The following is a 55,281-nucleotide window of genomic DNA, read 5'->3' as shown; positions in this document are numbered from 1 at the left end:
CGGCCCACACGAAACTCTTGATGCCCGAGTCTCTTTCGCTTTCGGATTCCTGCGCTTACCGGACAAAGGCCGGTAGGAATTCGGCATCACGCCACCGTGCGTCGGCTATCGAGAGTGGACGACCATGACCGGGCAGTGCGCGTGCTGGACCAGATCGTGTGCGGTCGAACCGAGCAGCAGGCCGCGGAAGCCGCCGCGGCCGCGGTTGCCTACGACCACCAGTTGTGCGGTCTTGGACCAATCACGCAGGTGCCGGAGAAGTACACCCGCTTGGTCACCTGGACCTCCGGGTACTTCTCCTGATACCCGGCGAGGCGTTCGGTCAGGAGGATCTCCTCCACACCCTCGATCTCGGTCAGCGACAGCAGGGCGTCGTCGCCCGCGAACCTGCCGAAACTCCAGTCGCTCCAGACGTGCACGGCCACCAGGGCGGTCTGCCGTTCCGCGGCTTCGGCGAAGGCGGCCTCGCTGACCGGGCTGCCGTCGACACCGACCACGACCGGGCCGCTGTCACGAACCATGTTGTCCTGCTGGGGATCCGGGCGCACCACGATCACGGCGCCCTTCGCATGCGCGGTGACCGCGAGCAGCGTGGACCCGAGGTGGCCGATGGTCCCGATCTCCCCGGTCGCGCCGATCACGACGGCGAAGGCCGCGGAGCTGCGCCCGATCAGCAGATGGGTGCCGTTGTCGGCGGACAGGTGCACCGAAACGCGCAGGCCGGGCTCGAGCTCACGAACCGTCCGCTCGGCGTGCCGGACGAGTTCCTTGCCGTAAGCGCGCACGGTATCGACCACGCGCGGTACGACGACCTCGTATGTGCCGAGCACACTGCTGATTCCGACCAGATCGAGGCCGTGCACCAGTTGCAGTTCCCGCCCGTTGCGCGCCGCGTACCGGGCCGCCCAGCGCAGCGCCGTCTCCGATCCCTTCGACCCGTCCACGCCGACCACCACGGCCGCCGCGGCCGTGCGCGAGCTGCGCGCCGCCGGGGTCGACGTGGTCATGCTCACCGGCGACCACCCGAGCACCGCCGCCGCCATCGCCGCCGAACTGGGCCTGCGCGGCGGCCGGGTGGTGACCGGAGCCGAACTCCGGTCCCGCACCGACGAACAGCTCGCCGAACTCGTCGCCGACACCGCGGTCTTCGCCCGGGTCAGCCCCGAGCACAAGGCGCTCATCGTGCGCGCGCTGCGGCGCGCCGGGCACGCGGTCGCGGTCACCGGCGACGGCGCCAACGACGCGCCCGCCATCCGGCTCGCGGATGTGGGAATAGCGCTGGGGCCCAGGAGCACTCCGGCCGCAAAACAGGCCGCGGATATCGTCGTCACCGATGAGCGCATCGAAACCATCGTGGACGCGGTCATCGAGAGCCGGGCCATGTGGCGGTCGGTGCGCGACAGCGTCGCGCTGCTCGAGGGCGGCAATCTCGGCGAGATCGCCTTCACCCTCGGTTCGGCGCTGCTGGCGGCCCGGCCCGCGCTCAATGCCAGGCAACTGCTGGCGGTCAACCTGCTCACCGATCTGCTGCCCGCCCTCGTCGTCGCCGCCCGCCCGCCCCGCGGCGTCTGCACGGCCGAACTGCTCACCGAGGGCCCCGACGCCGCGGTCGGCGCCACCTTGAACCAGCAGGTCACGGCCCGGGCGGTGATCACCACGGTCGCGGCTGTCGGCGGCTGGCTGGCCGCCCGGCTGCTGTGCCCGCCACGGCAGGTTAGCACGGTCGGCTTCGCCACCCTCGTCGGCGCGCAGCTCGTGCAGACCGCGGTCAGCGCCCAGGGCGATCCCCTGGTGCTCGCCACCGCCCTCGGCTCGGCGGCCGCACTCGTGGCACTAGTCCAATTCCCGCCGACCAGCTATTTCTTCGGCTGCCGCCCGCTCGGCGTCCGCGGCTGGGGCGTCACGCTCGCCGCGAGCGTCCTCCCACCCCTGACGGGGGAAAGGGTGCGGAGCAATGACTTCGGCGCACCGGCCGCGCAGCCCGCGGGCGCGCCGTGAGGGCCGTCCCCGGACAGCATTGGGCGGATGTGCCTGCCATCGGTGGACATTCGGCCCTCCCCGTCGACCTTCGGCTGCCGCATCGTGAGCGGGAAGGCACGAACTCGGCGAAAGGACCGAACGATGCGATATCCACCGGAGAAGGTCGGCATCCTGCACCGATTCACCCAGCGGCGGTGATCCGCGATGCCCGCACCGCGCACCCGCGACACCGCCCGCGCCCGACTCGGCGGCATCATCGGGCCCGTCGACTACACCGCGTCGACCCGCTACCGCCCCGGACCTGCCCTGTATCGGCGGCTGCAACCCCTGGGCCGACTGCTCATACGACTCGGGCTGGCCCCTGGTTACGCTGTCGCCCTGGAGGTTCCGGGGCGGTGCACCGGAATCATCCGCGGCACCAACCTGGTTCGCGTCGACCACGCCGACCGCCACTTCCTCGTCTCGCTGGGCGGGGAATCCGAATGGGTGCGCAATGTGCGCGCCGCCGGTGGCCGGGTGGTCCTGGGCCGCCGCGAGCGCCGCGCCGCCACCCTCACCGAAATCCCGCCCGCCGAACGTCCCCCGGTGATTCGCGCCTACCTGCACCGCTCAGGCCGCACCGGCCGTTCCTGGGGCGCCGCCCGCGAAGCCCGCTACTACTTCGGCGTCACCGCCGAACCCACCGCCGCCGAATTGCACGGAATCGCCGAACGTTATCCGGTGTTCCACGTCGACTAAGACGGCGACCAGTAGTCGAACAGGTGACGGTTCATCGCGACCGATGATCCGCCTCGACGCGCCGCGGATCCAGCGGACCGCTCACCTGCGGTCGTCGGAGGCCGGTTCATACCGGAGGGCCAGCGCGAGCATGCCCCCGCGATACACCTCACGATCGATCCGGCCTGCCAGCCGATCGGCGAGCAGCGCGTTCTCGGCCACCAGGGCCGCCCATATCTGTGTCCGGTCGGCCCACTCGGCGGTGAGCTCCCGAGGTACCCGGACCTCGTTTTCAGACACCACCGGGTCACCGCCGTATGCCCGGGAAAGCTGTGGCCGCCGCTCGGCAGCGGGCCGCTCGCCCCGTTCACGCAGCGGGTGCACGAATGCCCACCACCCCAACGCCACCATCAGGGCACTCAGCGCAGTGAGCACGATGCCAGCGAGCATGGGACTTCTCCCTCTCAGCGATCAGATCATGATGTGCCGAGTGTGCATCCTCGGTCTGCCTCGGGGGCAGTGGAATCGGGCCATCACCGCACTGACGAAGGTCACTCGTATCGGGGCATCCCGGACGCGGTCAGCCCAGCGGGACGGATCAGCGCACCCGGGTGGCCTCGATCCACGCCTGCCTGGTGCGCGCGGCGTCGTAGAGGCGCGAATTGTCGATGGCGACGCCCGCCGCGGCGGCCAGAGCCCGCACCTGCTCGTCGTGCCCGCGCACGCCGAGCGCGCCGTAGCGCGCGTCGACCAGTCTCCGATGCGGGGGCGAATGTGACCTTGTTCCCTGTGCACGGGCGAATACGACTGCTGGACTGGATGATACGAGTCCGGCGACTAGGAGGACAGGAGTGCCGTGAACACACTGCCGGCGCACTATTCGGCCGTCGTCGCCGTGGTGCTCCTGGTGAATCTGATGCCGGCCTTCGGTCCGCCCACCGCACTGCTGCTGGTGCTGTTCCGGCTCAACTGGCACCTCGACCCGGTCGCACTCGTGATCCTCGGCGCCTGCACCTCGGGGACCGGACGTTATCTGCTCGCCGCCGCGACCGGCCGCATCCGCGGCCACCTCGGTCCGCGCCGCAAGGCAGGCTTGCAGGCCGCCCACGACTACCTCACCGGCCACCGCGGCCGCTCGCTCGCGGGGCTCGCCGTCTTCCTCATCTCCCCGCTGCCCTCGGCGCAACTGTTCGAGGCGGCCGGATTGATGGGCGTTCGCCTGCTGCCGATCACCGCCGCGCACATCTCGGGCAGATTGGTCAGCTACTCGCTGTATATGGGCGCCGCCAACGCCGCCGAGCGGAATTTCGGCGCCGCGCTCACCGACTCGCTCACCTCGCCCTACGGCATCGCCGTGCAGGTCGCGCTGCTCGCCGGTGTCGTCCTGCTCGCCCGCGTCGACTGGACGAAACATCTGCCGAGCGCGCCGCGCAGGCCGCACTGATCACGGGCAGCACCGATACGCGATTCCGGCATCTTCTCAGGCGGACTTCGCTTCCGGTTCCACCAGCCGGATGCCGGTGACGAGGGTGGGCTCGATGGCGACCACGGTGTCCATGGCACCGTTCACCCACGGCCGCAGCAGGCGCTCGTAGCGGGCGAGGCGGTCGGGATCGGTGACCGTCCGGGCAATGCCGGTGACCACCACCGACCAGCCCACTTGTAGATCCGGGTCGATATCGTCGGCCTCGTAGGCCACCACCACCGTCGAATCGGCGCGCACCGCCGAGGTCAGCCGGGTGCGCACGACAATCACCTCATCGGCGTCGACCAGGTGATTCACCGGGCGGATCGCGGGTAACGCATCGCGGGTGAACACCACCCGGCCGAAGGGGACGCTGGACAGCAGGCGCAGGGCTTCCTCGCGAGACAGATGGACCGTACTCTGCGGGACTGGACCGTCCTCCGGGAACTCGCCCACGCCACGACAACCTCTCTGCTGTTCTCCCCTGCAACCAACCCCGCATTCCATGTCATCACCGCCCACCGGGGTTCGCCAGGGCCGAAGGTCCTCCATCGATCTTCGGTCCGGATATCCACGCCGGGTTCCCCGCGCCCCGGCGTCTCAGACCGCGGGCGCGGCATTGTCCGCCGCCAGTATCCGCATCAGGAAGGCTCCGGTCACCGCCGCCATCACCGCCGCCATGGCCAGGCCACCCAGCGCGCCGATGGCCGCCACCAGCGGCACCGACTGTCCCGGTTGCCACAACGGCGTGGTCACCAAGGTGAAGGCGATCAGGCCCGCGATCCACGCCACCGCTGTGCCCCAGATCCACAAGGCTGCCCGATCGGCGTAGCGGCGCAACACGATCCACTGTGCGAGACCGAGGGAGAACACCATGACCAAGGCCCCGGCCGCCACCGCGGGCACCTGTGCCCAGATCGGCCAGTCGCCGAGCTGCTCGCTGAACAGCATCACCAGGATGCCCACCGACCACGCCACGATGGCGCCCGCGGCGGTGGCGGCCACCCAGTCGCGAATCCGCAGCCGAGACAACACCGTTCGCAACACACGGGCCTGGAAACTACCCAGCACAACGCCTTCGGCCGCACCGGCCAGCAACATGGTGGCGACGAGGGTCGCCGCGGGGGCGTCCGCCGCCAGCGCACCGCCGACGGCGGGGCGCCAAAGCCGAGGAACTCCCCCGCCGTCACGCGGGTGAACCACCGCCGCCGCAGGGTCGCCAACGGCCCGGGCGCGGCCTCCGGGACCACCTCGAGCACCACGTACACATCGGTCGCGGACGGCTGCGCCCGCGGACGCTCACGCAGGTACACGGCCTCGACCTGCTCATGCTCCAGCGAGGCGGGCGCCACCACATGACCGACGCCGGTCACCCAGGATCCGTCGATCCGGATGGCCGCCGGGTGCGGTGACCGGAAGTTGCGCCACCACGTCTTCGTGGCGGCAGCGCCCACCCGGACGACCACGGTGTCGCCCGCCCGCACGAACGACACGGGCAACGCTACCCGCCGCCCCGAATGCCGCCCCGCATACCGCAATTCCCCTATCGAATGCGCCAGGCCCGTCGGCAGATGCAAGGCCATGAGCACCGCTGCCGAACCGAGTCCCGGCGTCTCGTACCGCACACTCACCACATCCTCCGTCCGACAGGTGAATCGATTACTGCCTCACTCGCATCCTGCGCTGCCGCCTCGATCCGGCACAGAACCGAAAGTCACTGCCCGCGTTATCTTTCGCCTGTCGTTCCCGGCGACGGCACCGTGCCCGACCGGCCCTCGGCCGACCGCTCGGACGGTGTCCGCCGCGGCGTTTCTACCCACCGCTCCGGGACCTTCGCCTCTGTGCACGATGCCCGCATCGGCCGACGCTGAGGGCATGACCGGCCAAGCGCAACAAGAGATGGACTACCAGGTGACCGTGTGCGAGACGGCGCCGCAAACAGTGTTGCGCGTACCCCTCGAAATCCGCACCGGCATACTGACCGAAGGCATTCTCAGCGGCATGAATCTGGTGTCGGAGGTGGCCCGCCGGGCCGGGCTCACCGCCAGCGGCGCACCGACGATCACGTTCCATCGGGAGCTGCCCGCCGATCGAGCCATCACGGTGGATTTCGGGCTCCCGGTCGAGCCCGCGCCCGGCCTGGGGCCCACGTCCGGCGCCGATTTGGTCATTCAACCCGCGACGCTCGTCGCCCGCACCTGTCACCGCGGCGGCTACCAATTCCTCGATGCGGCCTACAAGGCGCTGCGGGAATGGCTGCACGAGGCCGGGTACCGGCCGATCGGCCCGCCGACGGAGGCCTATCTCATCGGCCCCGACGAGGTGAGCACTCCGCGCCAGCTGATCACCGAGATCCGGATCCCGGTGGCCCCCTCCCCCGCCATCGCCGTCCATCTCGACGCGACCTTCCCGGCGGCCGTCGCGGAGACCCGGGAAGCATTGCGGCAGAATGGGTTCGGTGTGCTGACCGAGATCGATGTGCAAGCCGTGCTGCGGGAGCGGGTAGGCGAGCACATCGAGGAGTACGTAATTCTCGGCGCCTGCAATCCGCGACTGGCCGCGGCCGCGCTCGCCGCCGACCGGCAGGCCGGACTGCTGCTGCCCTGCAATGTGGTGGTGCGCACGGACGAGACCGGTGTGCTGGTCGAGGCCGCCGACCCGGAAGTGCTGCTGCGCACCACCGGCCAGGCCGCATTGGAGCCCGTCGCGGCCCGAGCGCGCCGACTGCTCGACGCCGCCCTCGACAGCCTCCGCAAAGGGATCGCACCGACCACCTGAGCCGGTGACCATGGTCCCGCCGGTGCGGGCACGAGTCCGCTCCGCCCGGTCCGCCGCAGCGGGCACGCTCAAGTCATGAGCCATCACACCGACCCCTTCGCACCGGCCGTGCACACCGCCAACGAATGGCTGCGCACCGTCGCCGACCGGCTCGGCACCGAGGACCGCATGTTCGCGCACCGGGCCGTCCGAGCCTGGCTGCACACCGTGCGCGACCGCCTCGGCGTCGGCGCGGCAGCGCATCTGAGCGCACAGCTGCCCGAACTGCTGCGCGGCATCTTCTACGAGGGCTGGATTCCCGGCCATGTGCCCGTACCGCACGACGTGCCCTCCTTCCTCACCCAATTCGCACGGGAAGCAGGCGTTTCCCCCGATGACGCGGTCTCGCTCGCCGGAGCGGTGACCGACGCGTTCGCCGAACTCTTCTCCCCCGGCCAGCTCGATCACGTCCTCGCTCAACTACCGGTGCGGCTGCGCCACATCCTGCTCGGCGCGGACTTCCGCGAGATCATCGCGGCGGCCTCGGTTTTCAGCCCGCCCGAGGTATCGCCCGTCGCCGACCTCGAGCAACGCATCCGGGCCCTCACCGACGCGGTGGCGGTGCTCGCGCGCGGCCTGGAAACCCTGCCGGGCGGCGAACCCCATACCGCGGCACAGATCTCGGCCGCCCAGCAGGCGCATCGCATCCTGCTCGCCGAGGGCCTCACCGGGCCCAAGGCCACCCAGCGCTGATCCGGCCCGCCCCACCACACGGAGGTATCTCCCATGACCATCCGCCATGCCCCACTGTTCGTGATCGCACTGCCCGTGGTCGTCATCGGCCTCCAACTGGCGGGCGCTTCCCCGGTCACCATGGTGCTCGCACTGCTCCTGCTGGCCATTCCGGCGCTCGCGCTGCTCCTGCTGCCCAGCGACGTCCGCACCCCGCGACCCCGCCCGAGCGACTACAACCCGTACTGAGTGAGAGGAGAGACCGTGGCGTGCCCGCCGCCCAGATCCGCGACCGCTCTTCTCGAACCCTCGGCCAGAGATACGCGATTCAGGCCCAAGGCAATTCGGCGCGAGTGCGCCAATACGCTTCAGCGGGTTCGGTCAGGGTGGCGAGTTCGGTCAGGGCTTCAGAGGTGAGGTCGAGTTCGGCGGCGGTGAGATTGGAGGACAGCTGGTCCAGGGTCGCGGCGCCGGAGAACACGATATCGGCCCAAGGCTGGGCCACGACCGCCGCCAGGGCCACCCGCGGCCGTTCCCAATCCGAATCGCGCCATCGTCGAGGCGATGGGGTCATCGGAGATGCTGGGAGCGGACATGACAAGAGCGTCTCACGGACAACCGATGCCGAAGTCCGGGGGATGCCGCAGCGGGGCTGGGCGATCGGGTCGCGAGACCGGAGCGCCACGCGAATTCTGCTGTCGACGAATGCCATTGGGATACAGTGGAAACAATCCGCAAGGGAAGGCCGGTGACCGTCTGGCCATGATCGAGCGCGCCAGTCCTACCGATCGGGCATTCCTGACCATGGACACCGGGCCGGTGCCCGAGCAGTTCGGCGTGGTCCTGATTTTCGACGGTGCAGGCACGCTGGACCTGGACCGTACCCGCCGGCTCCTCGCCGAACGCGTCCACGCCGTCCCCCGATTGCGGCAGCGTCTGATTCGCGCGCCCTTCGGCTGCGGCGGGCCGGTGTGGGTCGACGATCCGGCCTTCGATATCGGCGACCACGTGCGGGCGGTCGAATGTCCCGCACCAGCCGATGAACAAGCTCTGCTGGACACCGCGCTGTCGGTGATCACGAGCCCGCTGCCGAGGACCGCGCCGCTGTGGTCGGTGGTGCTCGTCTCCGGTCTCACCGGTCCGAGCCGCGCGCTCGTTGTCGTGCTGCATCATGTGCTCGCCGACGGGGTCGGCGGGCTCGCGGCACTGGCCAACCTCGTCGACGCGCCGGTTCGAGCACCGGCCCGCGACGATTTCCCCCGGCCCGGGCCCGCCCGATCCGCGCTGGCCCGCGACGCTCTCGTCACCCGCCTGCGCGCCGTGCGCCACAGCGCCCGGACCCTGCGCCTGCTGCGTGCGTCCATGCACGCCACGGGCGGTCTGCGGCCCGCGCGGGTCGCCCCCGGATCGCTCAACCGGCGCACCGGATCACGGCTGCGCCTGGCGGTGGTCCGTACCGATATCACCGCGCTGCGGGCGGCCGCGCACCGGTACGGCGCCACGGTCAACGACGCCGTCCTCGTCGCGGTGGCCGGAGCGCTGCACCGTGTGCTGCTCGCGCACGGCGAATCGGTCGACCCGATCGTCATGACCGTGCCGGTCTCCGGCCGCCGATCCGCCGGTCCTGATCTCGGCAATGCGGTCGCTCCGATGCTCGTGCCCGTACCCGCCGACGGCCCGGTGCCGCAACGGCTTCGACACGTCGCGGCCCAGGTCCGCGCGCACCGGGCCGCCGCGTCCGGCCCGCCCCCGATCGCCCTGCTGGGCTGGCTGTTCCGACCGCTTGCGGCACTCGGCGCATTCCGCTGGTACATGAATCACCAACACCGATTCCACACCCTCGTCTCCCACGTTCGCGGCCCCGCCGAACCCGTGAGCTTCGGCGGATCCCCCATCATCTCGGCGATCCCCCTCGGCGTCGGACCCGGCGGCAATATCCCGGTGTACTTCGAAGTCCTGTCCTACGCGGGCACACTCGCCGTGACGATCGTGGCCGACCCCGACCACTTCACCCACCTCGCGGAATTGACCGCCGCGCTGCGCACCGACTTCTACCGGCTCACCGGCCACCGGTGACCAGGCCGTTCGCACCGGCGCCGCGGGGTGGGGTCCACGCGGACCCAGGGGGCGAATCATCAATGGCGCAAGAGGCTTTCGGGTACGAGCCGAGGCCGCCGCGGTATCGGGTGCGGTGACGAAGTCCTCTTCGACCGGGCACCCGTCATCGGGTGTTCTGAATGTGTGTCCTGAACCGTCCGCCCGGATTTCCGCGTCACCGCCCTCCACCGGACCCGCGCCGTCGACGACCATCGGCGATCTCACGGCCGACCGCTGGAACAGCGAATTTCGGTGCCGCTCAGGATGCTCCGGGTTGCGGTCCAGACGTGCCAAGGAGAAATCATGCGTATCGGATTGATCGCACCCCCGTGGGTGCCCGTGCCGCCCCCGGCCTACGGCGGCACCGAAGCCATGGTCGACAATCTCGCCCGCGGCCTGGCCGCCCTCGGTCACTAGGTGCGGCTGTTCACCGTCGGCGAGTCGACCTGCCCGGTTTCCCGGTCCCACCTCTACCAGCAGCCGTTCAGCCCGATCGGAGTGACCGTCCCGGAGGCCGCGCACGTGCTGGCCGCCTACGAGGAGCTCGCCGACGTCGACATCATCCACGATCACACCGCCCTCGGCCCGCTCATCGGGCCACGCCCGGACGGACCGCCGGTGGTGTCCACCTGCCACGGCCCCTTCGACCCCATGAACTCCCGCAATATCGCCGCATATGCCGACCGGGTCGCGGTCGTGGCGATCTCCCACGCGCAGAAACGATTCGCTGCGCCCATCCCCATCACCGCGGTCATCCACCACGGCATCGACCTCGACACCTACCACCACGACGACGGCGGCGGCTACCTCCTCTGGATCGGCCGCATGTGCGCGGCCAAGGGCCCCCACCACGCCGTCCGGATCGCCCGCGCCGCAGGACGGAAACTGGTGCTGGTCAGCAAGATCCGCGAAGCCGAGGAGCACGCCTTCCACCAGCAGCACGTCCGCCCACTGCTCGGCCCCGACGACCCCGAACCCCAGGAACTACCCACCGCCGACCGGGTACGACTGCTGCGATCGGCCGACGCCCTGCTCAACCCGATCGACTGGCCCGAACCCTTCGGCCTCGTCATGGCCGAAGCACTCGCCTGCGGCACCCCCGTGCTCGCCTTCCCCAGGGGCGCCGCTCCCGAGATCGTCGACCACGGCCGCACCGGATTCCTCTGCGCCGACAACCAATCCATGCGGCAAGCCATCGACCGGCTGCCCACCATCGACCGCCGCGCCTGCCGCACGGCCGCCGAAACCCACTTCAGCCTCGCACGCATGGCCCGCGACCACGCCGCGCTCTATCGGCGCATCCTGGCCCGCACCGACCGCTCCACCCGCCGCGACATCATCACGGCGGTCCCCACCGGCTCCGGCGCCGCCTGAACCTGGAAACACAAGCACAAGAAGGACTCCGGCAGGGTCGGAGACCATTCGCAGACCCGCCGGAGTCGCTGCCGAACGGGCCGGGGGTTGTGACGTTCGGCTCTCGCCGGAGTCGTGCCCACGCTGCCATAGTTCAGCGGAAGGGAGGCAGTGATGTGCGCACGAACGACGAAAGCCCATGCCGTTCCTCAGACTTCGGTTGATCACCACGTTGCCGCAGGCGGGGCCGAGCTGACCGGAGGTCGTTCCGATCGCAGCGCCGTCGTCGTCGGGGTCGATGGTTCGGCGACATCGCTCAATGCCGTCCGGTGGGCGGCCTATATCGCCGACGCGATGCACGAACCACTGGTCATCGCCAGCGCGCCGCGCAGGCATGAGGCCGCAGATCGCACCGCTCAACACGCCGCCGCACTGGTCCGCCGCTGTGCCCCGCAACTGCCCGTGAGCACCGAGATCCTCTCGGTACCGGCCGGATCCGCGCTCGTCTCGCGGAGCGAGCGGGCGCTCATGCTGGTGGTCGGGGCACAGACCGCATGGGATGCCAGGCTGATCGGCCCGACCACCATGGAGGTGGCCCGCCACGCCCACTGCCCGGTCGCGGTCTGGCGCGGCACAGCGGGCCGCCCGATCCCCTCGCGCAAACCGATCGCGGTGGGCGTAGACGGAACGGCGCTCAGCACGACGGCATTGGACCTGGGATTCGAACTGGCCGCGGCCTTTCGGGTGCCCCTGCGGGCCGTGCACTGCTGGCCGCCGGACCGCATCGAGCCGGTGGGACGCGTGGGCGACCGCACGGACGCCGAACGTGCGGTCCTGGCGGCAGCGCTCGTTCCGCACCGCGCCTCGCACCCCGAGGTCGACGTCGCCGACATGGCGATACCCGGTGTGCCCGGCACCGTCCTGGCGCAGCTGGGGCGAGACGCCCAGTTGCTGGTGGTCGGCACCCGCGCCCGCGATACCGCGACCGCCGCGCTGTTCGGCTCCACGAGCCGGCATCTGCTGCACCACGCACCCTGCCCGGTCCTGCTCTGCCGCTGAGGTCCAGCGCAGATGTGCACGGCACCTACACCGGGGGTACGCCCGTCGCCGGACGCGCACAGTGAGCGAGTGGCTGTCTTCAATCCCGCGCATCGGAGGCACCATTCGGCCTGGTGAGGGTGTGGAGGGATGTCGCGGGCCGATCGGTGGTAATGAGCAATGCCCTCGGGCCGCTCACATCATGCCCATGTCCATCTCCATCGGCGGGAGGACGCCCTGCTGGTGCAGCCACATCATCATCGTGTGCAGCATGTGGTGCAGTTCCATCATGGTCGTTCATCTCCTCTGGTTCGTTCCGATGCCTGCCGGGCATCGCCGTACTGTCGAGAATGCGGCAGCGACCGGCGTAGTCTCAGGGCCGGATGGAGCGGGCCCCGCGGCGGGAGCTCCCAGTCGGAACGGACTTTCGTCCCCGGCACCGGAACCGCTGCGATACTCGCTCACTCCGGGCGGGATGTGCGGGAAATGGCTGCTACCCACCCTTTTCGACCGGATGCGGCGGGCACCAGCATGACCGGGACCGAGGCGCCGGCGACGGCTCCGCGCACAGTCCGCGCACGGCCGAGCAACAGCTGGCGCGACCAGCCGAGCACAATCAGATCGGCGTGCTCGGCCGCGACGTCGACGATCATGTCACCGGGCACCCCGCTGCGCAGGGTCAGTGTCTGGCACACGCCGGGAAAGTAGGGAGTGCAATATCGAGCGACGAATTCGTGCTCCCACGCATCGCGGGCGTGCGCGGCCTGATCCCAGTGCGCGGGGACGGTGCCGCGGTCGAACACGTGCAGGACGACGATCTCGAAACCGGCCGCGCCGAACAGCCGGACGGTCTCCGACACCGCGTGCGCGGCCTCGTCGGTACCGTCCAGCGGCACCAGCACCCGGTCGATGTCGTACTGCACGGGGTCGGTGCCGGCGGGCACCAGTACGATGGGAACAGTGCAGCGCCGCAGGACATCCCACACCCTGTCATCGTGGGCGACGACGCCGAGTACGGCGTCGGGATCCCCGAGCGCCCGCACGAAGTCGTCGTCGGATACGTCGGCGGGCACGGTGTGCACCGATGCCTCCATCACTTTCGCGAGCGTCCCGGCGACCGCGAAGGCCGGTTCCGCGGTCCGGACCAGTACGTAGTTCACTGTGTTCCTTTCGTCGTTGCGGGCCACCAGGATTCGCCGGTGACGATCCGGACGGGATGATCCTCGGGCACGACGACCGCCGGTACATCGGTGCGGACCCGCTATACCGGCTACCGGGTCCATCGCTCATCTCCCCGAGGCCGTGCCGCAGATCTGTCCTCAGCTTCGACGATGCGCCCGCACGGCGTGCTCCGGCAGGGTCGAAGGACCTCGTACCCAACCCATTTGGGCCTGTCCCGATACGTGTCGACGCACGCGGCGGCGGAGCGCGAGCCCGGTGAGCCGCCGTGTCGGGAACGGCCGTCGCTCGAACCCGGGACTTTCGCCCCTCGCAGCGGACTCCGGGGAGCGCCGATGATGAGTCGACCCCTGTTCGCAACGTGAAAGGAAAGCCCATGACCACGGCGCGCGACATCATGCACCCGGGGATCGAAACCGTCACCGACACCGAGACACTGGCGCTGGCGGCCCGGCTCATGCGCGATCTGGATATCGGAGCCCTGCCGGTCTGCGATTCCCAGGGCACTCCGGTGGGCATCGTCACCGATCGTGACATCGTCGTGAAGTGCCTCGCCGAAGGCCAGGACCCGACGTCAACCACAGCGGGCGCGCTCGCGCAGGGCAAACTGATCACGGTGCCGCCGGAGCGTGACATCGACGAGGTGCTGGCCATCATGGAGCTCAACCAGATCCGGCGACTGCCCGTACTCGCGGACGGCCGCCTGGTCGGTATCATCACCGAGAGCGATATAGCGCGCGGAATGCCCGAGTCGGCTATCGGTGAGTTCGTCGGATCGGTTTGCGCCCCTTAGCATTCAGCGACCCGCAGGATTCGACTATCCACAGCGTGCGGCGCTCGTGGTGTCCGCGCGCGGAAGTGCCCGCGTCGTGACGGCGCGGGCACGGGCGATGGGTTCACTCGCCGGACTTGACCTCGACTTTCCGCGTCAGCGCCTCGGTCTGCTCCTTCATCGGCACACTGACCGTGAGAACGCCGTTGGCGTACCGCGCGTCGATGCTCTCCTCCAGCGCGCCCGCCGGCAAGGCCACCGTGCGCTCGAAGGAGCCGTAGCGGAATTCCGAATACCGCTTCTCCTCTTTCTTCTCGGTGCGCTCGGCCTTGATCGTCAGATGCCCGTTGTGGACGGAGACCTCGACATCCTTGCCCGGATCGATGCCGGGCATCTCGACGCGCACGACGTACTGGCCGTCCTCGAACGATTCCTCGACCCGCAGCAGATGCGGGCCGAACATCGACGCCCGCACGGCGAGCGGCGCGCCGAACGCATTCCAGAGATCGTCGAAATCGGGTAGCAGCGCACTCGGCTGACGGTGAACCGGAAGCAGACTCATTTGTTCCTCCCAGGAGAATGGATATGGTTCCGACACAACCAATCTCATCCGCTTCCGACATCGATCGATAGGGCATCCGGTAGCGGGAAACAACGACGGCCGTCCTCCAGGATGTGACCGAAGTCCCTGCCGGAAAGCCGTGTGCCGCGTGACCGCATTCCCGGCAGCCCGGACGTCGCGCCGAAGTTCGGCGGTGCGCGAGGGCGCGGGTCCAACGCCTACACCCTCGTCGTCGATGACGTGCCCGATACCGCCTGCGGCAGCGGCCGTTTCACGAGACCAGCGCAAGGGCTGGTGTCCTTCCGCGGTGACCATGGTCCCGCCGGTCCGGGCACGAGTCCTCTCCGGCGGGGCCGCCGTCCGCGGGCACCCTGTTGATACGGCGAAGCGCACGCCGCGTACCGAAGGGATTCGTCATGCTGAAGGCAAAGTTCCCGCTCGGCCGGATCGCCGGTGTCCAGGTGTCGGCGCACTGGTCGGCGCTGTTCACGGTCACGCTGTTCGCCTGGGTGCTGGGCGTGTATCTGTCCGGCACGGCCGAGACGGCCGCGGTGTGGATCACCGCCGTCGCCGGCGCGCTCGCCCTGGTGGCCTGTCTGCTCGCGCACGAGCTCGCGCATTCGATCGTCGCGCGCCGCCATGGCGTTCGGGTGGAAGGTATTACCCTGTGGCTGCTGGGCGGGGTCTCCGAACTGGGCGACGAACCGCGCGACGCCCGTTCCGATCTGCGCATCGCCCTCGCCGGTCCCGGTACGAGCCTGCTGCTCGCCGCGGCCGCGGGCGGCGCCGCGCTGCTCACCGGGCTGGTCTCGCCCGACGGCACCGTCACCGCAACCCTGGTCTGGCTGTCCACCGTCAATGCCGTTCTCGCCGTATTCAATATGCTGCCCGGCGCTCCGCTCGACGGCGGCCGGGTACTGCGCGCCCTACTGCGGCAGCGCACCGGCGACCGGCTGCGCGCCGAGACCCACGCGGCCCGCAGCGGCCAGATCCTCGGCCTCACCCTGGCCGCGCTCGGTTTCGCCGAATTCATCGCGGTCGGGCATCTGGGCGGTGTCTGGCTCATGCTGCTCGGCTGGTTCCTATACACCGCCGCGCACACCGAGCTCATGCTGTCCGGGCTGCGACATCGGCTCGGCGACACCAGGATCGGCACGATCATGACCTCGAATCCGACAGCCGTGCGGGCCGGTTGGACGATCGCCGAGCTGCTGCGCTCGGACGCGGTGCGCACCCGGCACCGCGTATTCCCGGTCACCGACCACGCGGGCCACCCCATCGGCGTGCTCGCCTGGTCGGATCTGTCCGCGCTACCCGAATCCGTCCGCCACACCGCCCGGCTGGGCCGGATCGCCCGGCCGCTCCCGCCGGGCGCGATCGCCAACGCCGACGAGCGTCTCGCCGACGTGGCCGCGCGCGCCGTGCTGCGGCCCAACCTCGACGCCGTCGCGGTCGTCGATATCGGCGGCCACCTCACCGGGGTGGTCACCGCCACCGATCTGATTCTGGCCTGCGATCGCTCCGCGCTCGGCCTTCCGATTTCCTTCACCCCCGAGGTCTCCGATGAGTACCACCCCGATCGTCCGTGACGAACCACAGCAGATCTTCCGCGACCGCCACGAGGCCGGGTGGGTGCTGGCCCGCCGCGAGGCCGCCTACCGGTCCGGCCGCCCGCCCCTCGAGGTCGCGGGCCGGACGGTCATTCTCGTCGACGACGGATTGGCCACCGGCGCGAGCATGTTCGCCGCGGTGGAGGCCGTCCGGGCCGGGGAGCCCAAGCGGATCGTGGTGGCGGTGCCCGCCGCACCCGAATCCACCTGCCGCGAATTCGGCGCGCTCGTCGACGAAATGGTCTGCGCCACCATGCCGTCCCCGTTCCTCGCGGTCGGCCATTCGTTCTGGAACTTCAGCCAGGTCACCGATGCCGAGGTGCGGCAGCTGCTCGCCACCCCTCCGGCGCCCACGCCCACCGCCGTGGTGGATCCGGTGGCGGTCCTGCGTGAGGCCGCCGTCGAAGCGCCCGGCGGGGTCCCGCCGGAAGCGGTGCTGCGGCAGCTGATCGGCGATGCTCGCATCGTGCTCATCGGCGAAAGCTCGCACGGCACACAGGAATTCTATGCCGCCCGGGCCGCAATCACCGGCTGGCTGATCAGCGAGCTCGGTTTCGGCGCCGTTGCGGCCGAGGCGGACTGGCCCGACGCCTATCGCGTCGACCGCTACGTCCGCGGGCTCGGCGAGGACGCCTCACCGGCCCACGCGCTCAGCGGTTTCGAACGCTTCCCCGCCTGGGTGTGGCGCAATACGGTAGTCCGGGAATTCGTCGACTGGCTGCGGCTGCACAATGACGCGCAACGCCGCCGCGGCGGCGTGCCCGCCGGTTTCTACGGTCTCGACCTCTACAGCCTGCACCGCTCCATGCGGTGCGTGATCGACTACCTGGAACAGGTCGATCCGGCCGCCGCGCACCGGGCGAAACGCCGCTATGCCTGCTTCGACCGGACCTCCGACGACGACGGCCAGGCCTACGGTTTCGCGGCCGCCTTCGGCGCGGGCGAGTCCTGTCAGGCCGACGTGGTGCGCCAACTGGTCGATCTGCAGCGCAATGCCGCCGCTCTCACCGAGACCCACGACGGTGAAGCGCATTTCGACGCGCTCCGCAATGCCTGGTCCGTCCGGGACGCGGAGGCGTACTACCGCGCCATGTTCGGTGACCGGGTCTCGTCCTGGAACCTGCGTGACGAGCATATGGCCGCCACCCTGGACGCCCTGCTGCGGCATCTGGACCGACCCGGCGCACCCGCTCGGATCGTGGTGTGGGCGCACAATTCCCATATCGGTGATGCCCGCGCCACCGAAATGGCCGCCGACGGGCAACTCTCCCTCGGCCAGCTGATCCGCGAACGCTACGGCGCTCACTGCCGGACCATCGGTTTCACCACCGCCACGGGCAGCGTCACCGCCGCGAGCAGCTGGGGCGGCGACGCCGAACGCAAGATCGTGCGCCCGCCGCTGCCGACCAGTCTCGAGGAACTGCTGCACGACATTGGAATGCCCGCGCTGTTTCTGCGCACCGATTTTCCGGCGGACGCGGCCGAGATCCTGCGCGCCCCACGACTGGAACGCGCCATCGGCGTCATCTACCAACCTGCCACCGAACGCCAGAGCCACTATTTCCACACGCGCCCCGCCGACCGGTACGACGCCATCATCCACATCGACAGCACCACCGCACTCGAACCGCTGCAACCCGGCAGTCGGTGGGAGGCGGGCACCACGCCGGAAACCTATCCGACGGGGTTGTGAGACACCCGGCGCAACGCCCGCTCGCGCACGGCGAGCGGGCGTTGCGCCGGCCTCGGCGGCCGGTCGGCCGTCAGCGCTTCCGGCTGCGCGAGCGCGCGGCGGTGGGCTCGGGGGCGGCGGTGAGCTCGGGCGGCGGAGTGGGCCGCGACCGGGCCGCGGACAGCAGTTCGCCTATGCCGTGCTGGATTTCGTCGGCGAGGATATCGATGTCCGGGGTGGTGTCGTAGTCGCCGGTGATGCCGAAATTCAGTTCGTCGCCATAGCTGAGGATGGCGATTCCGGTGCGCAGCCGCATGGCGATGGGGACGGCGGGCAGCAGGTCGAGGACCTTGCGGCCGTGCACTGTGAGCGGGTGGCGAGGGCCGGGGATATTGGTCGCCACGGCCGTGACACCACGCTGGGGTAGCCGGGAGACCAGGCGCAGGGTCCACGCAATGGAGGCGAAGGGCAGACGGGAAGCCATGGCGATCAAGGATTTCTCGGCTTGGGTTTCCCCGCGTGACTTGTGCTTGGTCATACGCCGGTGAATGGTCGACAGGCGTTCGACCGGGTCGGCGATCTCGATGGGCAGGAACGGGAGCATGGCCGAGACACGTTTGTCGAGAAGGTATTTCGCATCGGCGGCGCGCATGGAGACCGGGACCAGGATGCGCAATTTGTCGTGGGTGGGCTGTTCGTCCCGGCGCAGCAGCAGGGCGCGATAGGCCGAGGCGACCGCGGCCAGGACGACATCGTTGACGGTGGTGCCGAAGGCGGCGTCGATCTCCCGGATCTCGGCGAGGGAGGCGCGGGCGACGACATAGCGGCGTTTGCGGCCGATCGGGCCGTTGAGCGACGATCCGGCGGTCGGCGTGACGACCGAGACGGCGAGCGGAATCAGGCTGCGCACCATGTGCGTCACGGCGCGAGGCGCGTCGACGGCCCACCGCACCGTCCCGGCCACCAGCCCGAACAGGCTGGACGGCGACGACGCGGCGGGCTCCGGCACGAGGGCGAGATCGGGAACCTCGCCATCCCGATCGCAGAGACTCGCGAACAGCGTCACCCCCGAGACACCGTCGACCAGGCTGTGATGGGCTTTGACCAGCAGCGCCCACCGATCGTCGCTCAGCCGTTCGACAATCACGCACTGCCACAGCGGATGGTCGCGGTCCAGGCGCTCTTCCAATTCGGTGGCGACGAATTCGAACAACGCCGACTCGTCGGCCGGTTCCGGCAGCGCCGTCCAGCGGATATGATGCGCCAGATCGAAATTCGGGTCCTCCTCCCAGACCGGGGCCGTCAGGTCCAGCGCCGCACGCCGCATGCGCTGGCGCAGGCGGGCATTCTCGTCGAGCCGCCCGGCCAGCACCTCGGCGAACTGGGCACGGGTGGGTGGAGCGCCGGAAATGACTGCGACGGCGCCTATTCCGAGACTGATGTGCTGGTCGGAGTCCTTGAGCTCGATGAATCCCGCGTCCAGTGGTTGTAATTCGGTCATGACCGACACCTGATGTCGAATGAGTATTAGCCCATTCATGGTGCTCCGGCCCGCGTGGCGCACGTGAGATGCGAAGGTAACCGTGCGGGGTGACCGTCGTCATGCACAGGGGGTGGACACGTTGCCGCCGGTTCATCCGCAGCGTATGACCGCGATCGCGCCCGGAACCATAGAATGTGAGCAGCCGTACGTGACATTTCGGGCGCCCGGCCTCCGACACTGAGGACAGCCGAACATGACCGTGGATCCCCGAGGCGACTCCTACTCGGTGCGCGAGACTCTCTCGCAATTGCGGCTTCGTGAGCTGCTCACCGAGGTCAAGGATCGCGTCGAACAGATCATCGATGCCCGCGACCGGATGGACGGCCTGGTGGAGGCCATGCTCACGGTCACCTCGGGCCTCGACCTCGATCAGACGCTGCGCACCATCGTGCGCACCGCCATCAGCCTGGTCGACGCCCGTTATGGCGCGCTCGGCGTCCGTGGCCACGATGGGCAGCTGACCCAGTTCATCCACGAGGGCATCGACAGTGTCACCGCCGCGCACATCGGTGACCTGCCCGCCGGGCGGGGCGTGCTCGGTCTGCTGTTCACCCAGCCCAAACCGATTCGGCTGCTCAACCTCGCCGACCATCCCGCCTCGGTCGGTTTCCCGAAAAACCATCCACCGATGGGCACCTTCCTAGGGGTGCCGGTCCGGATCCGCGACGAGATATTCGGCAACCTGTATCTCACCGAGAAAGCCGGTGGCCTGCCCTTCACCGAGGACGACGAGGTGATCGTGCGCGCGCTGGCCGCCGCCGCCGGAACCGCGATCGACAACGCGCGGCTCTACGAAGCCAGCCGCACCCGCCAGGCGTGGATCGAGGCCACCCGCGATATCGCCACCGAATTCCTCGCCGGCACCGACGCCGACGAGGTCCTCGCCATGGTGGTGGCGCATGCCCGCTCGCTCACCGAAGCCGAGCAGGCCTTTCTGGCCATCAACGACGACCCGGAATGCCCGCCGACGGAAGTCGCCGAACTGCGCATTGCCCAGTGGTCCGGCCCCGGTAGAGCGCCGACCACGACGGTGGCACGCACCGGCGGTACCGCGATCGGCCGGGCCTTCACCGAGGGCACCCGGCTGCGCTACGACAGCGCCGCGAACATCGAACTGGGCAAGCCGATCGCCGACGCCGGACCCACGCTGATCCTGCCGCTGCACGCCCAGGATTCCACCTTCGGCGTCCTGGTCATGGTGCGCCCGGTCTCCGCGCCGCTCTTCTCCGACGAAATCCTGGAATTGGCGGCGGCCTTCACCGATCAGGCCGCGCTGGCCATTCAGCTGGCCGAGGCGCAGCAGCGCATGCGTGAACTGGACGTGCTCACCGACCGCGACCGCATTGCCCGCGATCTGCACGATCACGTCATCCAGCGCCTGTTCGCGGCCGGGCTGAACCTACAGGGAACCGAGGCGCGGGCGCGGACACCCGGAGTGCGGCAACGAATTTCGGAGGTCATCAACGATCTGCAGGATGTGGTGCGGGAGATCCGCACCTCCATCTTCGATCTGCACGGCGGCAACGGGCAGAGCACCCGGCTGCGTCAGCGGCTGGAACAGGTGATCAAACAGCACACCCGCTCGATCGAGATGCGCACCTCGCTTCGGGTCTCCGGGCCGTTGTCGGTGGTCGACGCCGAATTGGCCGACCACGCCGAGGCGGTCGTGCGTGAGGCGGTGAGCAATGCCGTGCGCCACTCCGGAGCCGAAACCCTCACCGTCACCGTGGAAGTCGCGGACGATCTCACCATCGTGGTATCCGACGACGGCTGCGGGATCCCGGATTCGATCACCCCCAGCGGCCTGAACAACCTGGCGCACCGCGCCGAGCAGGCGGGTGGCGAATTCGCCGTCCTGTCCGGCGCCGACGGGACCGGCGCCCGGTTGCGCTGGTCGGTGCCGCTGCGCTGACTCCGGCGCCACCGTACCGGGTCCGGTGCGTCCTCCTAGCCATTGGTCACCGCGCACGCACCACGATCGTCGGGCAGTCGGCATCGTGCAGCAGTGCCGCACTGGTCGATCCGAGCAGCATTCCGGTGAATCCTCCGCGCCCGTGACTGCCCACGACCAGCAGTTGCGCGTGCTCCGACTCCTCCAGCAAGGACCGAACCGGCCGGTCCATCGTGAGGATCCGGCGCACCGGCACGTCCGGATAGCGCTCACCGAACCCCGCCAATCGTTCGGCCAGCAGCTCACTTTCCATCTCGCGCACCACATCCCAGCCGGGCACCGGAAGATCCGCCCCGAGGTAGTCGCTCCAGGCGTGCAGAGCCGTCAGCCCCACCTTGCGCGCCGAAGCTTCCGCGAAGGCCAGCTCCAGCGCGGGCACGCTGTTGGGTGAGCCGTCCACGCCGACGAGCACCGGCCGCTCGGCCGAGACCGGATCGATGGGCGCGGCGGCATGGACGACCGCGACCGGGGAGTGCGCGTGCCGGGTCAGCGCGGTGCTCACCGAGCCGAGCAGACCGCGCCGCAGCGCACCCAGGCCGCGGCTGCCGACGACCACCATCCGCGCCGACCCCGAGGCCGCGATCAGGTGCGGAATGATCGGCTCCATGGTGACGTCGCCGGTGATGGTGATCGACGCACCGGCGGGCGCGGTCCGCGCCACCCGGCTCGCCTCGCCCACCACGCGCTCGCCGTCGGTGCGCAGCCACAGGATGTCCGACTCCGCCAGCATCGCCCCCGGACCGAACCCGGTCGGGATCGCGACGGAGGCGACGATGTGCAGCGGGCAGCCGTGCAGCGCGGCCTCGGCCGCCGCCCACGCGGCGGCATGGTAGGCGACGGCCGAACCGTCGACCGCCACGACTATCGGCGGATTCACCTGCCCCGCAGTCGAAGTGGTGCTGTCCGTCATGATCTTCTCCAGTCTATTTCGAGTGTCACTCGGTGCCGAGCGGCCTTGTCAGATCCCGCCATTCGGCGTCCCAGCGGCTGTTGCGTGTGATGGTCAGCAGCCTGACCGCGCACCAGGACAGCGTCACCGCGCCGCCCCAGCCGAGGATCAGCACCGAGAGCGCGATGCCGATCCCGCTGCCGACGGCTGTCCCGGGTCGCGGCGGCGGGTCGCCGGGGCGGCCGTCCGCCCCGAGCCACACCCGCACCTCCGAACCGACCGGCGCGGATTCACCGAGAGCCGCCGTCCCCGTCTCGATCACCCCGGCCCGGTTCTAGCTCACCAGAGCTTCGTATCCGGCCGCCCGATTCGGATCGGACGGCACCGCCAGCGTCGACGCCTGCAGAATGATCGCCGGGACAACGACTTTCGTGGCCGATTCCGCCCGGATTCGTTCGGCCGCTCCGGTGTACCCGGCGGTTCCGGCCGCGCCCGCGACCGGAACAACCACGAGCAGCACCGCAATCACCACCAACCGGATCACCGATTGGCACCGATCCGATCCCCGCATGAGCGGGTTCGGATTCCACGGCCTGAGCCGCCACAGGCGAAGCGCCGGAACGGAATCGGCGGACATGGTCGGCTACCGCGCGGTGTCCGCCGACGCCAGCGGCCGCACGACCTCGTGCAGCGCCAGCCGCGGCGTGGCGGGAATCGGTGCGGCGCTCGTGGCCGCCCAGCCCATTCGGATGAGCAGCTGCGGATAACCGAAACCGCCGAGGATTCCGGCACGAATGCGCTCGCGCAACCGCGGGATCTCCAGTGGTTCGGTGAGCGCGCAACTGGCCAGGCCGTGCACCGTGGCGTTCAGCAGGACCGCGCTGGCGGCCTCACCCGCCCGCAGCCAGGACTCCGGATCATCGGATGCGGTGCACACCACCAGCAGCCGCGCCGCCTCGTCGGTGTCGCGCACCACCGCCTCGGCCAGTCGCGGATCCGCGAACGGCCGGACCGTGGGGTCAGCGGCGGGCACCGCATTCCGACCGGGCACGCCCTGTGAATCGGCGTGACGGCCGCTCCAGGCGGCCAGCTCCGCCGTGTAGGCGGCGTCCCGGGCGTGTCCGGCGGCGGCCTCCTCGAAAGCGTGCAGCAGTTGGGCTCGGGCATCGGGGGCGTCGACGTCGTACACGGCGACACCCGGCGACACCCGGCGACACCCGGCGACACGCCCACCGCCCTGATCTCCTCGACCTGCCCCGCGGGCACCTGCCAGGAGGTGAAGCGGCGGCGATCACTGCGCCGCTCCGAGATAGCGCGCGCCAGGCGCACCGCCCCCGGATGAGGGGCGGCGGCGGTGAATTCGACCGCCGCCAGATGCCGGGGCTCCGCCGGATTGGGCAGGCGATGCACCGTGGTGTCCCAGCCGAACCCACGGCTCGCGACACTCAGATGATGCAGCGCCGCACCGCAACTGAGCACCAGCTCCCGGCCGTCCGGATCGGTGTGGGGCAGGGTCCTGCGATTGTCGGAGTACAGATGCACGGTGGTGTCGCCGACTCGCCACGACCACGGCTGGGTGTTGTGGACCGACGGCGCCCGCACCGCCAGGGTCAGGGCCGCCCGGACGGTGTCCGGATCGGGATGCCGTCTCGACATCGTATGTCCTTTCTCGTGATTCGTGTTCTCGCCCCGGTTCAGCCTGCGCGGACCACCAGCACCGGGCATTGCGCGAGGTGCAGCAGCGCGGTGCTCACCGAACCGAGCAGCATGCCTTGGAAGCCGCCGCGCCCGTGGCTGCCGACGACCAGCAACTGCGCGCCCTCGGCGTGTTCGAGCAGGGCGCGCACCGGGGTATCGCAGGCCACCACTCGTTCCACCCGCACCTCCGGATAGCGCTCTCCGCACCCGGCCAGGCTCTCGGCCAGCAGCACGTCCTGGGTCTCGCGTATCCCGTCCCAGCCGACCACCGGCAGGTCGTAACCGGTGGAGTTGCTCCAGGCGTGCACCGCGATCAGATCGGCCTTGCGCCGTGAGGCTTCCTCGAACGCCGATTCGATGGCGGGCAGGCTGTTCTCGGTGCCGTCGACCCCCACCACCACCGGTTTGCCGGGCGATCCGGGATCGGTCTCCGCCACACCGTGAACCACCGCGACCGGGCAGTGCGCATGCCGGGCGACGGCCGTGCTCACCGAGCCGAGCACGGCCCGGCGCACCGCGCCGCGACCGCGATTGCCGACCACCAGCATCCGAGCGCGCCTGGACATGGACAGCAGGGTCGGCGTGATGAGTTCGAAGGTGAATTCGGTGGTGAGCGGCAGATTTTCGGACCGCGCCGCGTGCCGGGCGATCCGAGTGGCCTCGGCGAGAACCCGCTCGCCGTCACGGCGCACCGCGGCCAGTTCGGCCGCTCCCAGCGCTGTCCGCGGCTCATCACCGACGGTCACGGGAAACGAGGTGATGATGTGCAGCGGCACCTGGCGCATCTCGGCCTCGCCCGCCGCCCAGGCGACCGCCTGATAGGAGATCTCCGAACCGTCCACAGCGACGACGATCGGAAGAGCGCCCGCGACCGGCGCGGGAATGGTGTTGTCGGCCATGATGTCTCCTTGTGCGGTGATGCTTCGAGCATCTCCCCCGCCGCCTCGCCGCCCCAGAGAACAAGGTCATGGCTCGGCCGGGCCGTCGGCCCCTGAATGAGCTGCCCATCGGCGAATCGCCACCGGCCGGTATTGCCGCGAAAACGACGAAGGTCATCGGTACGGCAGTCATCGGACAGCGGCCTTCCCGCCCTACCGCCCGCCCAGTGGGCTGCCGCATAGTGGGAGTCGCCGACGAATCACAGTCGGCACGGCTCCCCGAGAAAGGAGATCGACAGGGACATCCCCCGATGGCAGATCCCCTGTGGGTGCGTTGATTCGAATAACCGCCCGATCCCGGTCCGACCACCTGCAACCGCGGCAACCCGAACTCACAGGGCGATCCGTCGGATTCCACTGCCGGTCAAAGCCTTTGCCGACTCCAGCCATCTCTGCGTTGGGCGACAACTCCTCGCGATCGCCTTCACCCGGACCGCATCGGCAGCACATCGATGCGGCACTCGCGGACGATGTCGTCCGACGCTACCGGCGTGTCACCCTGCTGACTTCATCGGAGCCCGGCGATCGCTCGAACTGCTCCGCGCTCTCTTCTACCTGCAGTCCGGTCAGGAAAGTGGTTCGGTGGTGAGGGCAGGCCACAGGGCGGCGGTGAGCTGCTCAGGCAGGTCGGCGCGGGTGGTGGCGTCGTCACCGCGCAGGAACGCGCCGAAAAAGGCGCCGAAGACCATGGTGGCGACGGTGCGGGTGTCGATGCCGGGCCGAACCGCGCCCCGGTCGACAAGTTGGTGTAGCAAATGTTCGACCAGGGACACGCGGGGCTCCACGGCGCGGGTCACGACGTGATCCAGGAGTTCGGGCACGCGTTCGGCTTCGCTGATGAATCCGCCCTGCAGGATGATGGCGTCGGGGTTGTGGTAACAGGGGTCGACGCGGCGGATGGCCTCGATGAACGCCTCGCGCGGTGTCATGTCGTCCAGAGGGAAGGGTGGGGTGGCGGCGAGTTGGGCGCGTAGTCCGTAGTCGAGGGCGTCGATGACGAGTTCGAGTTTGCCCGGCCAGCGCCGGTAAAGGGTGGGCCGGGTGACCCCGGCGTCGGCGGCGATGTCCCCGAGGGCCATGCCGCTGTAGCCGTCGGTTACCAGGCGGCGGCGTGCCGCGAGGAGGATGGCCTCGTCCACGGCGGGATCGCGGGGACGCCCGCCCCGCGGACCGGACTTGCGGGCCGAGGTGGGTTCGCTGGCTTCGGTGCGCCTTCCGGTCATGGCCTCCCCGTTCGCGTTCCGTTACAGGACATGACTGTATCTCTCAGGAGGTGCGGACGGTGGCATGGGTGAGCAGGTCGGTGAACTCCGCCGTGCTGCGGGCTCCTTCGAGGATGTGGCCGTCGTCGAGGACGGGGGTGGGAACCGCGCGGACTCCGCGATCTGGCGTCGACGCCACCGGGTCGACGGCCCCACCGGGCCGATAGAACAGGGCGAGTTGCCCGGCCCCACCGACGAGTCCGAGACCAGCGGCGATTCTCAGCCCGGCCCAGCCGGACAGCAGCGGACCGCCGAACAGCACTTGTTCGACGCTGATACGGCCTGCTCCGAGGACCGCAACCGCGAGCGCGCCCAGGGCGATCATGGCATGCATCTGCCCGCGCGGCTCGAGCACATAGCCGCCGGGTGAGAGCACGTCTCGGCGTCACCGGACCGGAATCCGATCTCGTCTTCGAGCACGATCGAGTACTCGTCCTCGAAGGTGTGGGTGTGCGGCGGGGTGACCACGCCGACGGCGAAGGGGTGTTCCACCATCGACACCGCACCACTGGTGAGGTGGGCACCGAACTTGAAATCCGCGCCGAACCCGGGGATCGGCACGTGCCGTCCCTCGCCCGGGCGCAGGACGGTGAACGGCGGAATTACACTGTGCGGCATGTGATTTCCTGTCTGCGGATACCGAGGGGACGTGGCGGCCGGCCGGGGAGGGCCATCTCCTCCCCGGTCACCACGCGGCGGGAAGGTCAGCGAGTGACATGGTGGGCCCGCTCGACGAGGTCGGCGACCACGTTGGGGTGGCTGACCATGGCCGCGTGCGAGGAGTCGACTTCGGTGACGGTGGCACCGGCGCGGTCGGCCATGAACCGCTCCAGGCTCGGCGCGATGGCGTGGTCCTTGGTCGCGATCAGCGCCCACGACGGGATGGTCTTCCACCCCGCGGCCGTCGCCGGTTCCCCGAACGCCTCGGCGGCGACCGGGCGCTGGGAGATCGCCATGTACGCCGCGGTGGCGGCGTCGACGTCGGCGGCGAACGCGGTGGCGAACTGCGCGTGATCCAGCCATACCTCGGTACCGGCCGAGCCGTCCGGGCGGGCGTACTGGAAGACCTGCTGAGGCAGTGGCGGCACCGACGCGTCCGCGTGCGTTTCGAGCAGACCCCCGAGGGCCTCGCCCTCGTCGGGGACGAACGCCGCGACGAATACCAGGGCCGCCACGTCGGCGACGGCGGGGGCGGCGTTGCTGATGACCGCACCGGCGTAGGAGTGCCCGACCAGGATCTTCGGTCCCTCGATGCCTGCCAGGAGGCCCTGCAGGTAGGCGCCGTCGTAGGCCAGCCCGCGCAGCGGGTTGGGCGCCGCGATCACCGGGAATCCGCGCCGGTGCAGTCGTTCGGCGACCGCTTCCCAGCCCGAGGCGTCGGCGAACGCGCCGTGTACCAGCACCACTGTCGGCTTCGGCGTCCGGTCGTCCTCGCGGTCGGCGGCGTGCGAACCCGGCACCAGAGAGGACAGAGCTGTCTTGATCGACGCGGCGAAGTGGCTACTCATGGTTTTCTCTCCTTCAACAAGGGCGGTTGTCCAACGCTGACGCGGAACAACTCCCGATTTTCATTACAGCTATTGACTGTAACGTAACTGCGTCTGCGTGCCAACTCACTGTGCGAGAGTCGATATCGCGTCCCACCAACGGCGGAATCAGCTCAGCGGCGTGTGGGTCAGCTCCGCGAGGTTGGCTGCGATGAGGTCGCGCAGCCGCGCGATCTGCGCCCGCGGGTGGTGGCGCGGGGAGAACGCCAGCTCGAGGCCGGCGCGGTCGGCATAGGTGGAGACGAAGTAGCCGACCCAGCTCACCGCCTCGGAGGTGGCGAAGCCGCGCAAGTCTACGATCTCGACCCCGGCCGGCACGGTGAGCGCGGGAACCGGACCCCAGTTGGTGATGAAGTTCCCGACGCCGGTGCGTGCCCGCCCCGTCGCGGCCACCTCCGCCGCAGCCAGCATGACCGCGAGCGCGGATCCGTCCGCGATGCCGTCGATGATCTGCTCCTTCGCGTGCTTGGCGAGCACACCCAGGTCGGTCTCGGGAGTGGCGGCGGTGACGGTGGGCACGAACCCCAGGGCATTGGTGACCTCGTCGCGCTGCACCGTGGGCCGCAGGTGCGGGCGCAGGTCCACGAGATGGAACATGATCATCGGCAGCTCGGCCGCCGCCGTGCCCGGAACGGCCAGCGTCGCGCGTTCCGCACGAATGATCGCAGCGGAGAGCAGGGCGTGCAGGGTCGTCCCGGACGCCCGGGCGTGCTCGAGCAGCGCGGCGGTATCGTTCCGCGACAAGGCGATCCGCATCGCCGGTGTCGGCGCGAACCCTCGGTCGACACCGGTGTCGACCGACGTCAGGCTGTGCACTGGGCGCGCGGCCGATACGGCGGGCGGGGGCAGGGCGAGTGCGCGAGCGTCGTAGGCGCGTTCGAGGCTGCGCGGCTGGACCGGGCTCGGGTCGAGGAATCCCGCACTACCGCTCAGCATTGCCGCGGTGTGCCAGAAGTACTCGAGCAGCGCGAATCCCATGCTGGCGTCGTTGATCGCATGACACACCTGTAGTGCGACCGCGGTCTGCGCCCCATCGCGCACGATGGTGAGTTTCGCCAGCCCGAGCGCGGGATCGACGACCGTGATCCCGCGGGCGAGCCAGTCGGCAATCGGTCCCTCGAGGATGTCGATAGTGGCGCTGCCGGTGCCGTCGTCGGGTATCTGCAGCCAGCACGCCGAGCCGCTCACCGCGATCGTGCCACGCAGCATCGGATACTTGTCGCACAGCAGCCCGAACGCGGTGCGCAGCACCGCGATATCGATCGCCCCGGTGCAGATCGCCACGTAGGCGACCGTCAGCTTGCGGGGCACGAATCCGTGATCGATCAGGCCCAGACGATACTTCACGCCATCCTCCGCAGGTCCGGGGCGGCGGAGGCGGATGACGAGTGGGCGCTCACGCCAGACCCAGCAGTGCCGGATCGCTGGCACGTGCCCGCAACTCCTGCGCCGGATCGGGCACGAGACGGCGAGTGCGCATATCGAGCAGGCCGCTGACGCTGGTCACCTCGGCCACCAGGGTGCCGTCGGGTTTGGTCAGCACATGCTCGACGCGATGGGTCTTGTCCGGTCCCCACACGAAAGCGCACGACACATCGACGGTGTCCTCGGCGCGGAGTTCCGTGTGGTGACGCAGCATGGTTTCGAGGTTGACCGGCCCGAACCCGTCGGCGAGCAACCGCTGCGGCGATAGCCCCGCCGCCTGTCCGCACGCAAACCGGGTGTGCTCGGCGTACTGCAGATATACCGTGCTGGCCAGATGGTGATTGGTGTCGAGCTCGTAACTACGGACGGTGAAACGCATCGTGAACGGCGCGGCACTCACAGGGCAGACCTCCAGGGACTCATAGGGATTGGTGTCGGAGCATCAGCCTGCCGTCGGCGCGACACCGGTACCAAGACACTGATGACACTGGTGTCACCAGCACCCGGCACCCTTCACCTCGGCACGCAGTTCGGCGAGCCGCTTGCCCAGAGTGGCGGCCCATCCCAGGTCGTCATGCGCGAATCCACGTGGGTCGCAATGTAGTACCGGAAACGGTGCAGACGGTTGTTCCGGGTGGGCGCACACGGAGCTGGCGTCTATGGGTCTTCACGTTCCGGGTGCGTGTTTGCGGCCAACGACATCGACGCAGCGGAGTCTGACCAGCGAAGCTGTGCCTACTTTCGTAATTTACAAATTGCATACCATGTGGACTTCTTCGGAGATCGGCCTATGCCCGCGATTGCGCGTGGGTAGCGTCCGAGCGCGCAACTACCCCACATGTTTGCGCGGCGAGAGGAATGAACATGGCGGACATAGATGTCGTGTTGAAGGACATGATGCTCATGGACGGGGCGATCGGCGCCGCTGTCGTCGACTACAACAGCGGCATGCCCCTCGGTATCGCGGGCGGATCGAAGATGCTCGACATCGAGATCGCCGCGGCTGGCGACACCGAATTGGTACGCGCCACCATGCGCACCATTGAGCAACTCGGGCCGAACGAGGAAATCGAGGACGTCCTCATCAGCCTCGGGAGCCAGCATCACCTGCTACGACCGACTCGTGGCCGTCGATCAAGAGGGCTGTTCCCGAGTCATGCCTCGATAAGACGCTGCTTCGGCTCGACGGCCGCAAACAGCTCGCCGGTGTCGATCAGCCGCAGACTGTTTGCTTCGCAACGGGGGCACACCCCACTGCCGGGCTTCAACGCAGATGTCCGGCACAGCAGTCCGCAGTCGTCACAGCGCAGGATCGGTCCTCGAAGCTGGCTGATTCGGGTCACACGCATGACACTGCCTTTCGATGTCCATCTCTAGTAGTTGCTAATGTTAGTAATCAGACATAAGGACAACCTGAGGGCGTGCGGCTCGGCACACCCTCGTCGCAGAGAACAAGCTGAAATCCAGTGTGGTCAAGAAGGTCTGACGACGGTGATTATGCCGCCGTCGGTGCTGATGTCCACCGCGGCGTCGTAGCGGGCACGGATCGCCTCCTCGATTATTCGGGCATTGTGTTCGCACAGGATGACCACGGCCAGCGTGGTCGAGTTCAGCACGTGAACGGCGGCATGTTCGTCCACACGCGAGTGTCCCAATCCGGGTATCTCGAGCGCGCAAACGCTCCGCTCGAGATCGGCGATCGCTTTCATACGCCGGTCTCTCTCCGTTTTCCCCAGTGGAGCGGGCGTCGATCCGGCCAGGCCGGACTGGGGATGGCACGCCCGGAATCGGTTCGGGGTTATCACGAGATCCTCCCTACGGTCGAACAGTGAGAAGGGGTATGACGCGTCAGGAGTGCGTGCGGGGGCGTTGCGGGGCCGAGGCACTGAGAATTCGGCTCACATGCCGGGCGACCGCGGGGACCAGTCGGGGGTCTCGCGGGTCCGGCAGCGCACATCCGACGGGTGTGATCAGGGCGAGCGCTCGTGCCGCGGCGGCGAGAGCGTCGATACTCACCCATGCCGCGCCGTGCCCGCACAGGGCGCTCAGCACTCCGGGCACCGCCAGCGCGGCGAACCGATACGGATCGGCTGGAGCCGACACGGTTCGAGACGGCACCGCCCAGATCGAATCCTGGCCGGTCAGGTCGATGACGATGTCGTGGTCGACCATCAGCCTGCGCACCTTGGGCCCGAACGTTGTGTGCCCGTCCCACTCGGTGACGGTGGCCGCGCCGCATTCGAGGAGCACTGTCCGTAGTCGCGGCGCCCGCTCCGCTACGATGACCGCCAGCCGTCCGGTCCGGGGCCGGATTCCCTTCCCGCGCAATGCCATTACCGCGGCGGCGGCCACGGTTGCGGTGAACACGTCGGTCTCCGAAATCACCGAGCGTCCCGCGTTGGCTGCCGTGATCGACTGCACTGCAGCCGATTCCAACGCCGGAAGCCCGACCAGGAGAACCGCCGCGAGGCGTTCCGGCAACTCGGCGATCCGGGCGGCGATCATATTCGGCCGCGTATCCGTGAGTGGGACGGCCGATGCCCGCATCGCCGTACGGGCGGTCAGGAGTGCGGCATAGTCTTCCATCGCGTTCCAGCACGAACGGCTGGTGCGTTGGTCACCGCTTCGGCTGTCGCACACCGCGACCACAGCGACACCCAGGCCGCTGTCGTCCGGCCGCCCTTGCCGGGCGGCCTGATTCGCAGCCCCTGCATCACTGTGACTGTTCACTACCTGTGCCCGTCTGTGCTGGCCCCAACGAACCTTGCCGCCATCGGATGTCAGCCTCTGCCGTGGCGTCTTTCGTAGGCTTCCCGGTCGGCGGCCGCGCGTTGGCGTTCGCGCTGGTTGGCCAGTTCCGGGTCGAGGCCGTGCTTGGCCAGCCACGCCCGGCGATACACGTACATGAGCGCGACGGTGAAGTAGATCAGCGGCAGGTACAGCAGCGCCATCATGGACAACCCCATCCACAGCGGGCCGGGAATCAGCAGGAACAGGCACAGCGGCGGAATGATCGGGATGAGTATCCGCATCAGGTAGCGGCGAGCCGCGCCCGGTCCGGTGAGATCGTCGATCACCCACTGCGACATCGACGCTGGCAGCGTGCCGCCGGTGATGTAGCGGATGCGCTGAACGAAGGTAGGCGTGGTGCGTTCGGTCATGGCGTGTTCCTGGCGAGTGCGGGCGCCAACTCCCGGGCACAGGCGATGGCGTCAGGGGTGTGGTCGAACAGGTGCGCGGCGCCACCGGCGGGCAGCGCCCCTATGGTGGCCAGCCGCCGGTGGTGATCGGCGCGCAGGCCCGACATCAACACGATGATATGGCGGTGCTCGAGTTTGCCGATGGCGTCCTTGAGGACCAGCGCGCCGGTGGTGTCCAGCGCGGTGATGTGAGACATGCGCAGGATGACCACGTGGACATCGGACACCTCGGCGAGTTCGAGCAGGAAGCGGTGCGCGGCCGCGAAGAACAGCGGTCCGTCCAGGCGGTAGGCCACGATGTGACCGTGCAACAGCTCGTGTTCCTCGGCCAGGTGATCGCTGTCCTCGAGCGGCGGCTCGAGTGGAATCTGGTGCAGCCGAGCCTCTTTCGCCACCGACCGCAGCGCCAGCACGATCGCGATACCCACGCCGACGGCGACCGCGGTCACCAGGTCCAGGGCCACGGTGACCACGAAGGTGACCGCCATGATGGCCGCATCGCCTTTCGACGCCCGCGCGATCGCGGCCAACGATGCTGTTTCCACCATGCGCACGGTGGTCGCCAGCAGCACACCGGCCAGCGCGGCCAAGGGGATATCGGCCACCAGCGGCGCGGCCAGATAGATGATCGCGGCCAGGATCACCGCGTGGGTGAGCGCGGCGAGCCGGGTACGCGCACCCGAGCGCACATTGACCGCGGTGCGCGCGATGGCGCCGGTGGCCGGGACGCCGCCGAACAGCGGCGCGGCGATATTGGCCAGGCCTTGGCCGAGCAGTTCCCGGTCCGGATTGTGGCGGGTGCCCACGGCCATGGCGTCGGCGGCGGTGGCCGACAGCAGCGATTCCAGCGCCGCGAGCGCGGCCACGGCCAGCGCGGGCGCGAGGAGTGAGCCCAGCTGATCCAGGTGCACGAATCCCAGTGTGGGAGCGGGCAACCCGACCGGCAGCGCGCCGATGGGGGTCAGATCCAGCTCGAATACCGTGGCGGCCACCGTGGCGACGGCGACGGCGAGCAGCGCGAAGGGCAGTTTCGGCAGCCAGCGGCCGCCGATCAGCACGATCGCGGCCACGATCAGCGCCGTCACCAGCGTCATGTGATGTGGCTGCGAAATATATTGGCGCACCGCGTCGAACGCGACCTGCCACACCTTCTCCCCCTCGACATCGGCGATGCCGAGCGCGGACGGGAACTGCTGCAATGCGATCACCACCGCGATACCCGCGGTGAAACCCTCGATCACCGGGGCGGGCATATAGCGCACCGCACGCCCCACCCCGGCGATCGCGAGCACCACCAGCAGGAGACCGGCCAGCAGCCCCACGGCCAGCACTCCTCCCCCGCCGTGCTGCTGGAAGATCGGCACCAGGACCACGGTCATGGCCCCGGTCGGTCCGGACACCTGGAAGCGCGAGCCGCCGAACACGGCGGCCACCGCGCCCGCGACCACGGCGGTCGCGAGGCCCGCGGCCGCGCCGAGCCCGGAACTGATCCCGAAGCCCAGCGCCAGCGGCAGCGCGACCAAGGCGACGATCAGCCCAGACAGCAGGTCGGCGCCGGGGGCGCGCACGGCCGGTCGCCAATCCGACCAAGTGGGCAGTAGAGCCTTCACAGTCAGTTGGCGCCGGTCACGGAATCGGCCGCCCGCGCTGCGGTGAGATGGGTCTTCAGCACCGCGAGCTGCTCGCGCAGCGCTTCGGGCAACCGGTTGCCACCGATCGAGGCGTACCACTCGTCTATCGAACCGATCTCCTCGACCCACTCGTCGAGGTTCACGTGCAAGGCCGCCGCCGCGAGCTCCCGCTGCACCGCCGACAAGCCTTCCAGGTCGAGCGCTTCCGGCGCGGGCACATAGCCGATCGGTGTTTCCTCGGCGGGTGCGGTGCCGTCCAGGCGCTGCAGGGCCCACTGCAGCACGCGCACATTGTCCCCGAAGCCCGGCCACAGGAACATCCCGTCGGCGCTGCGCCGGAACCAGTTGACCTGGAAGATCTTCGGCAGCCGTGCGCCCTCACGATCGGCTAGCGACAGCCAGTGCGCGAAGTAGTCGCCGACGTGGTAGCCCAGGAACGGCAGCATGGCCATCGGGTCACGTCGTACCACGCCGACCGCGCCCGCAGCGGCCGCGGTGGTCTCCGAGGACAGCACCGAGGCGGTGAACACCCCGTGCGCCCAGTCGAAGGATTCGGTCACCAGCGGAACGGTGGACGCGCGGCGGCCGCCGAAGAAGATCGCCGAAATCGGCACCCCCGCCGGATCGTCCCACTCCGGCGCGACCGACGGACACTGCGCGATCGGGGTGCAGTAGCGCGAATTAGGATGGGCGGCGGGGGTTCCCGACACCGGGCTCCAGTCGCTGCCATGCCAGTCGATCAGATGCGCCGGAGCGTCGTCGGTCAGACCTTCCCACCACACGTCGCCGTCATCGGTACGCGCGACATTGGTGAACAGCGAGTTGCCGCGATCGATGGTCGCGATCGCGTTGGGGTTGGTCTTCGCACCGGTTCCCGGTGCGACACCGAAGAATCCGGCCTCCGGATTCACCGCGTAGAGACGCCCGTCCGCGCCGAACCGCATCCACGCGATGTCATCGCCGACCGTCTCCGCCTTCCAGCCCGCGAGCGCCGGTTCGAGCATGGCGAGGTTGGTCTTGCCGCACGAGGACGGGAACGCCGCCGCGATGTAGTGCGTCTTACCCTGCGGGGACGTGAGTTTCAGGATCAGCATGTGCTCGGCCAGCCACCCCTCGTCCCGGCCCAGCACCGAGGCGATCCGCAACGCGAAGCACTTCTTGCCCAGCAGCGCGTTGCCGCCGTATCCCGAACCGTAGGACCAGATCTCGCGGCGCTCGGGGAAATGCGAGATGTACTTGGTCTTGTCACACGGCCACGCCACGTCGGCCTGACCATCGGTGAGCGGCATGCCCACCGAGTGCAGGCACTTGACGTATTCGGTCCCCGCGCTGAGCTTCTCCCACACCGCCGCACCGGAACGAGTCATGATCTGCATCGACACGGCCACGTATTCCGAATCGATGATCTGCACACCGAATTTCGGGTCCTCGGCGTCCAACGGCCCCATGCAGAAGGCGATCACATACATGGTGCGCCCCGCCATGGCTCCCCGGTAGTGCTCGGTCATGACCGTGCGCATGTCGACCGGATCCACCCAGTTGTTGGTCGGACCGGCGTCGTCCTTGCGCTCGGAACAGATGAACGTGCGGTCCCCCACCCGGGCCACATCGTCGGGATCGGACACACACCAGAAGGAGTTGGGCTTCTTGTCGAGAGGAACGAACGTCCCCTTGTCCACCAACACCGCGGTAAGCCGGTCCCACTCGTCGCGAGTTCCATCGCAGAAGACGATGCGCTCCGGCCCGGTGAGCTCCGCGACCTCGGCCACCCAGGCGAGAACACCCTCATGGTTCGTCGGCGCGTGTGCGGTCCCGGTGACGGCGGTGGACTGATCGGTCACGGCGGATTCTGCTTTGCAAAACAACTAGGTAATGAGTTTAGAAAAGCTGCAATCAGTGAAGACAGGCACCGCCACCGAACGCATGGCGGCTCAGGCAGGCCGCACCAAGGCTTCGACCTGGCCGGTGACCACGCCGGTCAGGATCACGCGCGCGACGGCGAGCAGTTCGGCGACTTGCGGTGAGGTGAGCTCATAGGTCACCGACAGCCCTTCGCGGCGCGCGGTGACCAGTCCCGCACGACGCAGGATGGACAGCTGCTGAGAAAGGTTCGCCGGCTCGATGCCGATCTCGGCGAGCATTTCCGACACCGCGTGTTCACGCTGGCTGAGCAGCTCGAGGACTCGGATGCGCACAGGGTGGCCGAGGGTTTTGAAGAAGTCGGCCTTCATTTGATAGAGCGGCTGTGGCAGTCCGGGCATATGAGCCACTCCCCTTCCGATAGGTGGCTGTTCCCGGTCGGCAACGGCCCCATTGATTGCATAGTTTAGCAAACAGACCAAGTTGGGTTTGCCCGGTTAGAGATCGTTGCCGGCATAGGAGAGATTGAAGCTCTTGTTGACCAATGGGAAGTCGGGAACGATCGTCTCGCGCATGGCCACCGGGAGGGCGGGCCAGTTGAACCAGGACGGGTCGACGATCTTGGCGCGAGTCAGCCTCCCAGTGTCGTCGACCTCGGCGCGGTGGACGATCGTTCCGCGCCAGCCCTCCACGATGCCGACTCCGCTGCGGCGCTCGCCATACGTGGGTTCGGCCATGAATTCCACTGGGCCGCTGTGTGTTTCGACGAGATCGGTGACGAGCCGAGTCGAGGCGGCGAACTCCTGGCCGCGCACCGTGTACCGGGCGAGCACGTCACCGGTATCTGCGGTGACTTCAGTTACCGGCAGGTCGACAATGGGATGGTCGAGTCGAGCATCGGTCATCAAGCCGCTCGCGCGGGCCGGGTAGCCGAGGCAGCCGAGCGCGCGGGCGTCATCGGCGGCAAGTACGCCGGTACCCGCGAAGCGGTCGTAGATCACGGCATTGCGCAAGGTGAGTTCCACAACCTCGGCGAGATCCTCGGCGAGGGATCCCAGCCGACGGATATCGGGAAGCGACCGCAGCACAATGCCTCCCGGCCTGATCGCACCCCGCAGGAGGCGATGACCGGTGATGTCGGCGTTGATGCGCAGCAGATGCTCGCGGATGCGCAGGGCGTGGGAGTTGGCGAGTCCGAAGCCCACGTCATTGGCCAGCGCGCCGAGATCCGCGGCGTGGTTGTAGAGCCGTTCGAGTTCGACCAGTAGCGCCCGCAACCGCTGTGCCGCCGTCGGGACGGTGAGGCCGAGCGCGTCCTCGACGGCGAGGCAGTGCGCGAGCGCGTGCGCGGCCGAGGTGTCACCGCTGACGCGTTCGGCGAGATCGACCGCGGCGGTGGCGGGCCGGCCGTGGAAGAGTCGCTCGATACCGCGGTGGACGTACCAGAGCCGGGCTTTGAGCCGCACCACGGTTTCGCCCACGACCGAGAACCGGAAGTGGCCCGGCTCGATCAGGCCCGCGTGCACAGGCCCGACCGGAATCTCGTAGACCCCGTCACCACTGACGGTCAGGAAGCGCAGCTCGCCCGATCCTCCGAACTCGGGTGCGGTACCGGCGTCGGCGCGCATGGGGTGCCAGTCCTCGGGCCAGTGCGCATGCCGCACGAGCCGCCGCGGCCGTGGATGCCCTTGTGCGCGAAGACCGTACAGGCCCATCATTTCCCGCTCGTAACGCCCGGCGGGGAAGGAGACGTACGCCAAGGATGGAAGCACCGGATCCCGGGCAGGCACGACGCATTCCAGCTCGACGCGCCGATCGGGGCGGCCCGCGAGAAACAGGTACACCACTCGCAGCATCCCGTCGCCGTCGTCATGAGCGGCGGCCAGGCCCAGACGGAAACCGTCACCGAGCAGATCCTCGGCGGCGTCGGGCAATTCGGCGGTCGTGACGGCCCGTCGAATCCGGGGAGCCGAGGCCGGGCCGGTCATCGCGCCGTCACCTGCTCGGCGGCGGTGGTGAGCAGATCGCCGAGCGGTCCTGCGGTGACGCCGAGAACTGCCGACACCGCTATTCCCGCGACCAATGCCGCGGCAATCGACCGTGGCACGGTGACCACCGGCGCATCGGCAGGCCCTGGGCCGAGCAGGTTCCGGCTGCTGTTGCGGACCAATGCCGCGAACGCGACGGCGATGAGCAGCAATGCCAGGCCCAGCGCCCACACCAGGCGCGCGTCGGCGAGCGAACGGGCGATGGCCAGTTCGCTGGCGAACATGGCGAACGGCGGCAGACCGAGCAGCACGACCATGCCGACCCCGAACGCCACTCCGATGAGCCGGGACCGCGACATGACGCCGGTCATGGCGCCGATCGTGGTGGACCGATGGGCGGCCTGCAGCGGTCCGGTCGACAGGAACAACACGGTCTTGCCGACGCCATGGGCCAGGATGTGCAGCAGCAGTCCCGCGATCGCCAGCCGCGAGCCCGCCGCGGCGGCGACGGCGATCAGGCCCATGTTCTCCATCGACGAATACGCCAGCATGCGTTTGATATCGCGCGTCACCGTGAGCATCGCCGCCGCGATGAGCAGCGTCGCCAAGCCGACGATCAGCAGGCCGACCCGCAGGTATCCGGGGCCGGTCGCGGCATCCACGATCGGCTTGATGCGCAGCACCACCGACAGCGCCACCGATAGCAGCACCCCGCTCATCAAGGCCGAGACCGGCACCGGGGCTTGGCTGTGCGCGTCGGCGAGCCAGGTATGGAACGGCGCCAGACCGGCTTTGGCGCCGTACCCGATCAACAGCAGCCCGCCTGCCATGCGAGTGATGTCAGGATCGAGACCGTTTGCGTGCGTAAGCAATACATCCAGGTCCAGGGCTCGATCGCTGGGCGCGCCCGCGTGCCGCGCGGCGAAGTACAGCAGCACGGTGCCCAGAAACGCCACGATGATGCCGACCGAGCAGATCACCACATACTTCCAGGTGGCCTCCAACGCGGTGCGGGTGCGCCGGTGCCCCACCAGGAAAGCGGTGACCACCGTGGTCGCCTCGACCGCCACCCACACCACACCGATATTGTTGGCGCACACCGCGACCACCATGGCGGCCAGGAACGCCGGGACCAGGCCCGCATAGGTCCGGGCCGCTCGGGTGTCGGTGTGACCGTGGACCAGTTCCTCCTCGATGTAGCCGATACTCGCGACCGCGGACAGCGCGCCCACCGTCCCGATTACGATCAGCATGAGCACCGACAGCGCGTCGACCCGCAGCAGTCCGCCGCCCAGTACATGCGTCCGGCCGTCCAGCCGCGCCCCCAGCACCACGCCGCACCCCAGCACAGCGATCGCGCCGAATGCCGTGAATACCGCTGTGGCGCGCCGCCATCCGGCCAGCGCACCGGCCACCGCGGCGCCGACCGGCGCGAGTATCGCCACCAGAACCAGGATCGTCATCAATCGTGCAGCTCCCGCAACTGGTCGAGATCGGCCCCGCCGAACGCGCGGCGCAGACGGCTGGTGAGGATGCCGATGATCGCGACCGCGAAGAAGATATCCAGCGAGACGCCCAATTCGACAATGAGCGGAACACCGGCCGTGAGCAGGAATGCGGTGGCGGCGATCCCGTTGTCCAGCATGAGGAATCCAGCGGCCTGCGAAATGGCGTGCCGGCGCGTCGCCATGACGAACAATGCGATCAGGATGACCGCGAAGGCCGCCGGAACCGCGGCCGTCTCCGGAGTCGGCTCCAGGCGCACCAGCGGCCGGGTCACACCGAACGCCGCCACCGTCAACCCGGCCGCGATCAGCAACGAGGTGGCGGTGTTCACCAGTGGCGTCGCCTCCCGATACTCACGGTGTTCCGCACCGATCGCCCGTGCCAGCAGCCACGGCAACATGCCCGCCCGCAGCGCGAGCACCGCGACACCGACTCCCAGCAGTAGCCCGTCGCCGTGGTGGACGGCCTGCACGATCGGGATGACCGCCAATGCGACACCCTGCGCACCCAGCAATCCGGTGATCGCACGCAGATCGCGACGCCACACCACGAACACCGCCGCGAGGACCAGTGCGCCCGCGGCGAAGTCGAGCACGCTCGCATATCCGGATTCGGTCATTACGTTCCCGCCGAGGTGAAGAAACTGGCGGCCGTCACCGCCAGCAGCGCCAGCAGAAAGGAGCCCGCGAGCAGTTCGGGCACCCGGAACAAGCGCAGCTTCGCGATGAACACTTCCGCGAAGGACAGCAGTGTCGCCAGCACCAGCACCTTCACCGTGATCACCGCCAGGCCGACCAGCACCGCGCCCCAACTGGGCGCGCCGCCCGCGATTCCCCACGGCAGGAACAGATTCGCCAGCAAGGCCAGCAGCACGGTCAGCCGCATCGCCGACGCCCATTCGATCAACGCCAGCCTGGGCCCGGCGTATTCGAGCACCATGGCCTCGTGCACCATGGTCAACTCCAGATGCGTGCTCGGGTTGTCGACCGGCAGGCGACCGGTTTCGGCAATGATCACCACGACCAGCGCCGCGGCGGCCAGCACCGCGCTCAGCGACAGCACCCGCCCGGGATGGTCGATCGTATTCGCCACCAGTGCACCGAGATTCGATGAACCACCCGGGATCGACAGCGCGAACACCGACAACAGGATGGTGGGCTCCACCAAGGCCGCGATCACCGTCTCCCGACTGGCGCCCATCCCGCCGAACGCGGTGCCGGTGTCTATGCCGGCCAATGCCAACGCCACCGTGCCGACGAACAGCAAACCCACCACGGCGAACAGATCGGCGGCGCCGTCCAGCGGCGACCCGGTAGCCACCAGCGGCGCGACGGCTGCCACCACGATGGTCGTCGCTGCCAGAACCAATGGGGCACACGCGAAGACAAGCGTTGTACCGACCGGCGTGATCGCCTGCTTGCGCAACTGCTTGCGCAAATCGCGCCACGGTTGCAGCACGCCCGCCCCGACCCGGCCCTCCGCACGCGCCCGCACCTGCCGCATGGCGCCGAGCACGAGCGGCGCGCCGACGACGACACCACCGATCTGCAGCGCCCCGGCCGCAACCGCTGTCAATGTCATTGCGCCACCGCCGATCCGGTCATCGCGACACCACCAGCACGATCAATACTCCGAGCGCACCGTAGGCCAGGTATAGGTGCACATTGCCCGTATGGGCGCGGGCCACCACCAACGCGGCGCGGCGCACGACACGCACCACCGGACGGTAGAGCCGATCTTCGATCGTGTCGGCGATCCGTGCCCGATAGGCGACCTTCTCCACCAGATAACGAGATTCGGCCAGATGGGTGATCTCGATGTCGGTATCCGGACGCAGCACATTGTCGAACACCCGTTGCAGCGGTTCGGCGAAGGACGTTGCCGTGTACTGCATGCGCGCGGTCGGCTGGTCCGCACCGCACGCCCACAACGGCAGCACCTCCCGCGCCGGGCCGCGCCCCGCGCGTCTGCTCGCGATAGCCGCGACGACCACGACGGCAAGGGCCACGGCGGCGGCGAACCATGCCGGGGCGATGGTCCCGTCGATCCCGGGCAGGCGAACCGTCCAGCCGAGACCGGAGAATTCGGTCGTTCCCGCGGCCGGAAGCTCACCGACCACGATGCGCAGGACCGGGCCTGCCACCAGTGGCGCTATAGCCAGCACGACACACGCGATCGCAGCGAGCGCCATCCCCATCAGCATGGTCGGCGCGGCTTCTCGGGCGTCGGCCGCGTTGTCGGAGCGCGCCCGAGCCAGGAAGCCGATGCCGAAGGCTTTCACCATCGCCGCCACGCCGAGTCCCGCCGTGAGTGCGACCGTTCCCACCGCCAGCGGCGCGGCCAATGCAATCACCGAATCCCCCTGCGTTCCAGCATGGATCAGCGATTGGAACAGCAGCCATTCGCTCACGAAGCCCGCACCCAGCGGCAAACCGGCCGCCCCCAGCGCCGCAATGCCGAACAACGCCGTGGTCGCGGGCATTCGCCGGGCCAAGCCGCCGAGCCGGTCGAGATCACGCAATCCGGTCGCGGCCAGCACCGCGCCCGCGCCCAGGAAGCCCAGGCATTTGAAGCCCGCGTGCGCCATCAGATGCAGCATGGCCGCCGCGACCGCCACGGTCGCCGCCGAGCCGGCTCCCGCGTCGGCGAACAGCGTCGCCGCCCCGAGCGCGAGCGTGATCAGGCCCATATTCTCCGTGGTCGAAAATGCCAGCAGCCGTTTGAGATCCGACTGCACCGACGCCTGCAGAACGCCGTACACGGCGGTCCCCCCACCCACGATCAGCAGGGTCAGCCCCCACCAGCGCGGCCCGGGGCCGAGTAGTTGCAGGTCGAAGCGGACGATGCCGTAGATCCCGAGGTTCACCATCGCCGCGCTCATCAACGCCGACACCGGGCTCGGCGCCTCCGGGTGCGCACGGGGCAGCCAGGCATGCAACGGCACCAGCCCGGCCTTCGACCCGAAACCCGCCACGGTCAGTGCGAATACGATCGCCCGCGTACCGTCCGGCACACCGGCGAGAGCGTCGAACCCGTCCATACCGCCGACCGAGGCCGAGGCGATCAAGAGCCCGGCCAGGATCGCCACGAAACCCAACTGGGTCATGACCGCATAGAACACACCTGCTCGCCGTGCCGCGACTCGCCGATGCTCGGTGAATACCAGTGCCAGTGAGGCGATGGCCATCGACTCCCATGCGAGCAGGAAGCTCGTCACCGAACCGGCGGACGGCACCAGCAGCATGGTCGCGACGAATACCGGCACCACCGTCAGTGTTGTCCCGCCGAGGTGCTCGCGACGCGCGTAGCCGATCAGATACACGCCCACCGGGATCGCCACCGCACCGGTCACCAGGAGGAAGAATCCACCGAGCCGGTCGACCCGCAGCGAGACCCCTGCCAACGGGAGCAACCAGCCGATGGTCACCGATCGCACCGGCCCGAATATCCCGCCCAACCCCACGACCACCCCGAGCGCGCCCAGCACGCTCGTGACGGCACCGGCCGTCACAGCCCCGAATCGGTTCGGGCGCAGGGATTTCAGCACGGCCCGCGGGGCCGCCTCGGCGATCGCGGTCACCGTCCGGTCACCGACCGCAATGCGGCCACGATCGCCTCCGGCGGTGGCGGGCAGCCAGGAATCTCGACATCTACTTCCACCACCTCGCCGACCGCGCCCACCACACCGTGGGCCTGGGCGAACACGCCACGGTTGAGTGCGCAATCACCGCAGGCGATCACGATTTTGGGGCCGGGAGTGGCCTCGTGGGTGCGGCGCAGCGCCTCGGCCATGTTCCGGGTCACCACACCCGTCACCAACAGCCCATCCGCGTGCCGGGGTGAGGCAACCAGCCGCGCGCCATAGCGCTCGGCGTCGTACACGGGGCCGAACGCCCCGGAGATCTCGACCTCACAGCCATTGCAGGACCCGGCGTCGACATGCCGCAACTGCAGCGAACCGTGCAGTGGCACAGGGGTTTCCGCACGCCAGGGACGGGTGGGCGTGGGTTCGGCCACTCGACCGGTGCGCAGGATCTTCCGTAGCCAGCCCATACGCGCCTCACCAACCCGCCGGAGCGAGGCGGGAATCCGCGTGTGCGAGTCCGTCACCCACAGCAGAAGGTTTAGCAGAATCCCGAGCCTAACTCTACTATTTGCGAAAGACTGCAATAGAGAAAAATTGCATACCGAGAACGTCAGCCCTCGCAACACCGACCCCACGCTCATCGCTAGTTGCTAAGATTAGAAATTCCACGAACAGCTACCGACTCCCCGTCACCGCCGCTGGAGGCTCCCCAATGATGCGTGCCATCACCGAGCTCGAACACACCGTGCGTGCCGTTGAAATCACCGAGTTGCACAGCACCGTCGCGGCGCACGCCGCCGTGCAAGTCGTCGACTCGGATACGCTGGTGGTGGTCATGTTCCACGGCCACCACACCGCGATCGTCGAGCAAGCACTGCAGAATCAGCCCCTGGGCACGAAAGAGATCACCTCCGCCCGCGACATCATCACTCTCCGGATCTAGCCGGCGGAAGACCCGGCCTCGGCTCAATGCCACCGCGAGGCCGGGCACAGTAGACAACTATCGTACGTCACCGAGCGGAGGTCACGATGACCAGACTGGCGGGCGGCGCGCTGCGGCTGACGGTCTTCATCGGCGAAACCGACTCCTGGCACCACAAGCCGCTCTACACCGAGATCGTGCACCGCGCCTACCGCGCGGGCCTGGCCGGGGCCAGCGTCTTCCGCGGCATCGAAGGCTTCGGCGCCAGTTCGCGCATCCACACCACCCGGCTGCTCTCACTCAGCGACGACCTACCGGTCGCGATCGTCATCATCGACGACGCCGACCGCATCCGCGCCTTCCTACCCCAACTCGACGAACTGGTCACCGAAGGAATGGTCATCCTCGACGACGTCGAGGTCATCCGCTACATCGGACGCGAACGCTGACCCCGTGAATCCCGGCACAAGCCGACCTGTTTCGACCAAGGTCGGGCTAGGCTGGTTCGATGCGGCGGTGGGGCTCGCCGCTCCGTAATCGGAACAACCGTGGCATATCGCGCCACCAACAGTCCCTACTTGATCAGCTCTTCATGTTCGAGTAGGAGAACCTGTGGTGAGTAGCGAGCCCGTGACCCAATCGATCGATCCCGATATCGACCTGGCCAGCCCCGCGCGACGCGCCGAACCGACCGGTAATCACGGGGCGATTCTGCTCGCCGTCGCGCTCGGGAGTGGGCTCGGCGCGCTCGCCCGCTACGGCATGACCCGACTCCTGCCCACCCATCCCGGCGAAATCCCGTGGGCCACCTTTCTCACCAACGTCACCGGCTGTCTGCTGATCGGCGTTCTCATGGTGCTCATCACCGAGGTCCGGACGGCCCACCCGCTGGTGCGCCCGTTTCTCGGGGTCGGCATGCTCGGCGGTTTCACCACCTTCTCCACCTACGCCGTCGAAGTCCACCAGCTGCTGCAACCCGGCACCGCCTACCTCGCTCTCGCCTACCTCACCGGAACTCTGCTCGCCGCGATGGCAGCCACGCTCACCGGCACGACCGTGACCCGAATCTTGTTCTCCCGCAGGTAAAGGCGAGTCGCGTGATCCTCGTCCTGGTCTTCCTCGGCGCGGCTGTCGGCGCGCCTCTGCGGTATCTCGCCGACCGGAACATCCAAACCCGCCATGACAGCGTGTTCCCCTGGGGCACCTTCAGCGTCAACCTGATCAGCTGCCTCATCCTGGGCGGCCTCACCGGCGCGGGCGCCCACCTCCCAACCGAGCTGATCATGTTGCTGGGCACGGGCTTCTGCGGCGCCCTCACCACTTACAGCACCTTCGGCTACGAGACGTTGCGCTTGGTCGAACAACGCAGCTATTTCTACGCCGCGATGAACGTCGCCGTCAGCATCATCGCGGGGATCGGCGCCGCCCTGCTCGGCTACACCACTACCCACGCCCTCCTCCCCTGACCAAGTGCCAATACAGGCGGTGTCCGGCATCGAGCGGCGTGCAGGTCACCGGGTGGCGGTTTCGGCGTGGTGATCTGTGCCGTGGTCGCTGGACTGGGCCTCGAACCACCGGTGCAGGGCATCGACCAGGGCGGGCTCGTTCGAGCTGTAGTGCAGGATCGCACCGTCGGGCAGTTCCTCGTAGCGGACGGTGAAGCGGTTCACGCCCGCGCGCAGGTCCGCCAACCCCAGCATTTCGTCACCGTGAATCGTTGTGGGATCGCTGAAATCACCGGTGGCGAACTTCGCGGCCTCCGCGGTCAGGTGTTCGCGGATCAACCGGATCTGCTCCGCATCGGCCGGTTCGTGCGCGGTGCCCGCCATCGGGGGTCGGCACGAACGAGTGGGTGGTCTCGGCGAGGTCGAAGGGCATGACAGCAGCACCGTTCACCACGACCTCGGCCCGCCGATCCGCCAGATCCGAGGACGTGGAATCACGCGCGAACACCCACCATGCGACCCCGGCGGCCAGGACTGCGGCGACGAGCGCCAGAACCACGACGCGGGTCCGGCGGGAAAGGGTCTCAGTGGTCATCGGCAGCCTCCGTCAGGACCGAAAGTGCTTGCAGCACAGCGTCTCGCTGCGCCTCGGGAATGCGTTCGAAGAAGGTCTCCATCCGCGCTCGCCGAGCTGTGGAGACGGCCGCGGCCACGCGTTCGCCGTCTGGGGTGAGCCGCAACAACACCATGCGCCCGTCGGCCGCCGCGCCGCGCTCCCGTTCCACCCAGCCGCGGCGCTCCATCAACCCGACCATGCGGCTGACCGTGCTCTTGGTCAGTCGCAGGACCGATCCGAGTTCGGACTGGTTGATCGGCTGGCGCGCAGCCAGTTCGGTGAGCGCGTGTGCCTGCGACACCGGGATGGCCTGCCCGCACGGCGTCGAATCGGGTTGATGCAACCCGAATGCTCGCACGAAGGCGACCACGCTGTTCTGCAGCCGGTCGACATTCGGACTCTCCGCCGCCTCACTCGACATAGTTCGACAATACAACCAATTGGTTCGATTACACAACTATCAACTGCCCGGGTGCGAACGAGCCGAACCCGGCCGATCGGTGCACCTCGGTCATCGGCATCTCGGCCTCCGCTGCGGCGACCCGAATTCGCTCCTCCCAAACGTGTTTCGGGCTGAATCGAGCACCGTTGCGCCCGCGCCGAACGAATGCTCCGCATACGGCGCGGCGATCGATTTCACCACGTGAAGCTGAGCTGCCGGGCATGGAAGTCGAAGTGCTGCACCGGGTATCGGTTGCCGTCGCGCTCCTGATCGGTTGGGGGCGGAGCCACCCGAGGTAAGGTCGGCGACGTGGGGTCGAGAGTCGTGTTGGTGACCGGTTCATCTGGTGTCGTCGGGGCTGCTGTGGCGCAGGAAATGTACACGGCGGGATGGCAAGTGCGCGGATGGGACCTGCACCCGGGGCGGTGGACCACCCACCGCGGCGACCTACGCGACACGGAAATCCGAAAGCGCGCCGTCGCCGGGGCGGAACGCGTTGTGCATGTGGCTGCACTACACGCCCCGCATGTCGGCGCGGTTCCCGATGCCGAATTTCACACCATCAACGTCGAGGCCACCGCGGCGTTGCTCGGGGAAGCGGCCGAATGCGGTGTCCGGCGATTCGTTTACACCAGCACGACCTCGGTGTATGGGCACGCTCTGGTGCCGGATGGTCGGGCGGTATGGGTCGACGAAGCACTGCAAGCACAACCGCGCGATATCTACGACGAAACCAAGCTCGCGGCAGAAACTCTCATCGCGGACGCTCCCCAGCCGTTGACCACGATCGTGCTGCGCATCGCCCGGTGCTTTCCCGAGGCACCGGCCGCACAGGCGGCGCATCGCCTCAACCGCGGCGTCGACATCCGCGACGTCGCCCGCGCCCACCGGCTGGCTGCCGAACGCCCTGAGGTGACCGGCACATTCAACATCGCCGGCCCGATTCTGTTCGTCCCCGACGACACTACGCAGTTGTGGCTCGATGCCCCGGCGGTGCTCGCCCGGCGGGCACCTGATGTGGTAGCCCTGTTCGCACGAAATGGCTGGCCTTTACCGACCCAGATCGACCGAGTCTGCGACTCCGGCAAAGCAGGACATCAACTCGATTATCATCCGGCCCACGGCGTCGCAGCCCTCACAGAACTGTCGGCCTCGTAGGCCACTACGACGGTGGAGTCGGCGCGCACCGTCGAGGTGAGCCGGGAGGTCAGGCGGTACAGCGGCCGTCGGCTGACTCCCTCGGCGTCCGATTTCTTCAAGACAGCGGGGTGTTTTGCTCCTACGGTGCGGGTATGACTGTGCAACTGAATGTGATCGGAATCGTCGTCTCGGATATGGCCGCGGCCATTGCGTTCTATGAGCGGCTCGGGGTCGAGTTCGCGGACGGGGCCGCCGCGGAGCCGCATGTGGAGGCGCAGCTGCCGGGCGGGATGCGGTTGGCCTTCGATACCGAGGACACCATTCGGTCGTTCCATCCCGAGTGGGCTGCGGGGCGGGGCGGTGGGCGGATCGGGCTGGCATTTCATTGCGACAGCCCGCGCGAGGTCGATGCGAAGTTCGAGGAGTTGGTCGGGGCCGGGTATCGGGTGGAGTTGAAGCCGTTCGATGCGTTCTGGGGGCAGCGGTATGCCGCCGTCGCGGATCCGGATGGGAATGGCGTCGACTTGTTCTCGGCGCTGGGGTGAGGGGCGGAACCCTGTAGGAGACTCAAAGGCCCAGTAGGCGACTCAGTGGCATACCGGCGAAGTCGCGGATCTCGCGGGACAGGTGGGCTTGGTCGGCGTAGCCGGTGCGGGCGGCCGTGTCGGCGAGGGGGGTGCCCGCGCGAGCCAGGGCCAGGGCGCGTTGCATGCGCAGGATGCGAGCGAGGGTTTTGGGACCGTAGCCGAAGGCGGTGAGGGAGAGGCGGTGCAGGCGGCTGGGGCCGAGGTCCAGGAGGTCGGCGGTGGCGGCGACGGTTGCGCCCGCGCGCAGTTCGGAGACGATGTGGCGCAGGATCGGGTCGGCGGGATCGGTTTCGGCTGCGCGCCAGCGGGCCACGGCCTCCAGGCCGCGCAGGGGGTCGGCGGCGCGGGCGATCAGGTCGATGGCGTGGCGGGCGTGGGCGGGGGTCAGGACGTCGGCGAGTTCGGCTCGGGTGTCGCGGAGTTCGTGGGCGGGGATGCCGAGCAGGGCGGGGGCGGCGCCGGGAAGAAGCGGATGCCGGAGATGCGGGCGGCGGGGCCGACGGTGGGGCGGTAGGCGCGGGTGTCGGGTCCGGCCACGCGGATGGCGCCGTCGATCCACAGCAGGTCCATGCAGCCGTCGGGTAGTACGGCCGTGGTGGCGTCGATGGCGAATTCGCGAGTCCACACCACCGCGCCGGGGACGTCGGAGGGGCGTTCCCGGTATCCCGACGGTGGATGGACGTCGAGGTGGCGGGTTCCGTTTTCCATACCGGCCTGCCGGAACGTGTTGACAGCGGCTTTGTTCGGCATAGCGCGCGCACACGCATCGTGTGCATGCTTGCACTCGATGCAATCATGCACACTGTGCTGTCGCGGGCTGGCGCTCATTCTTCCTTGCGTACCACGCGTTCCGGCTTACCCGGCTTCCAGATGGTGACCTCCAGGTATTTGCCGTCGATGACCCCCACTGAAGACGCCCCGGTGATGTCGGCGACGAAGAAGTGGTCGAACTCCTTGCCGCGGAAATCCATTCCGCTCTTCTCGAAGAAGTCCTCCGCGAAGCGCTGATGCAGCGCCGGATCCCGCAGATCGCGGGCCACGGCGAAGAGTTTGGCGTCACCGTCGCCGACCATGGTGTCCATGGTGGCGGTGTGCAGGCAGAAGCGCGCATCCCGATCCAGGTCCTTGAACTTGGTGGTGCCGGGCATGCCTATCAGCACCAGGTTCTCCTCGAAGAACAGCGGTTCCATGGGGCTGATCCGGGGAGACCCGTCGGCCCGCAGCGTCGCGAGCATGCACAGATTCTTGGCGGCGGCGTGGCGGCGGGTGAAGATGGTCGAGATACGCGGCGCGGCTTTTTCGAACTCTGTCCAGTACGTCATGAATCGACCGTACCGCGGGGGTGCGACCTGCCGCTTGACCGAAATTGCGGTGTGCGCGCTCAGATCCTCGACGCCGATTGCGCGAAGTCGAAGAGGGAATCCGGGTCGTATCGGTCGGCTATGCGGTGCAGGCGCGGGGCGTTCGGGCCGTAGTAGGCCGTCGCCCAGTCGGGCAGATCGGCGTCGATGTAGTTGACGTAGGCGGTATTGCCGACCAGATCTCCCAGGGCGGCGCGGACGTCGGCGACCGCGGCGCGGGCCTGCGGGGTGGTCGCGCCGACGTAGATCTGCGCGGTGCCCAGGGCCCCGCGATGCGGGAACGCGGTGTCGCCGGCGGGGATTCGGCTCGGTGCGCCGGTGAGGCTGTCGAGCAGGATGTCCAGGCCCTCTCGGCCGGTCAGCAGGTCGGTGAAGCGGCTCGGATCCGGCAGCGGGACGGTCCGGACCCGGGAGGCGGCGGTGAAGGATTCGCGGCCCAGGACGCCGGTGTCGTTCCAGCTCGGGCGGCACTGTGCGACCGAATAGTTCGTGCAGCCGCCGAAATAACGCATGGCCTGCAAGTAGTCCATGGCCACCGCATACCGGGTGGTGGGCCGGGTGCAGGTGGCGGCGATCAGCTTGTCCACGAGGGCATTCGCCTCGGATTCGGGCCCGACATGGCAACCGTTGATCCGGCAGGTGGGCGGGCTGCCCGCGGTGGTGCCCAGGGTCGACCAGAACTCGTCGGGAGCCGAGGCGGTGAACGACTGCCAGCCCGCGAGCACCTCGGTGAGCGAACCCGCCGGGAATTGCGCCTGGAAGACGACCACCTGCGGGGCTTGCGCCGTGCGGAAGGTGAACGAGGTGACAATGCCGAAGTTGCCGCCGCCACCGCCGCGCAGCGCCCAGAACAGGTCGGGCTCGGAGTCCGCGGCGGCGGTCCGCAGTACGCCGTCGGCGGTGACGATCTGGGCCGAGATCAGGTTGTCGCAGGTCAATCCGTATTTGCCGGTGAGGACGCCGCCCAGGGTGAGGCCCGCGATGCCGACCGTGGGGCACGACCCGCCGGGCAGGCAACGACCGGCGTCGGACAGACCCGCGTAGACGTCGATCAGCCGAGTGCCCGCGCCGATGACCGCCGTGCCGTCCGGGCGGGCCTCGACGCTCGTCATCGCCCCGAGGTCGACAATCAGGCTGTTGTCGGGGGTGGAATAGCCCGCATAGCTGTGCCCGCCGCTGCGGGCGGCGATCGGTAGCTGCGCGCGGGCCGCCACGTCGATGCACGCCTGGACATCCGACACGGTGGCGCACCGGGCGATCGCGACCGGGTCGTGTGCGTCGAACGCCGGGTTGAAGGCCATTTTCGCGGTCGCGTACCCGGGATCGGAGGGCAATGCCAGCTCGCCGGTGAGTCGCTGCCGTAGATCGTTCCAGTCCGGTTGCGCGGTAGGCGAATCCGCGGACAGCCCGCTCACCGTGGGCACGCCCAGCACCGCGCAGCCGACCCCCAATCCGTTCGCCCGCAGCATATTTCGCCGACTGATACCCATTGCGCCGCCTCCCCCGAGGCATACCCGGCGCCGCCCGCCCCATGCCACGAAACCCGAACCCGCCTACGATCCGGTATCGCGTGAACAGTCCGCGACGTTAAGCGTTCAGGCGAGCCAACCGTCGGCCAGTCGCGCCCAGTCGGCCAGAACCTGCTTGCGGCGCAGCCGATCCCGGCCGACCATCTCGTCCAGGGTGGCGCCGCGCACCAGGTTGATGGTCAGCCAGAAGGCCGGCTCCAGGCGCTCGCGCGGCGCCTCGATCCGCTGCGCGCACGCGTCCAGGAGCTCCTCTGTCAGGTCGTGCTGGACGCGCAGCATATTGCGCCGCAACTCCCGGTCATTGGCGATCCCGACATACAGTTCGACCGCCGCCTTGCCCAGCTTCCCCGCGAACGGCGCCGTCACCAACTCCACGAGGGTCTCCCCCGCCGACGCCGTCCCCAGCGTGCGCGCCCGCCGCTGCAGGGCCTCCCGCTGCCGCTCGGTCAGGTGCTCGATGGTCTGGGCGAACAGTTCCTGCCGGGTATGGAAATGATGCAGCTGCGCTCCGCGGGTCACCCCCGCCCGCGCGGTGATATCCGCGATCGACGCGCTCGCGTACCCGACCTCCGCGAGGCTGTCGATGGCCGCATCCAGCAGCAGCGCCCGCGTGCGCAGGCTCTTCTCCTGATGTTTGTTGGGGGGAAGTGCGGAAAACACGTGGTCAGTGTAGCCAATCATGGAAATTCCGTGCTGCCTTGCACGCAATTGGGTGTCGGTCGTACTGTGATGCCATGCCCGTCGATCGCCTGCTCCCCACCACCGAGGCCCGCGACCTCATCGAGCTCACCCGCGATATCGCCGACAAGGTCCTGGAACCGAATGTCGTCGAGTACGAGAAGCAGCAGCGCTATCCGGAGGAGGCTTTCCGCGCCCTCGGCCAGGCCGGGCTGCTGAGCCTCCCGTATCCGGAGGAGTTCGGCGGCGGCGGTCAGCCCTACGAGGTGTACCTCCAGGTCCTCGAGGAGTTGGGCGCCCGCTGGGCCGCCGTCGCGGTCGCGGTGAGCGTGCACAGCCTGTCCTGCCACCCGCTGTTCGCCTACGGCACCGACGCCCAGCGGGCGCAATGGCTCCCGGACATGCTCTCCGGCAATGTCATCGGCGCCTACAGCCTCTCCGAAGCCCATGCGGGCTCCGATGCCGCCGCCCTCCGCTGCCGCGCCACCGCATCCGAGGACGGCTATCGCATCACCGGCGCCAAGGCCTGGATCACCAACGGCGGCAAAGCCGACTACTACACCCTCTTCGCCCGCACCGGCGAAGGCTCCCGCGGCATCTCCTGCTTCCTCGTCCCCGCCGACACCCCCGGCCTCTCCTTCGGCAAACCCGAAGAGAAAATGGGCCTCCGCGCCGTCCCCACCACCACCGCCGCCTACGACGACGCCCACCTCCCCGCCGACCGCCTCATCGGCTCCGAAGGCCAGGGCCTCCCCATCGCCTTCAGCGCCCTCGACTCCGGCCGCCTGGGCATAGCCGCCGTAGCCACCGGCATCGCCCAACGCGCCCTCGACGACGCCGTCGCCTACGCCAAGGACCGAGAAGCCTTCGGCCGCCCCATCATCGACCACCAGGGCCTCGGCTTCCTCCTCGCCGACATGGCCGCCGCCGTCGACTCCGCCCGCGCCACCTACCTCGACGCCGCCCACCGCCGAGACGCAGGCCTCCCCTACTCCCGCCAAGCCAGCGTAGCCAAACTCATAGCCACCGACGCCGCCATGAAAGTCACCACCGACGCCGTCCAAGTCTTCGGCGGCTCCGGCTACACCGCCGACTTCCCCGTAGAGCGCTACATGCGCGAAGCCAAAATCACCCAAATCTTCGAAGGCACCAACCAAATCCAGCGCCTCGTCATCGCCCGCAGCCTGGCGAACGGCTGATCTGGCGGGTCAGTCGAGCAGCCGATAGACGCTGCCATCCTGATTGAATGTGAACTCTCCGACCGGGATGTCGCACCGGGTGACCGCGGTGGTGTAGTCGGCCTGCTTCCCCGTTTCCCGATCGAGCAGCACCATCTGGTTGTTCGCGACCACGTTGATCCGTGTTCGCCCGACGGCGCAGATCTCCCTGACCCCGGGACGGGCGACCCAGAGTTCCGCACCGGTGTCGGCCGAGTAGGCGTGGAGATCGCCGACCTCTTTGTCATTGGTGTACTCGCGTATGAACGCCATCGCGCCCTCGACGTGTACGAGGACATTGCTATTGGATTTCGTCAGACTCCATACCGGACCACGCTGGCCGGATATGACGTCGGTGATCTGATATTGCTGAATATCCCCCCATCCGCTGGGCCGGACCCGTGCGACAACTCGACGACCGTCGGCGAACCAGTCGTTCTTGTCCCAGCCGAGTACATCGGACACCGTCCAGTAGACGCTGTCCTCCCCGCTGTCGCCCCGATGGGACGCGACCAGTTGCAGGTTCGCGGGGTCGTACAACTCGGCAAGCCCGCACGCGCAACTCGTCGCGCTGACGAGCGCGATGTAGTTGCCCAAGGCGAGGGGGCGCTGTGGCTCGTTACCGCGCAGGCTGAACTTGAACCCGTGCTCGAACCTGCGCGCCGCGCCCGCTGCGACGTCGAGCACCGAAGTGGCCTCGGCCGCGGTCGCGACAATCCATTTTCCGTCGAGCGTCGCGCCGAACGGCGAGTAGCCGGAGCACGAAACCAGCTGCCTCGTAGCGGGTTCGGACGCGATGCGCGTCTCCCAGGCAACGGTGAGCTTCTCGTCCCACACCGTGACGAAGTACTCGCGCATGGCCTGCTGTAGCCCGGCGGCCGGTGTGGTCCTGGAGTTCAGCGCATAAAACCTGGTGCGATCGTCCGGGGTTGTCAGCACGCGTATTTCGTCGCAGTAGGCCAGCTGCTCATACCCCGAACCGCTGATCTTCCCCACGGATGTGTCGTCGCTTTCGAATACCTGGAACGGCGATTGCGCCTTTCCGGTCGTGACCAAGAAGTGGGCGTTCTTGCGCACATATCTGTCGTCCAGCTTCGGCGCCGCGGCCACGGGCGCGAAATGCGTGGCCGCCGCGGATGTGGTTGCCGGTGCGGAGGGTTCGGCCGAGCGCGCGGTCGACGTCTCCGAGGACATCGATGACGTGGCTGGGGAACACGCGCCCGCGAGCGCCAAGACAAAGCAGCACGCCGCAACCCGCGCGAGCCTCTTCCGATCGAACATTCCCGGACGATACTGGCGCCCGCCCGGTTCGCAGGACCGATTGACCGCCGGGCGCGACATACCGACTGGACCTATAGGGCATCACCGCAACCACGGCCCGTCCTCACGCTGGATCGGGCATCGGCGGGTGATACTGCTGGCGTGACGGGGTTTGGTGGGCAGGGTAGTGATGATCAGGTTCCGGCTTGGGCGCGGAAGACGGCGGGGGAATCGCGGTGGGCGGCTACGGGGGCCGTGGTGGGGATTATGGTGATTCAGTATTTTTTGCCGGAGCAGTTCACGTTGGGGCCGCGGGTGTTGATTCCGGGGATTGGGCTGGGGTTGCTGGCGGTGTTGATTGTGGCCAGTCCGTATCGGCTGGATCGGGAAGAGGTGTGGCTGCGGCGGGCCGGGTTGGGGTTGACGGGGGTGCTCAGTGTGGCGGTCGCCTGGTCGGTGGATCGGCTGGTGATCGGGCTCGTCAATGGAACCGTCAGTAATGATCCGGCGGGGTTGCTGGTGTCGGGTGCGGCGATCTGGTTGACGAATGTGCCGGTGTTCGGGCTGGCCTATTGGGAATTCGATCGGGGTGGGCCTGCGGCTCGGGCGCATGCGCGGCAGCCGTATCCCGATTTTCTATTCGTGCAGATGCAGACTCGGGAGTTGGCGGATCCGGAGTGGTCGCCGCAATTTCCGGATTATCTGTATTTGTCGTTCACCAATGCGGCGGCGTTCAGTCCGACCGATGTGATGCCGATGTCGCGGTGGGCGAAGTTTCTCATGATGACTCAGTCGGGGATTTCACTGATCACCATGAGTCTGGTCATCGCCCGCGCGATCAACGTGTTGAAGTGACAGGGGGATTCAGCGGTTGAACCAGCAGTCGACGACGACCAGCAGGACGGCGGCGGCTACCAAGCCGAGGGTGACCGGTAGGGAACCGGCTACCAGCATGAAGATCCAGGCGGCTTCCAGGAGGGCGGCGACGGGTAACCAGACGAAACCGTCGGGGCGGCCGAGCATGCGCTTGGGGGCGGCGGCGGTGCGGGGGGGGGGGGGGGGGGGCGCGCGGGGCGCCGGAGGCCGACTGACTGCGCCGGACGGGGGTGTTCGTCGCTCTGTTCAC

The 55,281-nt window shown here is 68.5% G+C and carries 64 protein-coding genes; 22 read left to right on the top strand and 42 right to left on the bottom strand.

The genetic code is table 11. The features are described from left to right. Positions 1-105: 105 nt before the first annotated feature. Both NC4_RS44560 and NC4_RS13090 read right to left on the bottom strand, forming a co-directional pair. Positions 106-219 carry a universal stress protein gene (locus NC4_RS44560; protein ID WP_369690740.1) on the bottom strand — a complete coding sequence of 38 codons (114 nt, stop codon included), beginning with the start codon at positions 217-219 and terminating at the stop codon, positions 106-108. Beyond that, on the bottom strand, positions 210-1,007 hold the full coding sequence (locus NC4_RS13090) for a universal stress protein (protein WP_369690739.1): 798 nt from the start codon (positions 1,005-1,007) through the stop codon (positions 210-212). Before NC4_RS13090 ends, NC4_RS44560 begins: the two co-directional genes overlap by 10 nt. Here NC4_RS13090 and NC4_RS13085 point away from each other — a divergent pair. Further along, complete coding sequence (locus NC4_RS13085; protein ID WP_369690738.1) at positions 970-1,998, top strand: HAD-IC family P-type ATPase; 1,029 nt, start codon at positions 970-972, stop codon at positions 1,996-1,998. The genes NC4_RS13090 and NC4_RS13085 overlap by 38 nt on opposite strands. A gap of 186 nt (positions 1,999-2,184) precedes the next feature. Further along, entirely contained in the window at positions 2,185-2,718 is a 534-nt protein-coding gene (locus NC4_RS13080) for a nitroreductase/quinone reductase family protein (RefSeq protein ID WP_084528998.1), read from the top strand. Between the two features lie 81 nt (positions 2,719-2,799). Here NC4_RS13080 and NC4_RS13075 read toward each other — a convergent pair whose 3' ends face one another. After that, positions 2,800-3,147, bottom strand: coding sequence for a hypothetical protein (locus tag NC4_RS13075; RefSeq protein WP_067537056.1), 348 nt, complete (start codon positions 3,145-3,147; stop codon positions 2,800-2,802). A 148-nt stretch (positions 3,148-3,295) separates the two neighbouring features. Continuing rightward, the gene (locus tag NC4_RS43920; protein WP_281186293.1) at positions 3,296-3,421 is read right to left on the bottom strand and encodes a hypothetical protein; all 126 of its coding nucleotides are present in this window, start codon (positions 3,419-3,421) and stop codon (positions 3,296-3,298) included. Positions 3,422-3,553: 132 nt separating this feature from the next. On the opposite strand from NC4_RS43920, the gene NC4_RS13070 reads away from it, so the two are divergent. Then, positions 3,554-4,141, top strand: coding sequence for a hypothetical protein (locus tag NC4_RS13070; RefSeq protein WP_084528996.1), 588 nt, complete (start codon positions 3,554-3,556; stop codon positions 4,139-4,141). A gap of 36 nt (positions 4,142-4,177) precedes the next feature. On the opposite strand, the gene NC4_RS13065 is transcribed toward NC4_RS13070, so the two are convergent. Further along, positions 4,178-4,618 carry a pyridoxamine 5'-phosphate oxidase family protein gene (locus NC4_RS13065; protein WP_067537054.1) on the bottom strand — a complete coding sequence of 147 codons (441 nt, stop codon included), beginning with the start codon at positions 4,616-4,618 and terminating at the stop codon, positions 4,178-4,180. A gap of 144 nt (positions 4,619-4,762) precedes the next feature. Then, on the bottom strand, positions 4,763-5,365 hold the full coding sequence (locus NC4_RS13060) for a hypothetical protein (protein WP_157554646.1): 603 nt from the start codon (positions 5,363-5,365) through the stop codon (positions 4,763-4,765). 672 nt (positions 5,366-6,037) lie between these two features. Between NC4_RS13060 and NC4_RS44555 the strand changes: the two genes are divergently transcribed. From NC4_RS44555 to NC4_RS13045, 3 genes are all read left to right on the top strand, one after another. Further along, positions 6,038-6,940 carry a DUF302 domain-containing protein gene (locus NC4_RS44555; RefSeq protein ID WP_369690737.1) on the top strand — a complete coding sequence of 301 codons (903 nt, stop codon included), beginning with the start codon at positions 6,038-6,040 and terminating at the stop codon, positions 6,938-6,940. Positions 6,941-7,015: 75 nt separating this feature from the next. Then, on the top strand, positions 7,016-7,672 hold the full coding sequence (locus NC4_RS13050) for a DUF2267 domain-containing protein (protein WP_067537052.1): 657 nt from the start codon (positions 7,016-7,018) through the stop codon (positions 7,670-7,672). A 33-nt stretch (positions 7,673-7,705) separates the two neighbouring features. Further along, positions 7,706-7,900, top strand: coding sequence for a hypothetical protein (locus NC4_RS13045; RefSeq protein ID WP_067537049.1), 195 nt, complete (start codon positions 7,706-7,708; stop codon positions 7,898-7,900). Positions 7,901-7,979: 79 nt separating this feature from the next. On the opposite strand, the gene NC4_RS13040 is transcribed toward NC4_RS13045, so the two are convergent. Further along, complete coding sequence (locus tag NC4_RS13040; RefSeq protein ID WP_174566846.1) at positions 7,980-8,225, bottom strand: hypothetical protein; 246 nt, start codon at positions 8,223-8,225, stop codon at positions 7,980-7,982. 188 nt (positions 8,226-8,413) lie between these two features. On the opposite strand from NC4_RS13040, the gene NC4_RS13035 reads away from it, so the two are divergent. The 3 genes from NC4_RS13035 to NC4_RS13025 all read left to right on the top strand — a co-directional run bounded on the left by NC4_RS13035 (position 8,414) and on the right by NC4_RS13025 (position 12,160). Beyond that, on the top strand, positions 8,414-9,727 hold the full coding sequence (locus NC4_RS13035) for a wax ester/triacylglycerol synthase domain-containing protein (protein WP_169814786.1): 1,314 nt from the start codon (positions 8,414-8,416) through the stop codon (positions 9,725-9,727). 438 nt (positions 9,728-10,165) lie between these two features. Beyond that, on the top strand, positions 10,166-11,122 hold the full coding sequence (locus NC4_RS13030; RefSeq protein ID WP_067537041.1) for a glycosyltransferase family 4 protein: 957 nt from the start codon (positions 10,166-10,168) through the stop codon (positions 11,120-11,122). A 333-nt stretch (positions 11,123-11,455) separates the two neighbouring features. Further along, the gene (locus NC4_RS13025; RefSeq protein ID WP_245721660.1) at positions 11,456-12,160 is read left to right on the top strand and encodes a universal stress protein; all 705 of its coding nucleotides are present in this window, start codon (positions 11,456-11,458) and stop codon (positions 12,158-12,160) included. A gap of 440 nt (positions 12,161-12,600) precedes the next feature. On the opposite strand, the gene NC4_RS13020 is transcribed toward NC4_RS13025, so the two are convergent. Further along, positions 12,601-13,299 (bottom strand): universal stress protein, encoded by a 699-nt coding sequence (locus tag NC4_RS13020; RefSeq protein ID WP_169814785.1) that lies wholly within the window; start codon positions 13,297-13,299, stop codon positions 12,601-12,603. 395 nt (positions 13,300-13,694) lie between these two features. Here NC4_RS13020 and NC4_RS13015 point away from each other — a divergent pair, with 395 nt between their 5' ends. Then, the gene (locus NC4_RS13015) at positions 13,695-14,111 is read left to right on the top strand and encodes a CBS domain-containing protein (RefSeq protein ID WP_067537035.1); all 417 of its coding nucleotides are present in this window, start codon (positions 13,695-13,697) and stop codon (positions 14,109-14,111) included. A gap of 103 nt (positions 14,112-14,214) precedes the next feature. Here NC4_RS13015 and NC4_RS13010 read toward each other — a convergent pair whose 3' ends face one another. After that, the gene (locus NC4_RS13010; protein WP_067537979.1) at positions 14,215-14,652 is read right to left on the bottom strand and encodes an Hsp20/alpha crystallin family protein; all 438 of its coding nucleotides are present in this window, start codon (positions 14,650-14,652) and stop codon (positions 14,215-14,217) included. A 416-nt stretch (positions 14,653-15,068) separates the two neighbouring features. Here NC4_RS13010 and NC4_RS13005 point away from each other — a divergent pair, with 416 nt between their 5' ends. Both NC4_RS13005 and NC4_RS13000 read left to right on the top strand, forming a co-directional pair. After that, positions 15,069-16,241 (top strand): site-2 protease family protein, encoded by a 1,173-nt coding sequence (locus tag NC4_RS13005; protein ID WP_067537032.1) that lies wholly within the window; start codon positions 15,069-15,071, stop codon positions 16,239-16,241. Beyond that, a complete protein-coding gene (locus NC4_RS13000; RefSeq protein ID WP_067537029.1) occupies positions 16,216-17,955 on the top strand; it encodes an erythromycin esterase family protein in 1,740 nt (579 codons plus the stop codon). Before NC4_RS13005 ends, NC4_RS13000 begins: the two co-directional genes overlap by 26 nt. A gap of 70 nt (positions 17,956-18,025) precedes the next feature. On the opposite strand, the gene NC4_RS12995 is transcribed toward NC4_RS13000, so the two are convergent. Beyond that, the gene (locus NC4_RS12995; protein ID WP_067537026.1) at positions 18,026-19,435 is read right to left on the bottom strand and encodes a WS/DGAT/MGAT family O-acyltransferase; all 1,410 of its coding nucleotides are present in this window, start codon (positions 19,433-19,435) and stop codon (positions 18,026-18,028) included. Positions 19,436-19,670: 235 nt separating this feature from the next. Between NC4_RS12995 and NC4_RS12990 the strand changes: the two genes are divergently transcribed. After that, positions 19,671-21,389 carry a GAF domain-containing sensor histidine kinase gene (locus NC4_RS12990; protein WP_067537024.1) on the top strand — a complete coding sequence of 573 codons (1,719 nt, stop codon included), beginning with the start codon at positions 19,671-19,673 and terminating at the stop codon, positions 21,387-21,389. A 46-nt stretch (positions 21,390-21,435) separates the two neighbouring features. Here NC4_RS12990 and NC4_RS12985 read toward each other — a convergent pair whose 3' ends face one another. The 11 genes from NC4_RS12985 to NC4_RS12935 form a co-directional block, all read right to left on the bottom strand. After that, a complete protein-coding gene (locus tag NC4_RS12985) occupies positions 21,436-22,338 on the bottom strand; it encodes a universal stress protein (protein WP_067537021.1) in 903 nt (300 codons plus the stop codon). A gap of 25 nt (positions 22,339-22,363) precedes the next feature. Next, positions 22,364-22,639: a hypothetical protein gene (locus NC4_RS12980; protein WP_067537020.1), complete on the bottom strand. Its 276-nt coding sequence runs from the start codon at positions 22,637-22,639 to the stop codon at positions 22,364-22,366. 12 nt (positions 22,640-22,651) lie between these two features. Next, positions 22,652-22,861: a hypothetical protein gene (locus NC4_RS12975; RefSeq protein ID WP_157554644.1), complete on the bottom strand. Its 210-nt coding sequence runs from the start codon at positions 22,859-22,861 to the stop codon at positions 22,652-22,654. Between the two features lie 99 nt (positions 22,862-22,960). Then, positions 22,961-23,524: a hypothetical protein gene (locus NC4_RS44550; RefSeq protein ID WP_369690736.1), complete on the bottom strand. Its 564-nt coding sequence runs from the start codon at positions 23,522-23,524 to the stop codon at positions 22,961-22,963. A gap of 487 nt (positions 23,525-24,011) precedes the next feature. Then, positions 24,012-24,914 carry a universal stress protein gene (locus NC4_RS12965; RefSeq protein ID WP_067537014.1) on the bottom strand — a complete coding sequence of 301 codons (903 nt, stop codon included), beginning with the start codon at positions 24,912-24,914 and terminating at the stop codon, positions 24,012-24,014. Positions 24,915-25,519: 605 nt separating this feature from the next. Next, the gene (locus NC4_RS12960) at positions 25,520-26,176 is read right to left on the bottom strand and encodes a TetR/AcrR family transcriptional regulator (RefSeq protein WP_067537011.1); all 657 of its coding nucleotides are present in this window, start codon (positions 26,174-26,176) and stop codon (positions 25,520-25,522) included. 43 nt (positions 26,177-26,219) lie between these two features. After that, positions 26,220-26,591: a hypothetical protein gene (locus NC4_RS44545; protein WP_157554642.1), complete on the bottom strand. Its 372-nt coding sequence runs from the start codon at positions 26,589-26,591 to the stop codon at positions 26,220-26,222. After that, a complete protein-coding gene (locus NC4_RS12950; RefSeq protein WP_067537007.1) occupies positions 26,537-26,833 on the bottom strand; it encodes a hypothetical protein in 297 nt (98 codons plus the stop codon). The genes NC4_RS44545 and NC4_RS12950 overlap by 55 nt, the downstream gene beginning before the upstream one ends. 86 nt (positions 26,834-26,919) lie before the next feature. Then, on the bottom strand, positions 26,920-27,723 hold the full coding sequence (locus NC4_RS12945; RefSeq protein ID WP_067537004.1) for an alpha/beta hydrolase: 804 nt from the start codon (positions 27,721-27,723) through the stop codon (positions 26,920-26,922). Between the two features lie 147 nt (positions 27,724-27,870). Continuing rightward, positions 27,871-29,109, bottom strand: coding sequence for a phthiocerol/phthiodiolone dimycocerosyl transferase family protein (locus NC4_RS12940; protein ID WP_067537003.1), 1,239 nt, complete (start codon positions 29,107-29,109; stop codon positions 27,871-27,873). A 49-nt stretch (positions 29,110-29,158) separates the two neighbouring features. Next, complete coding sequence (locus tag NC4_RS12935) at positions 29,159-29,587, bottom strand: acyl-CoA thioesterase (RefSeq protein ID WP_245721659.1); 429 nt, start codon at positions 29,585-29,587, stop codon at positions 29,159-29,161. Between the two features lie 464 nt (positions 29,588-30,051). Between NC4_RS12935 and NC4_RS12930 the strand changes: the two genes are divergently transcribed. Next, on the top strand, positions 30,052-30,564 hold the full coding sequence (locus NC4_RS12930; RefSeq protein WP_245721658.1) for a hypothetical protein: 513 nt from the start codon (positions 30,052-30,054) through the stop codon (positions 30,562-30,564). A gap of 95 nt (positions 30,565-30,659) precedes the next feature. Here NC4_RS12930 and NC4_RS12925 read toward each other — a convergent pair whose 3' ends face one another. The 12 genes from NC4_RS12925 to NC4_RS12870 form a co-directional block, all read right to left on the bottom strand. Continuing rightward, the gene (locus NC4_RS12925) at positions 30,660-30,896 is read right to left on the bottom strand and encodes a hypothetical protein (protein ID WP_067537000.1); all 237 of its coding nucleotides are present in this window, start codon (positions 30,894-30,896) and stop codon (positions 30,660-30,662) included. A gap of 139 nt (positions 30,897-31,035) precedes the next feature. Then, complete coding sequence (locus NC4_RS12920; protein WP_157554638.1) at positions 31,036-31,692, bottom strand: hypothetical protein; 657 nt, start codon at positions 31,690-31,692, stop codon at positions 31,036-31,038. Between the two features lie 275 nt (positions 31,693-31,967). After that, entirely contained in the window at positions 31,968-32,348 is a 381-nt protein-coding gene (locus NC4_RS12915; RefSeq protein ID WP_067536997.1) for a DUF5313 family protein, read from the bottom strand. Next, positions 32,345-33,997, bottom strand: a complete 1,653-nt coding sequence (locus NC4_RS12910; protein WP_067536995.1) for a SulP family inorganic anion transporter — start codon at positions 33,995-33,997, stop codon at positions 32,345-32,347. The genes NC4_RS12915 and NC4_RS12910 overlap by 4 nt, the downstream gene beginning before the upstream one ends. 2 nt (positions 33,998-33,999) lie before the next feature. Further along, entirely contained in the window at positions 34,000-35,859 is a 1,860-nt protein-coding gene (locus NC4_RS12905; RefSeq protein WP_067536992.1) for a phosphoenolpyruvate carboxykinase (GTP), read from the bottom strand. A 90-nt stretch (positions 35,860-35,949) separates the two neighbouring features. Continuing rightward, positions 35,950-36,279: an ArsR/SmtB family transcription factor gene (locus tag NC4_RS12900; RefSeq protein WP_067536990.1), complete on the bottom strand. Its 330-nt coding sequence runs from the start codon at positions 36,277-36,279 to the stop codon at positions 35,950-35,952. A 96-nt stretch (positions 36,280-36,375) separates the two neighbouring features. After that, a complete protein-coding gene (locus NC4_RS12895; RefSeq protein WP_067536981.1) occupies positions 36,376-37,866 on the bottom strand; it encodes a hydrogenase large subunit in 1,491 nt (496 codons plus the stop codon). Then, the gene (locus NC4_RS12890) at positions 37,863-39,329 is read right to left on the bottom strand and encodes a proton-conducting transporter transmembrane domain-containing protein (RefSeq protein WP_067536979.1); all 1,467 of its coding nucleotides are present in this window, start codon (positions 39,327-39,329) and stop codon (positions 37,863-37,865) included. The genes NC4_RS12895 and NC4_RS12890 overlap by 4 nt, the downstream gene beginning before the upstream one ends. After that, entirely contained in the window at positions 39,329-39,991 is a 663-nt protein-coding gene (locus NC4_RS12885) for a hypothetical protein (RefSeq protein WP_067536976.1), read from the bottom strand. Before NC4_RS12885 ends, NC4_RS12890 begins: the two co-directional genes overlap by 1 nt. Then, positions 39,991-40,953 (bottom strand): respiratory chain complex I subunit 1 family protein, encoded by a 963-nt coding sequence (locus NC4_RS12880; RefSeq protein ID WP_067536974.1) that lies wholly within the window; start codon positions 40,951-40,953, stop codon positions 39,991-39,993. The genes NC4_RS12885 and NC4_RS12880 overlap by 1 nt, the downstream gene beginning before the upstream one ends. A 19-nt stretch (positions 40,954-40,972) precedes the next feature. Continuing rightward, on the bottom strand, positions 40,973-42,919 hold the full coding sequence (locus tag NC4_RS12875; protein WP_067537971.1) for a proton-conducting transporter transmembrane domain-containing protein: 1,947 nt from the start codon (positions 42,917-42,919) through the stop codon (positions 40,973-40,975). A gap of 29 nt (positions 42,920-42,948) precedes the next feature. After that, positions 42,949-43,425 carry an NADH-quinone oxidoreductase subunit B family protein gene (locus tag NC4_RS12870; RefSeq protein WP_067536971.1) on the bottom strand — a complete coding sequence of 159 codons (477 nt, stop codon included), beginning with the start codon at positions 43,423-43,425 and terminating at the stop codon, positions 42,949-42,951. A gap of 245 nt (positions 43,426-43,670) precedes the next feature. Between NC4_RS12870 and NC4_RS12865 the strand changes: the two genes are divergently transcribed. From NC4_RS12865 to crcB (NC4_RS12850), 4 genes are all read left to right on the top strand, one after another. After that, positions 43,671-43,901 (top strand): hypothetical protein, encoded by a 231-nt coding sequence (locus NC4_RS12865; RefSeq protein WP_067536968.1) that lies wholly within the window; start codon positions 43,671-43,673, stop codon positions 43,899-43,901. Between the two features lie 86 nt (positions 43,902-43,987). After that, positions 43,988-44,329 carry a DUF190 domain-containing protein gene (locus NC4_RS12860; protein ID WP_067536965.1) on the top strand — a complete coding sequence of 114 codons (342 nt, stop codon included), beginning with the start codon at positions 43,988-43,990 and terminating at the stop codon, positions 44,327-44,329. A gap of 166 nt (positions 44,330-44,495) precedes the next feature. After that, positions 44,496-44,966 carry a fluoride efflux transporter CrcB gene (gene crcB / locus NC4_RS12855; protein WP_245721657.1) on the top strand — a complete coding sequence of 157 codons (471 nt, stop codon included), beginning with the start codon at positions 44,496-44,498 and terminating at the stop codon, positions 44,964-44,966. Between the two features lie 11 nt (positions 44,967-44,977). Next, positions 44,978-45,346 (top strand): fluoride efflux transporter CrcB, encoded by a 369-nt coding sequence (crcB, locus tag NC4_RS12850; protein WP_067536960.1) that lies wholly within the window; start codon positions 44,978-44,980, stop codon positions 45,344-45,346. Between the two features lie 45 nt (positions 45,347-45,391). Here the strand turns inward: crcB (NC4_RS12850) and NC4_RS41575 are convergent, their stop codons facing one another. Together NC4_RS41575 and NC4_RS12840 are read right to left on the bottom strand one after the other, a co-directional pair. Then, a complete protein-coding gene (locus NC4_RS41575) occupies positions 45,392-45,709 on the bottom strand; it encodes a hypothetical protein (protein ID WP_218021079.1) in 318 nt (105 codons plus the stop codon). Positions 45,710-45,909: 200 nt separating this feature from the next. After that, on the bottom strand, positions 45,910-46,362 hold the full coding sequence (locus tag NC4_RS12840; protein WP_067536958.1) for a MarR family winged helix-turn-helix transcriptional regulator: 453 nt from the start codon (positions 46,360-46,362) through the stop codon (positions 45,910-45,912). A gap of 351 nt (positions 46,363-46,713) precedes the next feature. Between NC4_RS12840 and NC4_RS12835 the strand changes: the two genes are divergently transcribed. Both NC4_RS12835 and NC4_RS12830 read left to right on the top strand, forming a co-directional pair. After that, the gene (locus NC4_RS12835) at positions 46,714-47,541 is read left to right on the top strand and encodes an NAD-dependent epimerase/dehydratase family protein (RefSeq protein WP_067537968.1); all 828 of its coding nucleotides are present in this window, start codon (positions 46,714-46,716) and stop codon (positions 47,539-47,541) included. 134 nt (positions 47,542-47,675) lie between these two features. After that, positions 47,676-48,068 carry a VOC family protein gene (locus NC4_RS12830; RefSeq protein WP_067536955.1) on the top strand — a complete coding sequence of 131 codons (393 nt, stop codon included), beginning with the start codon at positions 47,676-47,678 and terminating at the stop codon, positions 48,066-48,068. 22 nt (positions 48,069-48,090) lie between these two features. On the opposite strand, the gene NC4_RS42495 is transcribed toward NC4_RS12830, so the two are convergent. From NC4_RS42495 to NC4_RS12810, 5 genes are all read right to left on the bottom strand, one after another. Then, on the bottom strand, positions 48,091-48,423 hold the full coding sequence (locus tag NC4_RS42495) for a helix-turn-helix domain-containing protein (RefSeq protein WP_245721656.1): 333 nt from the start codon (positions 48,421-48,423) through the stop codon (positions 48,091-48,093). Positions 48,424-48,494: 71 nt separating this feature from the next. Beyond that, positions 48,495-48,860, bottom strand: a complete 366-nt coding sequence (locus NC4_RS42490; protein WP_245721655.1) for a hypothetical protein — start codon at positions 48,858-48,860, stop codon at positions 48,495-48,497. Positions 48,861-48,934: 74 nt separating this feature from the next. Then, positions 48,935-49,432, bottom strand: a complete 498-nt coding sequence (locus NC4_RS12820) for a pyridoxamine 5'-phosphate oxidase family protein (RefSeq protein WP_067536953.1) — start codon at positions 49,430-49,432, stop codon at positions 48,935-48,937. A 59-nt stretch (positions 49,433-49,491) separates the two neighbouring features. Then, positions 49,492-50,961 (bottom strand): FAD-binding oxidoreductase, encoded by a 1,470-nt coding sequence (locus tag NC4_RS12815; protein WP_084528982.1) that lies wholly within the window; start codon positions 50,959-50,961, stop codon positions 49,492-49,494. 105 nt (positions 50,962-51,066) lie between these two features. Continuing rightward, complete coding sequence (locus tag NC4_RS12810; RefSeq protein WP_169814784.1) at positions 51,067-51,660, bottom strand: TetR family transcriptional regulator; 594 nt, start codon at positions 51,658-51,660, stop codon at positions 51,067-51,069. Between the two features lie 74 nt (positions 51,661-51,734). On the opposite strand from NC4_RS12810, the gene NC4_RS12805 reads away from it, so the two are divergent. Further along, positions 51,735-52,877: an acyl-CoA dehydrogenase family protein gene (locus NC4_RS12805; RefSeq protein WP_067536947.1), complete on the top strand. Its 1,143-nt coding sequence runs from the start codon at positions 51,735-51,737 to the stop codon at positions 52,875-52,877. A 9-nt stretch (positions 52,878-52,886) separates the two neighbouring features. On the opposite strand, the gene NC4_RS12800 is transcribed toward NC4_RS12805, so the two are convergent. Continuing rightward, complete coding sequence (locus tag NC4_RS12800) at positions 52,887-54,236, bottom strand: hypothetical protein (protein ID WP_157554634.1); 1,350 nt, start codon at positions 54,234-54,236, stop codon at positions 52,887-52,889. Between the two features lie 186 nt (positions 54,237-54,422). Between NC4_RS12800 and NC4_RS12790 the strand changes: the two genes are divergently transcribed. Next, entirely contained in the window at positions 54,423-55,010 is a 588-nt protein-coding gene (locus NC4_RS12790) for a hypothetical protein (protein ID WP_245721688.1), read from the top strand. A gap of 9 nt (positions 55,011-55,019) precedes the next feature. Here NC4_RS12790 and NC4_RS40145 read toward each other — a convergent pair whose 3' ends face one another. Further along, entirely contained in the window at positions 55,020-55,178 is a 159-nt protein-coding gene (locus NC4_RS40145; RefSeq protein WP_157554632.1) for a hypothetical protein, read from the bottom strand. Positions 55,179-55,281: the final 103 nt, after the last annotated feature.

Origin of the sequence: Nocardia crassostreae (assembly GCF_001613405.1) — a bacterium.
In the GTDB taxonomy this organism is placed as follows: Bacteria; Actinomycetota; Actinomycetes; order Mycobacteriales; family Mycobacteriaceae; genus Nocardia; species Nocardia crassostreae.
Note: the sequence above shows the minus strand (reverse complement) of the source record. Positions and strands in the feature narration are given on the sequence as shown.

Excerpts from the sequence above, each read along its gene's own strand:
- NC4_RS13005 (WP_067537032.1), top strand. The coding sequence starts at position 15,069 with ATGCTGAAGGCAAAGTTCCCGCTCGGCCGGATCGCCGGTGTCCAGGTG.
- NC4_RS12890 (WP_067536979.1), bottom strand. The coding sequence starts at position 39,329 with ATGACGATCCTGGTTCTGGTGGCGATACTCGCGCCGGTCGGCGCCGCG.
- NC4_RS12820 (WP_067536953.1), bottom strand. The coding sequence starts at position 49,432 with ATGACGTACTGGACAGAGTTCGAAAAAGCCGCGCCGCGTATCTCGACC.
- NC4_RS12860 (WP_067536965.1), top strand. The coding sequence starts at position 43,988 with ATGACCAGACTGGCGGGCGGCGCGCTGCGGCTGACGGTCTTCATCGGC.
- NC4_RS13000 (WP_067537029.1), top strand. The coding sequence starts at position 16,216 with ATGAGTACCACCCCGATCGTCCGTGACGAACCACAGCAGATCTTCCGC.
- NC4_RS12895 (WP_067536981.1), bottom strand. The coding sequence starts at position 37,866 with ATGACCGGCCCGGCCTCGGCTCCCCGGATTCGACGGGCCGTCACGACC.
- NC4_RS13090 (WP_369690739.1), bottom strand. The coding sequence starts at position 1,007 with ATGACCACGTCGACCCCGGCGGCGCGCAGCTCGCGCACGGCCGCGGCG.
- NC4_RS42490 (WP_245721655.1), bottom strand. The coding sequence starts at position 48,860 with ATGCCGAACAAAGCCGCTGTCAACACGTTCCGGCAGGCCGGTATGGAA.
- NC4_RS12790 (WP_245721688.1), top strand. The coding sequence starts at position 54,423 with ATGGTGATTCAGTATTTTTTGCCGGAGCAGTTCACGTTGGGGCCGCGG.
- NC4_RS13040 (WP_174566846.1), bottom strand. The coding sequence starts at position 8,225 with ATGACCCCATCGCCTCGACGATGGCGCGATTCGGATTGGGAACGGCCG.
- NC4_RS12920 (WP_157554638.1), bottom strand. The coding sequence starts at position 31,692 with ATGATCGCCGCCCGGATCGCCGAGTTGCCGGAACGCCTCGCGGCGGTT.
- NC4_RS13010 (WP_067537979.1), bottom strand. The coding sequence starts at position 14,652 with ATGAGTCTGCTTCCGGTTCACCGTCAGCCGAGTGCGCTGCTACCCGAT.
- NC4_RS12960 (WP_067537011.1), bottom strand. The coding sequence starts at position 26,176 with ATGACCGGAAGGCGCACCGAAGCCAGCGAACCCACCTCGGCCCGCAAG.
- NC4_RS13035 (WP_169814786.1), top strand. The coding sequence starts at position 8,414 with ATGATCGAGCGCGCCAGTCCTACCGATCGGGCATTCCTGACCATGGAC.
- NC4_RS13045 (WP_067537049.1), top strand. The coding sequence starts at position 7,706 with ATGACCATCCGCCATGCCCCACTGTTCGTGATCGCACTGCCCGTGGTC.
- NC4_RS12990 (WP_067537024.1), top strand. The coding sequence starts at position 19,671 with ATGACCGTGGATCCCCGAGGCGACTCCTACTCGGTGCGCGAGACTCTC.
- NC4_RS12830 (WP_067536955.1), top strand. The coding sequence starts at position 47,676 with ATGACTGTGCAACTGAATGTGATCGGAATCGTCGTCTCGGATATGGCC.
- NC4_RS12985 (WP_067537021.1), bottom strand. The coding sequence starts at position 22,338 with ATGACGGACAGCACCACTTCGACTGCGGGGCAGGTGAATCCGCCGATA.
- NC4_RS12815 (WP_084528982.1), bottom strand. The coding sequence starts at position 50,961 with ATGGGTATCAGTCGGCGAAATATGCTGCGGGCGAACGGATTGGGGGTC.
- NC4_RS13075 (WP_067537056.1), bottom strand. The coding sequence starts at position 3,147 with ATGCTCGCTGGCATCGTGCTCACTGCGCTGAGTGCCCTGATGGTGGCG.
- NC4_RS12870 (WP_067536971.1), bottom strand. The coding sequence starts at position 43,425 with ATGGGCTGGCTACGGAAGATCCTGCGCACCGGTCGAGTGGCCGAACCC.
- NC4_RS44555 (WP_369690737.1), top strand. The coding sequence starts at position 6,038 with ATGACCGGCCAAGCGCAACAAGAGATGGACTACCAGGTGACCGTGTGC.
- NC4_RS40145 (WP_157554632.1), bottom strand. The coding sequence starts at position 55,178 with ATGCTCGGCCGCCCCGACGGTTTCGTCTGGTTACCCGTCGCCGCCCTC.
- NC4_RS12915 (WP_067536997.1), bottom strand. The coding sequence starts at position 32,348 with ATGACCGAACGCACCACGCCTACCTTCGTTCAGCGCATCCGCTACATC.
- NC4_RS12925 (WP_067537000.1), bottom strand. The coding sequence starts at position 30,896 with ATGAAAGCGATCGCCGATCTCGAGCGGAGCGTTTGCGCGCTCGAGATA.
- NC4_RS12800 (WP_157554634.1), bottom strand. The coding sequence starts at position 54,236 with ATGTCGCGCCCGGCGGTCAATCGGTCCTGCGAACCGGGCGGGCGCCAG.
- NC4_RS13015 (WP_067537035.1), top strand. The coding sequence starts at position 13,695 with ATGACCACGGCGCGCGACATCATGCACCCGGGGATCGAAACCGTCACC.
- NC4_RS12900 (WP_067536990.1), bottom strand. The coding sequence starts at position 36,279 with ATGCCCGGACTGCCACAGCCGCTCTATCAAATGAAGGCCGACTTCTTC.
- NC4_RS12945 (WP_067537004.1), bottom strand. The coding sequence starts at position 27,723 with ATGAGTAGCCACTTCGCCGCGTCGATCAAGACAGCTCTGTCCTCTCTG.
- NC4_RS12995 (WP_067537026.1), bottom strand. The coding sequence starts at position 19,435 with ATGACCGAATTACAACCACTGGACGCGGGATTCATCGAGCTCAAGGAC.
- NC4_RS12880 (WP_067536974.1), bottom strand. The coding sequence starts at position 40,953 with ATGACATTGACAGCGGTTGCGGCCGGGGCGCTGCAGATCGGTGGTGTC.
- NC4_RS12840 (WP_067536958.1), bottom strand. The coding sequence starts at position 46,362 with ATGTCGAGTGAGGCGGCGGAGAGTCCGAATGTCGACCGGCTGCAGAAC.
- NC4_RS13050 (WP_067537052.1), top strand. The coding sequence starts at position 7,016 with ATGAGCCATCACACCGACCCCTTCGCACCGGCCGTGCACACCGCCAAC.
- NC4_RS12950 (WP_067537007.1), bottom strand. The coding sequence starts at position 26,833 with ATGCCGCACAGTGTAATTCCGCCGTTCACCGTCCTGCGCCCGGGCGAG.
- NC4_RS13025 (WP_245721660.1), top strand. The coding sequence starts at position 11,456 with ATGCACGAACCACTGGTCATCGCCAGCGCGCCGCGCAGGCATGAGGCC.
- NC4_RS12805 (WP_067536947.1), top strand. The coding sequence starts at position 51,735 with ATGCCCGTCGATCGCCTGCTCCCCACCACCGAGGCCCGCGACCTCATC.
- NC4_RS13080 (WP_084528998.1), top strand. The coding sequence starts at position 2,185 with ATGCCCGCACCGCGCACCCGCGACACCGCCCGCGCCCGACTCGGCGGC.
- NC4_RS41575 (WP_218021079.1), bottom strand. The coding sequence starts at position 45,709 with ATGGCGGGCACCGCGCACGAACCGGCCGATGCGGAGCAGATCCGGTTG.
- NC4_RS12965 (WP_067537014.1), bottom strand. The coding sequence starts at position 24,914 with ATGGCCGACAACACCATTCCCGCGCCGGTCGCGGGCGCTCTTCCGATC.
- NC4_RS12885 (WP_067536976.1), bottom strand. The coding sequence starts at position 39,991 with ATGACCGAATCCGGATATGCGAGCGTGCTCGACTTCGCCGCGGGCGCA.
- NC4_RS12930 (WP_245721658.1), top strand. The coding sequence starts at position 30,052 with ATGGCGGACATAGATGTCGTGTTGAAGGACATGATGCTCATGGACGGG.
- NC4_RS12865 (WP_067536968.1), top strand. The coding sequence starts at position 43,671 with ATGATGCGTGCCATCACCGAGCTCGAACACACCGTGCGTGCCGTTGAA.